This is a genomic window from Actinoplanes sp. NPDC023714 (assembly GCF_040639855.1).
GTDB lineage: Bacteria > Actinomycetota > Actinomycetes > Mycobacteriales > Micromonosporaceae > Actinoplanes.
On record NZ_JBFAAR010000003.1, the window covers coordinates 742,231 to 797,744 of the forward strand.

The 55,514-nt window shown below is 71.8% G+C and carries 53 protein-coding genes and 1 pseudogene (1 of these 54 running past the window's edge); 25 read left to right on the plus strand and 29 right to left on the minus strand.

From position 1 onward, the window contains the following. Positions 1–80 precede the first annotated feature (80 nt). Complete coding sequence (locus tag AB0G10_RS18750; RefSeq protein ID WP_360922707.1) at positions 81–479, minus strand: MmcQ/YjbR family DNA-binding protein; 399 nt, start codon at positions 477–479, stop codon at positions 81–83. After that, positions 409–1,296, minus strand: a complete 888-nt coding sequence (locus tag AB0G10_RS18755) for a S1 family peptidase (protein ID WP_360922709.1) — start codon at positions 1,294–1,296, stop codon at positions 409–411. The genes AB0G10_RS18750 and AB0G10_RS18755 overlap by 71 nt, the downstream gene beginning before the upstream one ends. Before the next feature lie 106 nt (positions 1,297–1,402). Here AB0G10_RS18755 and AB0G10_RS18760 point away from each other — a divergent pair, with 106 nt between their 5' ends. After that, positions 1,403–2,062, plus strand: a complete 660-nt coding sequence (locus tag AB0G10_RS18760) for a response regulator transcription factor (protein ID WP_360922712.1) — start codon at positions 1,403–1,405, stop codon at positions 2,060–2,062. Then, positions 2,059–3,129: a HAMP domain-containing sensor histidine kinase gene (locus AB0G10_RS18765; RefSeq protein ID WP_360922714.1), complete on the plus strand. Its 1,071-nt coding sequence runs from the start codon at positions 2,059–2,061 to the stop codon at positions 3,127–3,129. Before AB0G10_RS18760 ends, AB0G10_RS18765 begins: the two co-directional genes overlap by 4 nt. A gap of 41 nt (positions 3,130–3,170) precedes the next feature. On the opposite strand, the gene AB0G10_RS18770 is transcribed toward AB0G10_RS18765, so the two are convergent. The 4 genes from AB0G10_RS18770 to AB0G10_RS18785 all read right to left on the minus strand — a co-directional run bounded on the left by AB0G10_RS18770 (position 3,171) and on the right by AB0G10_RS18785 (position 7,537). After that, the gene (locus AB0G10_RS18770) at positions 3,171–3,374 is read right to left on the minus strand and encodes a cold-shock protein (RefSeq protein WP_127550299.1); all 204 of its coding nucleotides are present in this window, start codon (positions 3,372–3,374) and stop codon (positions 3,171–3,173) included. Between the two features lie 199 nt (positions 3,375–3,573). Beyond that, positions 3,574–5,118 (minus strand): DUF1561 family protein, encoded by a 1,545-nt coding sequence (locus AB0G10_RS18775; protein WP_360922718.1) that lies wholly within the window; start codon positions 5,116–5,118, stop codon positions 3,574–3,576. Next, complete coding sequence (locus AB0G10_RS18780) at positions 5,115–5,843, minus strand: prepilin-type N-terminal cleavage/methylation domain-containing protein (protein WP_360922721.1); 729 nt, start codon at positions 5,841–5,843, stop codon at positions 5,115–5,117. The genes AB0G10_RS18775 and AB0G10_RS18780 overlap by 4 nt, the downstream gene beginning before the upstream one ends. Next, the gene (locus AB0G10_RS18785; protein ID WP_360922724.1) at positions 5,840–7,537 is read right to left on the minus strand and encodes a putative Ig domain-containing protein; all 1,698 of its coding nucleotides are present in this window, start codon (positions 7,535–7,537) and stop codon (positions 5,840–5,842) included. The genes AB0G10_RS18780 and AB0G10_RS18785 overlap by 4 nt, the downstream gene beginning before the upstream one ends. A 179-nt stretch (positions 7,538–7,716) precedes the next feature. Between AB0G10_RS18785 and mraY the strand changes: the two genes are divergently transcribed. The 5 genes from mraY to AB0G10_RS18810 all read left to right on the plus strand — a co-directional run bounded on the left by mraY (position 7,717) and on the right by AB0G10_RS18810 (position 13,938). Beyond that, entirely contained in the window at positions 7,717–8,820 is a 1,104-nt protein-coding gene (gene mraY, locus AB0G10_RS18790) for a phospho-N-acetylmuramoyl-pentapeptide-transferase (RefSeq protein ID WP_360922727.1), read from the plus strand. 1,092 nt (positions 8,821–9,912) lie between these two features. Further along, complete coding sequence (locus AB0G10_RS18795) at positions 9,913–10,305, plus strand: YciI family protein (protein WP_360922729.1); 393 nt, start codon at positions 9,913–9,915, stop codon at positions 10,303–10,305. Positions 10,306–10,374: 69 nt separating this feature from the next. Beyond that, positions 10,375–11,598: a DUF6596 domain-containing protein gene (locus tag AB0G10_RS18800; protein ID WP_360922732.1), complete on the plus strand. Its 1,224-nt coding sequence runs from the start codon at positions 10,375–10,377 to the stop codon at positions 11,596–11,598. Positions 11,599–11,661: 63 nt separating this feature from the next. Continuing rightward, positions 11,662–13,365 (plus strand): helix-turn-helix domain-containing protein, encoded by a 1,704-nt coding sequence (locus tag AB0G10_RS18805; protein ID WP_360922734.1) that lies wholly within the window; start codon positions 11,662–11,664, stop codon positions 13,363–13,365. Positions 13,366–13,527: 162 nt separating this feature from the next. Beyond that, the gene (locus AB0G10_RS18810) at positions 13,528–13,938 is read left to right on the plus strand and encodes a DUF3253 domain-containing protein (protein ID WP_360922737.1); all 411 of its coding nucleotides are present in this window, start codon (positions 13,528–13,530) and stop codon (positions 13,936–13,938) included. Position 13,939: 1 nt separating this feature from the next. Here AB0G10_RS18810 and AB0G10_RS18815 read toward each other — a convergent pair whose 3' ends face one another. Next, on the minus strand, positions 13,940–15,112 hold the full coding sequence (locus tag AB0G10_RS18815; RefSeq protein WP_360922740.1) for a spore photoproduct lyase family protein: 1,173 nt from the start codon (positions 15,110–15,112) through the stop codon (positions 13,940–13,942). 86 nt (positions 15,113–15,198) lie between these two features. Between AB0G10_RS18815 and AB0G10_RS18820 the strand changes: the two genes are divergently transcribed. Beyond that, the gene (locus AB0G10_RS18820; protein WP_360922742.1) at positions 15,199–16,014 is read left to right on the plus strand and encodes a TIGR03619 family F420-dependent LLM class oxidoreductase; all 816 of its coding nucleotides are present in this window, start codon (positions 15,199–15,201) and stop codon (positions 16,012–16,014) included. Between the two features lie 19 nt (positions 16,015–16,033). On the opposite strand, the gene AB0G10_RS18825 is transcribed toward AB0G10_RS18820, so the two are convergent. Continuing rightward, positions 16,034–17,821 (minus strand): alkyl sulfatase dimerization domain-containing protein, encoded by a 1,788-nt coding sequence (locus tag AB0G10_RS18825; protein ID WP_360922745.1) that lies wholly within the window; start codon positions 17,819–17,821, stop codon positions 16,034–16,036. Between the two features lie 274 nt (positions 17,822–18,095). Between AB0G10_RS18825 and AB0G10_RS18830 the strand changes: the two genes are divergently transcribed. After that, complete coding sequence (locus tag AB0G10_RS18830) at positions 18,096–18,353, plus strand: hypothetical protein (RefSeq protein WP_360922748.1); 258 nt, start codon at positions 18,096–18,098, stop codon at positions 18,351–18,353. Between the two features lie 129 nt (positions 18,354–18,482). On the opposite strand, the gene AB0G10_RS18835 is transcribed toward AB0G10_RS18830, so the two are convergent. Beyond that, a complete protein-coding gene (locus AB0G10_RS18835; RefSeq protein WP_360922751.1) occupies positions 18,483–19,946 on the minus strand; it encodes a benzaldehyde dehydrogenase in 1,464 nt (487 codons plus the stop codon). A gap of 91 nt (positions 19,947–20,037) precedes the next feature. After that, entirely contained in the window at positions 20,038–20,826 is a 789-nt protein-coding gene (locus AB0G10_RS18840) for an IclR family transcriptional regulator (RefSeq protein WP_360922754.1), read from the minus strand. 51 nt (positions 20,827–20,877) lie between these two features. Between AB0G10_RS18840 and AB0G10_RS18845 the strand changes: the two genes are divergently transcribed. Continuing rightward, complete coding sequence (locus AB0G10_RS18845; protein ID WP_360922757.1) at positions 20,878–22,332, plus strand: aldehyde dehydrogenase family protein; 1,455 nt, start codon at positions 20,878–20,880, stop codon at positions 22,330–22,332. Between the two features lie 28 nt (positions 22,333–22,360). Here the strand turns inward: AB0G10_RS18845 and AB0G10_RS18850 are convergent, their stop codons facing one another. Both AB0G10_RS18850 and AB0G10_RS18855 read right to left on the minus strand, forming a co-directional pair. Next, positions 22,361–23,830: a gamma-glutamyltransferase gene (locus AB0G10_RS18850; RefSeq protein WP_360922760.1), complete on the minus strand. Its 1,470-nt coding sequence runs from the start codon at positions 23,828–23,830 to the stop codon at positions 22,361–22,363. A 26-nt stretch (positions 23,831–23,856) separates the two neighbouring features. After that, entirely contained in the window at positions 23,857–25,029 is a 1,173-nt protein-coding gene (locus AB0G10_RS18855; protein WP_360922762.1) for a CinY protein, read from the minus strand. 34 nt (positions 25,030–25,063) lie between these two features. Here AB0G10_RS18855 and AB0G10_RS18860 point away from each other — a divergent pair, with 34 nt between their 5' ends. Continuing rightward, entirely contained in the window at positions 25,064–25,477 is a 414-nt protein-coding gene (locus tag AB0G10_RS18860; RefSeq protein ID WP_360922765.1) for a hypothetical protein, read from the plus strand. A 64-nt stretch (positions 25,478–25,541) separates the two neighbouring features. Further along, positions 25,542–25,838, plus strand: a complete 297-nt coding sequence (locus tag AB0G10_RS18865) for a hypothetical protein (protein WP_360922768.1) — start codon at positions 25,542–25,544, stop codon at positions 25,836–25,838. Positions 25,839–25,875: 37 nt separating this feature from the next. Here AB0G10_RS18865 and AB0G10_RS18870 read toward each other — a convergent pair whose 3' ends face one another. Further along, the gene (locus tag AB0G10_RS18870) at positions 25,876–26,742 is read right to left on the minus strand and encodes an NmrA family NAD(P)-binding protein (RefSeq protein WP_360922771.1); all 867 of its coding nucleotides are present in this window, start codon (positions 26,740–26,742) and stop codon (positions 25,876–25,878) included. After that, complete coding sequence (locus AB0G10_RS18875) at positions 26,739–28,076, minus strand: FAD-binding oxidoreductase (protein WP_360922774.1); 1,338 nt, start codon at positions 28,074–28,076, stop codon at positions 26,739–26,741. Before AB0G10_RS18875 ends, AB0G10_RS18870 begins: the two co-directional genes overlap by 4 nt. A 76-nt stretch (positions 28,077–28,152) precedes the next feature. Here AB0G10_RS18875 and AB0G10_RS18880 point away from each other — a divergent pair, with 76 nt between their 5' ends. The 5 genes from AB0G10_RS18880 to AB0G10_RS18900 all read left to right on the plus strand — a co-directional run bounded on the left by AB0G10_RS18880 (position 28,153) and on the right by AB0G10_RS18900 (position 32,577). After that, positions 28,153–29,895, plus strand: coding sequence for a BTAD domain-containing putative transcriptional regulator (locus AB0G10_RS18880; RefSeq protein ID WP_360922777.1), 1,743 nt, complete (start codon positions 28,153–28,155; stop codon positions 29,893–29,895). Between the two features lie 176 nt (positions 29,896–30,071). Further along, positions 30,072–30,815 (plus strand): NAD(P)H-binding protein, encoded by a 744-nt coding sequence (locus AB0G10_RS18885; RefSeq protein WP_360922780.1) that lies wholly within the window; start codon positions 30,072–30,074, stop codon positions 30,813–30,815. A 186-nt stretch (positions 30,816–31,001) separates the two neighbouring features. After that, entirely contained in the window at positions 31,002–31,418 is a 417-nt protein-coding gene (locus tag AB0G10_RS18890) for a hypothetical protein (protein ID WP_360922782.1), read from the plus strand. A gap of 88 nt (positions 31,419–31,506) precedes the next feature. Continuing rightward, positions 31,507–32,319, plus strand: coding sequence for an FAD binding domain-containing protein (locus tag AB0G10_RS18895; protein ID WP_360922785.1), 813 nt, complete (start codon positions 31,507–31,509; stop codon positions 32,317–32,319). A 6-nt stretch (positions 32,320–32,325) separates the two neighbouring features. After that, positions 32,326–32,577, plus strand: coding sequence for a 2Fe-2S iron-sulfur cluster-binding protein (locus AB0G10_RS18900; RefSeq protein WP_360923068.1), 252 nt, complete (start codon positions 32,326–32,328; stop codon positions 32,575–32,577). Here AB0G10_RS18900 and AB0G10_RS18905 read toward each other — a convergent pair. Further along, positions 32,531–32,770 carry a hypothetical protein gene (locus AB0G10_RS18905; RefSeq protein WP_360922788.1) on the minus strand — a complete coding sequence of 80 codons (240 nt, stop codon included), beginning with the start codon at positions 32,768–32,770 and terminating at the stop codon, positions 32,531–32,533. The two genes, AB0G10_RS18900 and AB0G10_RS18905, sit on opposite strands and share 47 nt — an antisense overlap. Positions 32,771–32,781: 11 nt before the next feature. Continuing rightward, entirely contained in the window at positions 32,782–34,056 is a 1,275-nt protein-coding gene (locus AB0G10_RS18910) for an MFS transporter (protein ID WP_360922791.1), read from the minus strand. A 96-nt stretch (positions 34,057–34,152) separates the two neighbouring features. Between AB0G10_RS18910 and AB0G10_RS18915 the strand changes: the two genes are divergently transcribed. After that, the gene (locus AB0G10_RS18915; protein ID WP_360922794.1) at positions 34,153–35,073 is read left to right on the plus strand and encodes a LysR family transcriptional regulator; all 921 of its coding nucleotides are present in this window, start codon (positions 34,153–34,155) and stop codon (positions 35,071–35,073) included. Positions 35,074–35,102: 29 nt separating this feature from the next. Here AB0G10_RS18915 and AB0G10_RS18920 read toward each other — a convergent pair whose 3' ends face one another. The 10 genes from AB0G10_RS18920 to AB0G10_RS18965 form a co-directional block, all read right to left on the minus strand. Beyond that, positions 35,103–35,585, minus strand: coding sequence for a hypothetical protein (locus tag AB0G10_RS18920; protein WP_360922797.1), 483 nt, complete (start codon positions 35,583–35,585; stop codon positions 35,103–35,105). A gap of 139 nt (positions 35,586–35,724) precedes the next feature. Then, positions 35,725–36,882 (minus strand): alanine--tRNA ligase-related protein, encoded by a 1,158-nt coding sequence (locus AB0G10_RS18925; RefSeq protein WP_360922800.1) that lies wholly within the window; start codon positions 36,880–36,882, stop codon positions 35,725–35,727. A gap of 221 nt (positions 36,883–37,103) precedes the next feature. After that, complete coding sequence (locus AB0G10_RS18930; RefSeq protein ID WP_360922803.1) at positions 37,104–38,318, minus strand: YncE family protein; 1,215 nt, start codon at positions 38,316–38,318, stop codon at positions 37,104–37,106. A 79-nt stretch (positions 38,319–38,397) separates the two neighbouring features. After that, on the minus strand, positions 38,398–38,766 hold the full coding sequence (locus AB0G10_RS18935; protein ID WP_360922806.1) for a hypothetical protein: 369 nt from the start codon (positions 38,764–38,766) through the stop codon (positions 38,398–38,400). 84 nt (positions 38,767–38,850) lie between these two features. Next, positions 38,851–39,093, minus strand: coding sequence for a hypothetical protein (locus AB0G10_RS18940; RefSeq protein ID WP_360922809.1), 243 nt, complete (start codon positions 39,091–39,093; stop codon positions 38,851–38,853). Continuing rightward, positions 39,093–39,590: an FHA domain-containing protein gene (locus AB0G10_RS18945; RefSeq protein WP_360922811.1), complete on the minus strand. Its 498-nt coding sequence runs from the start codon at positions 39,588–39,590 to the stop codon at positions 39,093–39,095. Before AB0G10_RS18945 ends, AB0G10_RS18940 begins: the two co-directional genes overlap by 1 nt. A 60-nt stretch (positions 39,591–39,650) precedes the next feature. Further along, on the minus strand, positions 39,651–40,163 hold the full coding sequence (locus tag AB0G10_RS18950) for an SUKH-4 family immunity protein (protein ID WP_360922814.1): 513 nt from the start codon (positions 40,161–40,163) through the stop codon (positions 39,651–39,653). Positions 40,164–40,325: 162 nt separating this feature from the next. Beyond that, positions 40,326–40,838 (minus strand): hypothetical protein, encoded by a 513-nt coding sequence (locus AB0G10_RS18955; RefSeq protein ID WP_360922817.1) that lies wholly within the window; start codon positions 40,836–40,838, stop codon positions 40,326–40,328. 2 nt (positions 40,839–40,840) lie between these two features. Next, positions 40,841–45,124 carry a polymorphic toxin-type HINT domain-containing protein gene (locus AB0G10_RS18960; RefSeq protein ID WP_360922820.1) on the minus strand — a complete coding sequence of 1,428 codons (4,284 nt, stop codon included), beginning with the start codon at positions 45,122–45,124 and terminating at the stop codon, positions 40,841–40,843. Between the two features lie 66 nt (positions 45,125–45,190). After that, positions 45,191–46,243, minus strand: a complete 1,053-nt coding sequence (locus AB0G10_RS18965; RefSeq protein ID WP_360922823.1) for a hypothetical protein — start codon at positions 46,241–46,243, stop codon at positions 45,191–45,193. A 342-nt stretch (positions 46,244–46,585) separates the two neighbouring features. Here AB0G10_RS18965 and AB0G10_RS18970 point away from each other — a divergent pair, with 342 nt between their 5' ends. Together AB0G10_RS18970 and AB0G10_RS18975 are read left to right on the plus strand one after the other, a co-directional pair. After that, complete coding sequence (locus AB0G10_RS18970; RefSeq protein ID WP_360922826.1) at positions 46,586–48,904, plus strand: ricin-type beta-trefoil lectin domain protein; 2,319 nt, start codon at positions 46,586–46,588, stop codon at positions 48,902–48,904. Between the two features lie 92 nt (positions 48,905–48,996). Beyond that, on the plus strand, positions 48,997–51,081 hold the full coding sequence (locus AB0G10_RS18975; RefSeq protein ID WP_360922829.1) for an acyltransferase family protein: 2,085 nt from the start codon (positions 48,997–48,999) through the stop codon (positions 51,079–51,081). 16 nt (positions 51,082–51,097) lie between these two features. Here the strand turns inward: AB0G10_RS18975 and AB0G10_RS18980 are convergent, their stop codons facing one another. After that, positions 51,098–51,538 carry a hypothetical protein gene (locus tag AB0G10_RS18980; protein ID WP_360922832.1) on the minus strand — a complete coding sequence of 147 codons (441 nt, stop codon included), beginning with the start codon at positions 51,536–51,538 and terminating at the stop codon, positions 51,098–51,100. A gap of 191 nt (positions 51,539–51,729) precedes the next feature. Here AB0G10_RS18980 and AB0G10_RS18985 point away from each other — a divergent pair, with 191 nt between their 5' ends. From AB0G10_RS18985 to AB0G10_RS19005, 5 genes and pseudogenes are all read left to right on the plus strand, one after another. Continuing rightward, entirely contained in the window at positions 51,730–52,041 is a 312-nt protein-coding gene (locus tag AB0G10_RS18985) for a hypothetical protein (protein ID WP_360922835.1), read from the plus strand. A gap of 57 nt (positions 52,042–52,098) precedes the next feature. Further along, entirely contained in the window at positions 52,099–52,416 is a 318-nt protein-coding gene (locus AB0G10_RS18990; protein WP_360922837.1) for an STAS domain-containing protein, read from the plus strand. After that, positions 52,413–52,694 carry a hypothetical protein gene (locus AB0G10_RS18995; protein ID WP_360922840.1) on the plus strand — a complete coding sequence of 94 codons (282 nt, stop codon included), beginning with the start codon at positions 52,413–52,415 and terminating at the stop codon, positions 52,692–52,694. The genes AB0G10_RS18990 and AB0G10_RS18995 overlap by 4 nt, the downstream gene beginning before the upstream one ends. Positions 52,695–52,733: 39 nt before the next feature. Continuing rightward, positions 52,734–52,859, plus strand: a pseudogene (locus AB0G10_RS19000) (hypothetical protein); the annotation flags it as partial. Positions 52,860–53,028: 169 nt separating this feature from the next. Next, positions 53,029–53,874 carry a hypothetical protein gene (locus AB0G10_RS19005; RefSeq protein WP_360922843.1) on the plus strand — a complete coding sequence of 282 codons (846 nt, stop codon included), beginning with the start codon at positions 53,029–53,031 and terminating at the stop codon, positions 53,872–53,874. A 344-nt stretch (positions 53,875–54,218) separates the two neighbouring features. On the opposite strand, the gene AB0G10_RS19010 is transcribed toward AB0G10_RS19005, so the two are convergent. Both AB0G10_RS19010 and AB0G10_RS19015 read right to left on the minus strand, forming a co-directional pair. After that, positions 54,219–54,773: a sugar O-acetyltransferase gene (locus AB0G10_RS19010; RefSeq protein WP_360922845.1), complete on the minus strand. Its 555-nt coding sequence runs from the start codon at positions 54,771–54,773 to the stop codon at positions 54,219–54,221. Between the two features lie 367 nt (positions 54,774–55,140). Further along, positions 55,141–55,514: the 3' portion of an SDR family oxidoreductase gene (locus tag AB0G10_RS19015; protein ID WP_360922847.1), read on the minus strand. Its footprint extends 322 nt past the window's final position; the window shows 374 of its 696 coding nt (coding positions 323–696); the start codon falls outside the window, past its right edge; the stop codon is at positions 55,141–55,143.

The window sequence follows — 55,514 nt, forward strand, 5'->3', positions numbered from 1 at the left end:
GGGGCTCTCGGTTGCGTGTTGAGTTGGGGTGCGGATTGAACCGGAAGTCAACACGCGGTGTGGGGCACACCGGTGGATCATCACACGCGGGCGGCGAGGAACCTGGGGGCCATCTCGCGGTAGCTGTCGGTCAGCAGTTCGGCCATCTCCACCCAGTCGGTGTCGTCGTTCAGGACGGCGGCCGCCACGTTCGTGCCCCACGGCGCCCTGAAGAAGGGCGGACCCGAGGCGATCAGGCCGTCCAGGTCGTCGAGGGGGACGCGGAAGGTCAGGACGGCCGGGGGTTCGCCGGCGACCATGTGGGCGGCGTAGACCGGGAAACGGGACGGGTCGGGGACGTAGACGTGGGCCACCGTCCGTTTGCGGATGCGCCAGCGGAGGCCGATCCAGGCGGGCTCCTCGTAGACCTCAGGGAGCGCGAGACAGATCGGCCGCAAACGCAGCAGGATCTCCGGGGGCACGTCTCCGGGGCCGGACATGGGCCCGACGATAGCCGATGGCGACGAGGACGGCGGCAGCCACAAGAACGCCGGCCGCGGTCCACGGGCGCCAGGACGACGGCGTCATGGTGCCGGCTATCCACTCGCCGAGGTTGTCGACCCGGGCGCTGTAGTCCGGGCCGGGATGAGGGCAGCCCGGACCGGTGCTGACGACCGCCACCAGGGCGAGCGGCTCCTCCCGGAAGTAGGGGCCGCCGGAGTCGTGCGGGCAGGGGCTGGTGTCGGCGTGCGGGGAACGGCCGGAGGCTTCGAGCGTGGACTCGTTCACTCCGCCGACCGTGAACAGGCCGGTCTGCATGCGGCTCGGCGGGGTGCCGTCGGCGGTCAGGCCGAAACCGGTCAGGCGGAGGACTTCGCCGGTGATCGGGGCGGTGGTGGCGAGCGGGATCGGGGTGATGCCGGTGATCGGCGAGGCGAGTTCGGCCAGCGCCACGTCGGTGTGGGCGGCCTGGTGCACGGCGACGACGCTCACCTCGTACCCATGAAAGGTCTTCAAAGCGGTCCGTCCGATGATGGCGGTGGTCTTCTCGGCGACGGTGCGGCCGACCCGCTGCCCGGACGCGTCGCGGAAGCAGTGGCCCGCGGTGATCACCCAGCTGGGGGCGATGAGCGCGCCGGAGCAGGAGCTGTCCCTGGTGCCGCCGCCGTCCGCGGGCAACCCGGTCATTTCCAGCAGGACCGAGAAATCAAAGGCTCCGGTACGGGCGTCCGCGCCGTTCGCGATCGCCAGGGCGGGCCGGGGAGCGCTGAGAACGGCGGCCACCACCGCCAGGGGGACCAGAATCCGAGAGAGCATGCAGTCATGGTCGGGAGACGGCCGTCCGGCGACCGTCATCGGCTTCCTTATCCGCCGCTGACGGAAGGTGTGCGAGTCTGGGCGACGGCGGGGGAGGGGACGAGGAATGCGCGTGCTGGTGGCCGACGACGAACAACTGCTGGCCGACGCGGTGGCCCAGGGATTGCGCCGGCTCTCGATGGCGGTCGACGTGGTCTACGACGGCGACGCCGCGTTCGAACGGCTCGGCGTGAACCGCTACGACGTGGCGGTCCTCGACCGTGACATGCCCGGCCGTACCGGGGACGATCTGTGCCGCTGGGTGATCGGCGAGAAGCAGGACACCAAGATCTTGATGCTGACCGCCGCGGCCGGGATCCGGGACCGCGTCGAAGGGCTCGGCCTCGGCGCCGACGACTACCTGACGAAGCCGTTCGCGTTCGCCGAGCTCGCGGCCCGGGTGCAGGCGCTGGCCCGCCGCTCGGTCGCCGCGCTGCCACCGGTGCTCGAACAGGACGGGATCGTGCTGGACAGCACCCGGCACACCGCCTCCCGCGACGGGAACCTGCTGTCGCTGTCGTCGAAGGAGTTCGCCGTGCTGCACGTGCTGCTGCGCGCCGGCGGGCGGGTGGTCAGCTCCGAGGAGCTGCTGGAGCAGGCGTGGGACGAGCACGCCGACCCGTTCACCAACACGGTCCGGATGACGGTCATGACGTTGCGCCGCAAACTCGGCGATCCGCCGGTGCTGCACACCGTGCGCCGGGCCGGATATCGGCTCGGCGCATGACCCGGCGGATCCTGCTGCTCTGCGCGCTGCTGCTGGCCGGCGGGCAGTTCGCCGGGCCGATCGCCGACCGGGTGGTGACGCTCTGGTTCCAGTTCGGGCCGCAGTGGTGCCTCACCGAGCCGGGCCGGGTCCCGGACGGCGGCGCCTGCCTGGTCTTCTACAAGTATCCGAGCCTCACCGGCTACCTCGCCCTGCTGCTCGTGCTCGCAGCCGGCCTGGCCCTCTGCTACCCGCTCGTCCGCTGGTGCCTGCGCCCGCTGCGGGACGTCGTCGCGGTGATCGCCCACGTCGGCCCGCAGAACCTCGGTCACCGGCTGCGCCCCGGCCCGGGCCGGGACGAGCTGGCCGTGCTCGGCCGGACCATCGACGAGATGATGGACCGGATCGCGGTCGGCTACGAAGCTCAGCGCCGGTTCGCCGCCGACGCCTCGCACGAGCTGCGCACCCCGCTCGCGGTGCAGCGGACGCTGATCGAGGTCTCGATGGCCGGCGAGCTCACCCCGGACCAGCTCGACCTGCTCACCGATCAGCTGCTGTCCACGAACGAGCGCAACGAGCGGCTGATCGAAGGGCTGCTGACACTGAGCGAGAGCGACCGGGGCCTGGTGGCGCGGGAGCCGCTGCGGCTCGACGAGATCACCGCCGAGGTTCTGGCCGCCCATCGCGCACGGGCCGCCGACGCCGGGTTGACGATCGCCAGTCGCCTGGACCCGCGTACGGTGGTGGGGGAAAAGGTCCTGCTGGAACGCCTGGTGACCAATCTGGTCCAGAACGCGATCAAGTACAACCGGCCGGGCGGGACCATCGACGTCCGGGTCGGCGGCGAACCGGCGCTGGTCGTGGCGAACACCGGCGACGACGTGCCGCCGGAAGAGGTGGCCGCGCTGTTCGAGCCGTTCCGGCGGCGGGCGGCCACCCGGATCGACCACAGCGGCGGGGCGGGGCTGGGGCTGTCGATCGCCCGATCCATCACGCAGGCGCACGACGGGCTGATCACCGCGTCGTCGACGGGGAAGGACGGCTTGACGGTCGAGGTGTCGTTCCCGACGCCGGACGGCGGCCTCTGAGAGAGACCGCCGTCCGTTTCGCTCGGTTCCGCTTTCGAAGATCAGAGCGGGCGGATGTTCTCCGCCTGCGGGCCCTTCTGACCCTGGGTGATCTCGAACTCGACCTTCTGGTTCTCCTCGAGGCTGCGGTACCCGCTCGACTGGATCGCGGAGAAGTGGGCGAACACGTCAGCGCCGCCACCGTCCGGGGTGATGAAGCCGAAGCCCTTGTCCGCGTTGAACCACTTCACGACACCAGTAACCATGTCTGCTCCTTCGCAGGCTGTTCGAGATTGCACTATGCAACCTCGCACGCCGCGGCATTGATCACCCGCGCCGACAGACGAAAAAAGCGCCCGAACGGGTTGAGATCACCCATCAGGCGCCGAGAACGTCCACGGAAAATCAAAACTGCAACGCGGAGAGACTACCACGGCGGGTGGATCACCGAGAGCCCCTGGTTGCTCAGGATTCGATCAGGTCGGTCAGCGGCGTCGGCTTGCTGATGTTCGCGGGCGCGTTCCACTTCTGCAGCTCCGAGGAGTTGCAGGTGACGACCTTCACCTTGCTCGTGCCGTCGGTGTGCAGGTCGCTGCCGGGCGCCGTGTAGGAGGTGTCGGACTGCCGGGTCGGCTGCAGGCAGTTGCCCTTGTAGTCCTTGATCCGGTAGCTGGTCGCGTAGTCGCCGGTGTCGTGGTAGACGGTCCACTGCAGGTAGTTCTTGGCCTGCGCCGCCGTGGTCGAGCAGGACTCCACTGTCACCCAGGAGCTCGACGTGGCGGTGCCCGGCGACTTGAGGCAGTAGTTGTTGGCGCAGCCCTTCGCGGTCGGCGTCGAGCAGGCGCTGACCGAGTTGCTGGTGCTGGTGTAGTTGTTCACGATGATCGGGCCGGTGGCCGACACCTCCTTCTTGGAGGCGTCCGGGACCGGGTGCACCCACTGCTGGTTGAAGTCGACAACGCCGTTGGGCGCCTGCTTGCAGAACCAGGTGATCATGTACGTCGCGCTCATCGACTTACCGGTCACGTCGAGGCAGCGGCTGAACTGGGCATAGTTGACCAGCTGGTAGGTGTTGTCGCCGGCCATCCCCGCGCCCACGCCGGGGGCCGAGCGCCAGACCGTCTTGGTGGCGGAGGTGGTGCAGGTGCCGAGGGCGACCGCGCCGCCCGCCGTTCCCGGGCTGACGACGTTGATGCAGAAGTTCTCGACGGCCTTGGACGGGCTGGCCGAGTGGAACAGGCTGTTGCCGTCCAGGCTCCACTGGAAGGTCGACGTCGCCGGGGTGGTGGCCGGGCAGGGCTGGAAGACCAGCGGGTTGCCGTTGGCGTGGGTGGCGCCCGAGTAGAGGCACATCCCGTCGTCGGCGCCGGTCGACTCCGAGCCGATCAGCTTCAGGTAGAGGTCGGCCGTGTAACCGAACTGCTGGCGGCTGCTGCCGTCACAGGTCGCCATGACGAGCGCTTTGCCGGCCGCCGGGGCCTTGCTGGAGCCGGAGTCCATGCACTGGTTGCCCAGGGTCGAGCTGGAGATCCGGATCTGGCCGCCGGGGATGTTCGTGTTGCTCGTGGAGAAGACGTAGGTGGCGGACAGCGTGCGCTTGAGCGAGCCGACCGTGCCGACCGAGACGACCTTGGCGGTGGTCGGCACGTCGGTGACCGGGCAGGACAGCGCGGCGCCCTCCGCGTCGTAGTAGGTGACCGTCACCTGGTAGGCGAGCCGCTCGGAGGCGTCGGAGACCCCGGCGTCGCCGCTGAGGACGCACGGCGGCATGTTCTCCAGGTAGCCCTCGCGGGTCTCCACGTCGGCGGCGGCCCGGACCCGGGCCATCATCACGTCCATGCCGGCCTGGGCGGCGTCGAGCATGGTCGTGCGCTCGGCGATGTTCTTGGTGGCCGCGGTCTGCCGGACCACGAGCGGGACCAGGAACGCGGAGATCGACAGTACGACCGTGATGAGGAGCATCGCCATCGGCAGCGAGCCCTCGTCGTTGCGGAGCGTCGTCAGCCTCATGATGACGGCCTTCCCTTGCTGCAGTCGTTGTCGAGGAGTTCGCGGTTGTTGCCGAAGACGTTGTACGACGTGGTGTTCTGCGCCGTGAACAGCATGTCCACCGGCATCGTGACGGTCGCGTACTTGGCGGTGACCCGCAGCCGCAGCTGGCTGTGCTGCGGCACGTAGCCGGTGCCGGTGCCGGTGGTGCCCGCATCGGCCGTGGCGTACGGGGTGTCGCCGGGCAGGATGACGGTGAACGGGTCCACGCCGGTGCTCAGCGTCAGGTCGGTGGCGATCGTCATCGGCGTGCCGGGCTTGGTGGTGGCCGTCGGGTTCCAGGTCGCCAGCGTGAGCGCGCCGTTGCTGTAGACGAGCTGGCGGCAGCCGTTCAGGGTGGCGAACTCCAGGTAGTGGTTGCCGCCGACCTTGCCGGCCTTGGAGAGCCAGTTCGCGTACCGGATCTCCTTGTCGAGGCGCCGGAAACCGGTCTGGATCTGCTCCCGGGCGCTGGCCAGCCCGTCCGCGCGGTTGACGTTCGAGTAGACCTCGAAGAGCCCGCCCACCACCATCACCATCACGACGCTCATCAGCCCCATCCCGACCAGCAGTTCGAGCAGGGTGAAGCCGGCGTCGTCGCGCTCGTCCTCGGTCATGCCGCGGTCGAGATTTCGCCCCTCGGTCATGCCGCGGTCGAGATTTCGCCCCTCGGTCATGCCGCGGTCGAGATTTCGCCCCTCGGTCATGTCACGGTCCAGATGAAGGTCAGGTTGCTGGCGTTGCTGGACAGGCCGGTCGCGGTCGCGGTGACCGTGTACCGGCCCGCCGTGGTCGGCTTGCCGGAGATGACCCCGGTCAGCGCGTTGAAGGTGAGCCCGGCCGGCAGCCCGGTCACTGTCACCACCGGCGACAGGCCGAGCAGCGCGCCGTTCGTGGCGAGCGTCAGCGACACCGAGGCGTTCCTGGCGGTGGTCCGGTCGGGCGCGGTCAGCGAGGGCGCCGTGAAGATCAGCGAGCTCGTGGTGGTCACGATGATGGCGACCTCCTGGCTCGCGGTGGCGCCGGTGCCGTCGGTGACCGTGATCGTCGGCAGGAACCGGCCGGTCGCGGTCGGCTTGCCGGAGATCGAGCCGTTCTTGGCGTTGATCTTGACGGAGTTCCCGGTCGGCAGGCCGGTGGCGCTGTACGTGTACTTGCCGTCCCCGCCGATCCCCGCCGCGGTCAGGTCGACGGAGTCGCCCAGGGCGATCGTCTGGTCGGCGATGGTGGCCAGGGTGAGGCCGGGGTTGACGACGTAGGTGTAGGTCAGGGTCCCGGTCACGGCGTTGGCGTCGGCGATCGTGAACGTCACGGTGTACGTGCCGGCCGTGGTCGGCGTACCCGTGATGAGCCCGGTCTTCTTGGCCATGGTCAGGCCCGGCGGCAGGTTCGTGGCGGTGTAGCTGTACGCCGGCACCCCCTGCGTCCCGGTCGCCTGCAGGCTGACGGTCTCGCCGACGCGGCTCGTGGTGGCCGGCACGGTGATCGCCGGCGGCAGCACCACCTTCAGCGCGACCGGCTCGGTGTCGGTGCGGCCCTGGTTGTCGGTGACCGTCACGCTCAGGTTGGTGGTGCCGGCCACCGACGCGGAACCGGCGATGACGCCGTACTTGGAGATCGAGAGCCCGTCCGGCAGCTTGGGGCTGCCGGCCGCGAGCGTCCAGGTGTTGGGCAGATATCCGCCACGGGCCTCCAGCTGATACGACCCCTCCACGTTCCGGTAGAAGTAGACGGTCGTGGTGAGCACCGTGGGGGAGGCCCGGTGGAAGTCGAAGATCGGCTCGGAGGCGCGGGCCACGAGCGTCGAGGTGATGTACTCGCAGATGCCGCTGCCGCTGGTGCTGTTGCACGCCCGGTCCGGCCAGGTCTCGAGCACCACCACCCGGAAGAACCGCAGGATCTTGGTGGTGTCGGTCGGCGCGTCCGCGCCCAGCGGATAGACGCACTCGCCGTTGCTCGTCTTGATCAGATAGATCTCGCACGCCCCGACGTACACGTTCTGGGTGTAGGTGGTCCCCTCGACGGTGATCTGCTGCGCCGAAGTGGGGATCGGCGCGTCCTCGCCCTCGGTCGACGCGGCGTCGGTGATCGTCGAGTCGCCCTCGACCGCCATCGTCGCGAGGTAGACGGCCATCGACTGCGGCGCGGCGTCGAACTGCTTCTGGGTCGCGCTCTTGCTGCGCCCGCTGAGCAGCGCGCTGCCCTGCAGCCCGCGCACCTGCTCGATGGCGGTGTTGGCGACCTGGATCGCCGCCTGCCGCCCGCGCTGCGCGTTGACGTTGTTGAGGCTGGCGACGAAGAACGGGGTGGCGGCGAGCAGGGTGACGCTGATGATCGTCAGAGCCACGATGATCTCGATGAGGCTGAAGCCCTCGTCGCCCGCTACCGGCCTCTCCCGCATACTCCCCGTCCATCACCACGAGGCACCCGGCCGGCGGCCCGATGCCCTTCGTGCAGATGATCGGCACCTGGACGCAAGTGTTTAGGGTTAAGCCGGTCCGGGTCGGCGGAGGGCCGCAGCAGGGTGGCAAGATCTTGCCCCATGATCGTTGATGCCGACCTGGCCGTGGAGTCGCGCCCGTGAGGGCGGTCATCGTCGCGGCGGCGGTCGCGTTCGTCGTCTCGCTGCTCCTCACGCCGGTGGCGATCCGGGTCTTCAGCGCGCTCAAGGCCGGGCAGCCGATCCGCTCGCTCGGGCTCGCGTCGAACGAGGGCAAGAAGGGCACCCCCGCGATGGGCGGCGTCGTCTTCATCCTGGCGACCCTCGTGGCGTACGTCGCCGGGCACGTGGCCCTGACCACGCTGCCGGAGCGCCAGATCGCGCAGGAGAGGCCGACCATGACGGCCCTGGTCCTGCTCGGCCTCTTCGTCTTCTGCGGCGCGGTCGGTTTCGTCGACGACTTCCTCAAGGTCCGCAAGCGCAACTCCGACGGGCTGTCCGCCAAGGGCAAGCTGCTCGGCCAGGCGATCATCGGCACCGTGTTCGGCATCGTTGCGCTCTCCGCGGCGAGCACCAACGGCCAGACCGTGTCCAGCGAGTACATCTCGTTCATCAGGGACATCAGCTGGCTGGACGTCGGCAAGGTCGGCTCGGTCATGGTCTTCGTCTTCGTGATCACCGCGATGTCGAACGGCGTGAACCTCACCGACGGCCTGGACGGCCTGGCCACCGGCGCGTCGACGCTGGTGCTCGCCGCATACGCGGCGATCGGGTACTGGCAGTACCGGCACTGGTGCGCCGACGAGGCGTACGCCCGCGCGACCGACTACTGCTACCAGGTCCGCGACCCCCTCGAGATCGCCATGATCGCGGCGGCCGCCGCCGGCGCCTGCGTGGGCTTCCTCTGGTGGAACACCTCCCCGGCGCGGATCTTCATGGGCGACGTGGGCGCGCTCGGCCTCGGCGCCCTCATCGGCGGCCTCGCCGTGGCGACCCGCACCACGCTGCTCTCGATCCTGATCGGCGGCCTCTTCTTCATCATCACGATCACCTGGGTCATCCAGATCGTCTCGTTCCGCACCACCGGCCGGCGGGTCTTCCGCATGGTGCCGCTGCACCACCACTTCGAGCTGGCCGGCTGGAGCGAGGTCAACATCGTGGTCCGCTTCTGGACCGTGGCCGGCGTCTGCGTGGCGGCCGGCCTGGGCCTGTTCTACTCGGACTTCCTGAAAGCCGTCGGCTAGCAAGTCACCGAGGTCCCTCCACCCGGGTCAGCCCGCACCCAGCCGCCGCGTCGAGGCCTCATCCGCCTCCCGACACCGGCAGCCCGATCGAGTGATCGAACAATCTCGCTTCGTGGGGCACCATCTTCCGTGGAGGGGCCATGGATGATTCGGTGTGTCTGCCCAACGGCTGGGACGTCGCCGCGGCGGCGACGGCCAACTCGCAGCTGGCCGGTGTGCTTGCGGGTTTCGTCTTCACCGGCATCGTCTACCTGCTCGGCCGCCCCGACCTTCGCGACGTCCAGGCGATCACGTTGCTGTCGTCGGCCTTCGTCGTCCTCGCCTTCGACAGCTATCTCTACGGAGTCGTCGTCGGTGGTCAGGACGACGAGGCCTGCGCCCGGGTATGGCTGGAGTCGATGCCCGCCGGCGGCATGCTGGCCGTCGGGGGCGCGGCCGTCGTCACGGGTCTGTGCCGGCTGGCCGCCACGTCGGTGGAGCGTGCCGACGACACCGGGGATTCGTTCCGCCGGGCCGCCGGACACCTGCACCGGTTGACCCGGTTTCTCGTCTACGGCGTGACACTCACGGTCGCGCTGCTGCTGGTGAGCGCCACCAGTGAGTTCCTCGCCGTCTCTTTCATCGGTCCACCGCCGGGCTGGCTCAGCGGTTCGGTCTTCGTGATTCCTTTCGCCGTGGCCGCGACGGCGCTCTTCATCGAGTGGCTGAGGAGGCGCCGGGACAGGACGAGCGGTCACGCGCCGGCGTTCAGCATGTCGTTCTCGGTGGCCTCGTTCGCCATGGTCGGCTACACCGTGCTCGGCTCCATGCTGACCGGCGTCGTGACCGTCCTGTCCGACGAGCACTTCGGACCACCGCTGCCCGCTCTGCTGCTCACCGGCGGCCTGCTGACGGGCCTGGTCCTTCCCGGCGTGATCCTCGTGATGCTGACCTCGGCAGCGCCACGCCTGCTCACCGGCAGGGGAGCACCCCGCAGGCGAATCCCCGCCCCCGCCGGCCCCGTCGAAAAAATAGGGTGTCGACATCCGCATCCCCGCTCCGACGTACCCCATGAGCGACGGAACCACCGTCGCTCGCGCTGGGAGGACCCCGATGAAATACGTCATCCTGATCCACTCGAACCCGCAGCCCTGGGGACACCCGACGAGCGACTACCTGGCCGCCCATCAAGCTCTGCCGGAGGAGACCAGGAAGAGCCTGAACGCCGAGTTCGAGGACGTGATGGCCGAGCTGAGCGCCAACGGCGAGCTTCTCGGCGGCGAGGCGCTCGGCGCGCCCGGCGAGGCCCGGCTCTACCGCTGGCGCGACGGCGAGCCGCTGGCCGGCGACGGCCCGTACTCGGAATCGAGGGAGCACCTCGCCGGGTTCTTCCTCATCGACGTCGAGAGCCGGGAGCGGGCCGAGCGGGTCGCCGCGCGGTTCTCCGGCCCGGGCGAGACCGTCGAGCTGCGCCCGCTGATGTGGCCGGGCGGCGACGACCAGTGACCGATCAAAAGCCCGTGTGGCCGGGCGGCGACGACCAGTGACCGATCAAGCTTCGGGCGGCGACGACCAGTGACCGATCAAGCTTTCGAGCACGTGTGGCGCACCGAGGCGCCGCACGTGCTCGGGGCGCTGCTGCGCCGCTTCGGTGATCTCGGCGACTGCGAGGAGGCTCTCCAGGACGCCGCCGAGGCGGCGTCGATCCAGTGGCCGGTCGAGGGGATTCCGGACGCGCCGCGTGCGTGGCTGATCACCGTCGCCGGGCGCCGGCTGATCGATCGGGCCAGGTCGGAGACGGCAAGGGTACGAAGGGAAGCACTCGACGCGGCGCAACGGCCGGTGACGGTGAGCGAGGCGGCCGGCGCCGACCGGGACGACACGCTGCGGCTCTTCTTCCTCTGCTGCCATCCGGCGCTGACCCGGCCGTCGCAGGTGGCGCTCTGCCTGCGCTCGCTGGCCGGGCTGAGCGTGCCGGAGATCGCGGCCGCCTACCTGGTGCCGGTGCGCACCATGACGCAGCGCCTCAGCCGGGCCCGGACGGCGCTGCGCCAGGCCGGCGCCCGGTTCGACATGCCGTCGCCGGAGGAGCTGCCGGCCCGGGTCGCCGCCGTCCTGGACGTGTGCCATCTGGTGTTCACCGAGGGCTACACGCGGACGTCGGGGGAGTCGCTCATCGACGTCCGGCTCGCCGAGGAGTCGATCCGGCTGCTGCGCCAGCTGTCCGCGGCGCTCCCGGACCACGCCGAGGTCACCGGCGCGCTGGCCCTTACGCTGCTCACCCACGCCCGGTCCCCGGCCCGGGCCGACGCCGCCGGCGACCTGATCACGCTCGCCGATCAGGATCGGTCACGGTGGCGTACCGACCTGATCGCCGAGGGCGTCGCGCTGCTGGAGCGGACGCTGCCGCGCGGCCACGTCGGCCGGTTCCAGTTGCAGGCCGCGATCGCGGCCGTGCATGCCGAGGCCCGGACGTACGAGGAGACCGACTGGCTCCAGATCAGCGTGCTGTACGACATGCTCGGCGGGGTCGCCCCGAGCCCGGCCGTCACCCTCAACCACGCGGTGGCCGCGGCCATGGCGCACGGCCCGGCGACCGGTCTCGCCATGCTGGAGCCGCTGGCGGCCGACCCCGCCATGCACCGGCATCACCGCCTGCACGCGGTCCGCGCCCATCTGCTGGACCTGGCCGGGGACGCGGACGCCGCCCGTACCGAATATCGGCTCGCGGCCCGGCTCACGGCGAGCCTGCCGGAGCAGCGCTACCTCAACCGCCGGGCGGCCACGATCCACCGATAGCCGTCGATAGGTGTTTGTACACTCCGTCGTGGACCGGTGGACACGAGCCCGGAGGTCGCTGAGGTGGCAACGCGACGGGGAGAGTTCGGGGAACTGCTGCTGCAGCTCAAGGAGCGCAGCGGCCGCACCTACGAGTCGATCGCTCGCAGGGCGCACATCAGCAAGTCGGGGGTGCAGCGCTACTGCACCGGCCACTCCGTACCCGGCGACTTCGGCACGGCCGAGCGCATCGCGCGCGCGTGCGGCGCGACCGACCGGGAGCTGGCCCGCCTCTTCCGCACCTGGTCCGAAGCGGCGGCATCCGAAAGCCCGGCGCCGGTAAGCCCGATCTCCGGAAGCCCGATATCCGACAACGCGATCCCGGTAAGCCCGGCGCCCGAGAGCCCGGCGCCCGAAAGCCGGATATCCGGCAGCGCGACCTCCGGAAGCCCGGTGCGGGAGTCTCCGCGCTGGCGGCGGTTCACCTTCCCCTCCGCCGCCCTGCTCGCCACGGCCCTCGCCGTCGTGCTGTCGATGGCCGCCTCCGGCGGTCCGCCGCCACGCCCCGGCCCGTCCCCGACCGGCGCGCCGATCGCCGGCCCGGTCTGGACCCGCCCGGCCCAGCCGGTCCCGCGCGAGCTGTTCGGCGTGACGATCAACAGCGCGACCGGCACGATGCCCTCGTTCCGGGTGGGCGCGGTCCGGCTGTGGGACGGCGGCACCCGGTGGGCGGAGATCCAGCGGGCCCGCGGCGAGTACGACTGGACGGTGCTGGACCGCCTGGTCGGCGGCGCCGAGCGGGCCGGTCTGCCGGTCCTGTTCGTGTTCGGCGGCACGCCCGCCTGGGCCAGCCCGTCCGGCGCGCTGTCGGTCTATCCGGACGGCACCCGCGCCGCGCCGCCCGACGACCTCGCCGACTGGGACGCGTACGTGCAGGCCGTGGTCGATCGCTACCGGGGCCGGATCGAGGCGTACGAATTGTGGGTCTTCGGCAACGACAGCCGGTTCTTCGCGGGCACACCGGAACGGCTCGCCGAGATGACCCGCCGGGCGAGCACCCGGATCCGCAGCGCCGACCCGCGGGCGGTCGTGGTCTGCCCGGGCATGGGCGAGCTGTGGCAGCCTGCGGGCCGGGAGACGGTCACCCGCTTCGCCGCGGCGGGCGGCTACCGGCACTGCGACGCCGCCGGGGTCAAGCTGCATCAGCGCACCGCGGCCGACCCGCCCGAGACGTTGATCGAGCTGGCCGGCGAGATCGACAGGACGCTGCACGGCGCCGGGGTGCATCCTCCGGTGTGGAGTACCGGGACGACGTACGCGATAAGGCTCGAAAAGCCCCTCGACCCGATGACGGCGCGCGCTTATGCGGCACGCTTCTTCCTGGCCGGGGTCTACGCCCGGATCTTCAACGTCGAGCGCATGTACTTCTACAACTGGGGCGGCGAGAAGATCCCGCTGGTGCTGCAGCCGGACGGCGGCGCACCCACGCCGGCCGCCCTCGCGGTGGAGCGGCTGCAGGGCTGGCTGTCCCACGCGAGCACCCGCTCCTGCGGCCACGGCCCGGCGATCTCGATGCCCGAGGAGGTGTGGCAGTGCGAGTTCGCCGTCACCGAACCGGACCGCGGCTACACCGCCGTGATCCGCTGGGCCGTGCGCGGCACCGTCACCACCACGGCGGGCCCCCGGGCCGTGGCGGTCCGCCGGCTGGACGGCACCGGCGCCGCGCTCAGCCCCGGCGACACCGTCACGGTGACCGGCGAGCCGATCCTGATCGAGCAGCGAGGCTGAGCCGCCTCCCTTCCGCGGCGGAGGCCCCCCGTGTGGCCCCGCCTCGCCATCCAGCCTCGGCAGCGGGCGCGGGCCCCGCAACGATGCCCGGCCGATCTGGGACGGTGGGATGCCGGCCCGCCCGTGAGCAGCGGAAACCCGGCCGCCTGGGACAATGGCGGGATGGAGTCCCTGCGCCGGGAATTGGAGGCCGAGTTGGCGGCCGCGCGGGAACGCGCCCGCAGCGGTCCGGAGGCGGCCGCGGGGGAGCTCGCCTCCGGCGATCCGGCGGCGGCCGGGCGGCGGGTGCGGGACGCCGAGGTGGCGCTGGGGGAGGGCGGCGATCAGCGCGTCCGGCTGGCGGCCGCCATGCGTGCGCTGCTGTGGCATCGCCGCGCCGACGCCACCATCTGCCCGAGCGACGCGGCCCGGGCCGTCGGCGGTGAGTCGTGGCGGGAGCTGATGGACACGGCGCGGGAGGTGGCCGCCGAGCTGGCGCGGGACGGCGAGATCGTGGTCCGTCAGCGCGGCGCCGACGTCGACATCGCCACCGTGACCGGGCCGATCCGCCTGGCCCGCGGCCCGCGATGGTGAGTCAGGTCCAGTAGAGGATGCGGCAGCCGGGGAGCCGCCGCGCGATCTCGGCCTCGAACCAGCCGCGCAGGTCGGCCATGACCGGGGCCGGATAGACGTACTTGACCGCCCCGAACTTGCCGTGCTTGCGGGACCGCAGCTCCTCGTCCATCTCCAGCCGGGTGCGCGGGTACCAGCCGAGCAGCACGTCCTTGCTGCCCGGCGTGAAGCGGTGGGTGATCAGTTCGGCGGTCAGATCCAGATCGGGTACGCCGTCGACGGCCGCCGCCACCTCGGCGATGAGCTCGCCGTAGGCGGCCCGCCAGTCGTCGACCGGCATGATCGGCGCGATGGTGAGGCCGACCGGGTAGCCGTCGAGGGCGAGCCGGCGCAGCGCGGCCAGCCGGTCCCGCAGGCGGCTCGTGCCTCCCTCGAACCGGGTCGTCACCGGCAGGCAGTTGACGCTGAACCGCACCCGCGTACGCCCGTGGTGCGCGAGCCCGACGAACGTGTCCACGTCGTCGAACTTGGTGGTCCAGCGCAGCTGAACCGGTGCGTCCCAGGCGCCGAAGTGCTCGACGGCGCGCCGCCAGCTGCCGGTCAGGTGCTCCAGCGCGAGCGGATCGGTGTAGCAGGACGCCTCGAACGTCGTACCCTCGTGCTTTCTCGCCTGCCGGCGGCTGGTGATCGTGCCACGCCCGGCATAGTCGGCGAGCCCGCCGAGGATGTCGTCGAGGTCGGCGTAGACACGAGTGACCGGCGGCCCGGACAACGATCCGGCCAGGTAGCAGTACTGGCAGTGTGCCGGGCAGCCCTCGGCGAGGTCGAACCGCCAGTCCGCGCTCGGCGCGATCGGCTGCAGGCGGCGGCGCGACGGCGGGCTCACCACGATCGCCATGGTGCTCTTCGCCCGGGCGTACGTCTCCCGGTCGTTCTCACCCCGGATCCCGGTCAGCCGGGCGCTGCGCAGCCGCTCCACCTCGATGCCCTGCGCCTCGACCAGCGCCATGATCCGCAGGCCGTGCGGATGGTCGTAGGCCGGCGGCGTCGCCACCACCCGCCGCGGGACCCAGCGCCGGGCGGGGCGGGCCGGCGGCGCCACCTCACCGAGGTCGAACGTGGTCACCCGCTCGCCGCTGGCACTGTGCGGCGCCGCCGGCACGTCCGGGGCGAGGGGCCGGTCGAGGTCCGTCATGATCGGGTATTACCCCTGGCCGGACGGGCGTACCGCGGATCGGCCCGGGGCTTGAGATGGGCCCGCCCGTGTAGTTCGCTGATCACATGAAGTTCGGTCTGTACGGATTGCACCGCGACCGCAACGTCGATCCCGCCGTCCTGGCGCGGCGGGCGAGGCTGGCCGAGGAGGTGGGCTTCGAGTCGCTCTGGGTCGGCGACCACATCGCGCTCCCGGCCGGCGAGGGCAACCCACCGCGGCTCGAAGCGATGGTCACGCTGAGCCACCTCGCGGCCGTGACGAGCCGGGTCCGCCTCGGGGTCGGCCTGATCGTGCTGCCGCAGCGCCAGCCGGTCCTGCTGGCGAAACAGCTCACCTCGGTGGACGTGCTCTCCGGCGGCCGGCTCACGGTCGCGGTCGGGGCCGGCTACGTCGAGCCGGAGCTGCACGCCATGGGGGTGTCGCTCGCCGAGCGGGGCGCGCGCACCGACGAATATCTGGCCGCGATGCGGGCGCTGTGGGCCGCCGAGCCCTCCTTCACCGGCCGGTTCGTGTCCTTCTCCGGCGTCGTCCAGCACCCGGCGCCGGTCCAGCGGCCGCACCCGCCGATCGTGGTGGGAGGCCACTCCGCGGCCGCCTACCGCCGGGCGGTCCGGCACGGCAGCGGCTGGTACGGCTGGGGCCTCGACGTCGAGGAGACCGCGCGGGCGCTGCGCGCGCTGGCCGAGACCGCCCGCGCCGAGGAGCGACCGGCGCACCTCGGCGAACTGGAGATCACCCTCACCCCGCCGGGCCTGCCCGACCCGGCCACCGTCCGCCGCTACGCCGACGCGGGCGTGCACCGCCTCATCATCGAACTCGAAGGAATCGACGACGACGAGGTCGACCGGGTCATCACCGCGGTCGGCGAGAACCTGGTCTGAGCGGCCTGACCAGAGCCGGTCACGGGGTGACGATCGGGAAGGCCGGGTCGGGGGTGTCCAGCACCGCCATGAGCCGGCCGAGCGCGTCCGGGTCGCCGGTGTGCCGCAGGTCGCCCACCTTGTGGCCGGCGAGCAGGCCCAGCAGCTCGGGCTTCGTCAACTCCAGCGTCAGGTCGGCCGGGACGCCGGTGCGCGGGTTCACCGTCTGGATCAGGGCGCCGTTCGACAGGCTGGTCCGCACCACCTCGCCGCTGTCGGTGAAGTTCCAGACGATCACGAGCCGCTCCTCGGCCGCCCGCAGGCCGTTCACCCGGACCGCGAGGGTGTCGAAGAGCTGCTCGACGGAGAGCGCCGCCGCCATCCCGCCGCCGATGTCGAGGGCCGGCGGGGTGATGCCCTCGCGCAGTTCGAGGGCGCCGGCCAGATAGAAGCCGCGCCAGGTCGCGTTTTCCGACCCGTACCCCAGAGCGTCGTAGACGTCGGCGAGCGCGGCCTTGGCCGCGGCAGACTCGGGCGCCGCGAAGACCGCGTGTTTCAGCAGCTCAGCGGCGAATCGGAGATCGCCGGCGCCGGCGTAGGCGCGGGCCTTGGCGAGCACCGTGTCGAGGCCGCCGATCGTCTCGACGTAGCGGACGGCCTGGGCCTGCGGCGGATGCTGCCACAGCGAGCTCGGGTGGCCGTCGAACCAGCCGAGGTAGCGCTGGTAGATCGCCTTGACGTTGTGGCTGACCGAACCGTAGTAGCCGCGCGCGTGCCAGGCCTCGTCGAGCGCCGGCGGCAGCTGGATCTCCTCGGCGATCTCCGGCCCGGTCAGACCGGAATTGAGCATGCGCAGGGTCTGGTCGTGCAGGTAGGCGTAGACGTCCCGCTGCTCGGACAGGAACCGCACGGCGTTGGCGGTGCCCCAGGTCGGCCAGTGGTGCGAGGCGAAGGCCACGTCGGTCCGGTCGGTGAACAGCTCGATGGCCTCGTCGAGGTAGCGCGCCCAAATGCGGGCATCACGGACGAGGGCGCCGCGCAGGGTCAACAGATTGTGCAGATTGTGGGTGGCGTTCTCGGCCATGCAGAGCGCCCGCCGCTGCGGGAAGAGGAAGTTCATCTCGGCCGGGGCTTCGGCGCCGGGCGTCAGTTGGAAGATGATGTGTACGCCGTCGACGGTCTCCTCCTGACCGGTATGGGTCACATCGAGCGTCGGCGCCAGCAGGCCGATCGCGCCCTCCGAGGTGGCGATGCCGAGCCCGGTGCTGACCTGCCCGGCCGGGCTGCGGTCGAGGAACGCGCCGTACATGTAGTTGGCCCGCCGGTTCATCGCGACGCCGGCGTAGACGTTCTCGGACACGGCGTGGTCCATGAACCCGGCCGGCGCGAGGATCGGCACGTCCCCGGCGCCGTCCGGCAGCACCCCCAGCACGCCGCCGAAGTGGTCGGCGTGCGAGTGCGTGTAGATCACGCCGGTGACCGGGCGGTCGCCGCGGTGCCGCCGGTACAGCGCGATCGCCGCGGCCGCGGTCTCCGTCGAGATCAGCGGGTCGATCACGATGACGCCGGTGTCGCCCTCGACGAGGGTCATGTTGGAGAGGTCGTAGCCGCGGACCTGGTAGATCCCGTCGGTCACCTCGAACAGCCCGTGGATGAGGCAGAGCTGCGCCTGCCGCCACAGGCTCGGGTGCACGGTGTCCGGGCGCTCGCCGTCCAGGAACGCGTACGGGGTCAGATCGAAAACGGTCCGGCCGTCGGCCGCTTTGATCACCACGGGATCACCGGCGTCGATGAGTCCGCGCCGCGCGTCGTCGAAATCGGTTGTCATGTCGGATCCTCCTGTCGACGGTGGGTCTCGACGGCGACCGGCTCCCCCGGTGATCAGCGACGTTGCCGGGATCGTCCGGCTTCGGCCCGGCCTCGGTCGGCACGCTCCGCCTTCGGCCCGGCCTCGGTCGGCACGCTCCGCCTTCGGCCCGGCCTCGGTCGGCACGCTCCGCCTTCGGCCCGGCCTCGGCCGGCACGCTCCGCCTTCGGCCCGGCCTCGGCCGGCACGCTCCGGCTTCGGCCCGGCCTCGGCCGGCACGCTCCGCGAGGTCTGGGTGATTGCGCTGGTCAGCGTCGTGGCCATCGGCCCGGTACGGGCGAACAGCGACCCGGCGGCGGCCGGCACCATCCCGGGAATACAGGCCGGGCGGCGGACCGGAACCGCCGATGGAATGCTGAGCAGCCCCGGTGACGAACCCCGCGACGGCGTCCTGGCGGGTGGGCCGTCCCGGTCGCGCCATGCCCCGAGCTTCGCCGGTCGGCACCCGGAGGCGGATCACTCGCAGCGGATGACTCGAGCCGCCGCCGGCTGAGGAGATCGCCCGCGGGCTGCGGCCTCACGCAGCGGCGCCGCCCACCGGCTGGGGTGGGCGGCGCCGGCTGGCCGGGGTGGGGACGCAGGCCGGGATGGGCGGCGCGCCGCGGAGGATCGGAGTGGAGGGTCAGAACGGATAGGTCGCCGGCTCGCCGCGCATGGTGATCCAGCGCGTCTCGGTGAACGCCTCGATGTTGGCGGCCGGGCCGCCGAAGCGGGAGCCGGTGCCGGAGGCGCGGACGCCGCCGAACGGCGCGTTGGCCTCGTCGTTGACCGTCTGGTCGTTGATGTGCACGATGCCGGTCGGGATCTGCTCGGCCACGGCGAGCCCGCGCATCACGTCGCGGGTGACGATGCCGAGGGAGAGTCCGTACTCGCTGGCGCCGGCCAGGGCGACGGCCTCGTCCACCGACGACACCCGGGTGATCGGTGCGACCGGGCCGAACACCTCCTCGGCGAAGGCCGGCGCCTCGATGGGCACGTCGGCGAGCACGGTCGGCCGGTAGAACAGCTCCTCGTACGACCCGCCGGAGGCGACGACGGCGCCCTGCCCGGCGCTGGCCGTCACCAGCCGGTGGATCTTGTCGCGCTGGCCGGCGTCGATGATCGGGCCGAGGGCGACCTGCTCGGTGGCCGGGTTGCCGACCGGCAGCTTGCCGGCCTTGTCGGCGAGCCGCTCGACGAACTGGTCGTAGATCCGGTCGGCGACCAGGTGCCGGCCGGTCGTCATGCAGATCTGGCCCTGGTTGAAGAAGGAGCCCCAGGCCGCCAGGTTGACCGCCGCGTCGACGTCGGCGTCGTCGAGGACGAGCAGCGCCGAGTTGCCGCCGAGCTCGAGGTGCGCCCGCTTCAGGTGCCGGCCGGCGATCTCACCGATCCGGCGGCCGACCGGGGTGGAGCCGGTGAACGAGATGACCCGGATGTGCGGGTCGGTGACCAGCGCCTCGCCGACGTCGGCGCCGCCGGGCAGCATCTGCAGCACGCCCGCCGGCAGCCCGGCCTCCTCGAAGATCCGGGCCATCAGGGTGCCGCCGGTGACAGCGGTCCGCGGGTCCGGCTTGAGGATGACCGCGTTGCCGAGCGCGAGGGCCGGCGCCACCGACCGGATGCCCAGGATGATCGGCACGTTGAACGGCGAGATGACGCTGACCACGCCGGCCGGTACCCGGCGGGCCATCGACAGCCGCGGCTGCTCCGACGGCAGGAGCTCGCCGTACGGGCGGCTCGGCAGCGAGGCCGCCTCGTAGCACTCCTCGGCGGCGACGTGCAGCGCGAACCCGGCCATCCCGGGGACCGCGCCGACCTCGCGGATGTTCCAGCCGCTGATCTCGTCGGCGTGCTGCTGCCACAGGTCGCCGGCCCGGCGCAGGACGGCGGCCCGGGCCGGGTGCGGCAGGGCCGCCCACTTCCGCTGCGCCTCGGCGGCACTCGCGCCGGCCTCGGCGACGTCCTCGGCGGTCGCGAGGCCCATCCGGCCCAGTTCGGCGCCGGTGGCGGGTTCGACGACCGGGTAGTCGCCGCCCCGGCCGGTGGTCCACTCGCCACCCTTGAAGATCTTTCCTTGCCAGTCGACGCCGTCGAGAAGTCCCACAGCGGGCTTCCTTTCTCCCATGAACGTGCGACGACGGTAGAAGCCCGGTGTGACGCGGGCAACATGGCGTTCGCCTGGCCGAAACACTTTTTTAATTTCCCGAACGATGCCCCAGCCTCTGCGAGATCTCCCGGGCGGTGCGCCGCAGATGCGGCTCGATCTGGGCGGCGAGCGACTCCAGCGAGTGCGGCACGGCGCTCAGGTGCACCGCCACGTTCACTGCCGCGATCACCTCGCCGGTGCGGTCCCGGATCGGCGCGGCGAACGAGCGCAGCCCGGGCGCGAGCTCCTCGTCGTTGACGGCGACGCCGGTCTGCCGCACCTCGGCCAGCGCCGCCATCAGCTCCTCGCGGTTGGTGATGGTCTTCGGGCCGCGCCGGGCCATGTCCGAGCGCTCCAGGATCTGCCGCAGCGCCTGCGGGTCCTTGTACGCCAGGATCGCCTTCCCCATCGACGTGCAGTAGGCCGGCAGCCGCGAGCCGACGTGCAGGTTCAGGTCGATCGCCAGGGTGTTGCGGCGGCTGCTGCGGCGCCGGTCGACGTAGACCACGTCCCGGCTCTCGCAGACCGCCATGCTGACCGTGAAGCCGGTCTCGTCGGCGAGGCTCTGCAGCAGCGGCGCCGCGACCCGGGTGAGGTCCATCGACTCGATCGCGGCGAACCCGAGGTCGGCCACCTTGGGGCCGAGGAAGTACTTGCGGGTGTCCGGGTCCTGCTGCACGTACCCCAGGTTGACCAGGGTGGCGACGTAGCGGTGCGCGGTGCTCTTGGTGACCCCGGCGACCCGGGCCAGATCGGCGACGCCGAGCGTCGGCCGGCCGCGGCTGAACGCGGACAGGATCGCCAGGCCGCGTTCCAGCGAGGCGGAGAAGTCGGTCATGACCGAAGGATAGGAGAGGGTTCGAGATATCCGAACGGTATGGTGTGGCCCGTGGACGAGGTACGTCATTTCATCGGGGGAACGTGGGCGGACGCCGCCTCGGGACGCACCTACGACAACCGCTCACCCTGGTCCGGAGCGGTGATCGGCGCGGTCGCGGCCGGCGACGACGAGGACGCCCGGCGCGCCATCGACGCGGCCCACCGGGCGTTCGGGGAATGGTCGCGGGCGGCCCCGGCCCGCCGGCAGACGGTCTTCCTGCGCGCCGCCGACATCCTGGAGGGCCGGCGGGCCGCCGTCCGCGAGGCCCTGGCCCGGGAGACCGGCTGCGGCGCGGTCTTCGGGGAGATCCAGGTCGACTTCGCGGTGAGCCTGCTGCGCCAGGCCGCCCAGCTCGCGTACCAGCCGGTCGGCCAGCTGCTCGCCTCGGACGTGCCGGGCACCCAGGCCCTCGCGGTGCGCCGGCCGGTCGGCGTGGTCGGCGCCATCGCGCCGTGGAACGCCTCGCTCTCGCTGAGCGGCCGCGCCATCGCCGGCCCGCTCGCGCTCGGCAACACCGTGGTGCTCAAGCCCTCCGAGGAGGCGCCCTGGACCGGCGGGGGGCTCTGGGCCGAGATCCTGCACGAGGCCGGGCTGCCGGACGGCGTCCTCAACGTGGTCACCCACGCGCCCGGCGAGGCCGGCGTGATCGCCGACGCGCTGCTCGCCAGCCGGCGCGTCAAGCGGATCAACTTCACCGGCTCGACGCCGACCGGCCGGCGGCTCGCCGAGAAGGCCGGCACGCACCTGAAGCGGGTGGTGCTGCAGCTCAGCGGGCAGAACCCGATGATCGTGGCGGAGGACGCCGACGTCGACTACGCGGTCGAGGCGGCGGCGTACGGCGCGTTCCTGCACCAGGGCCAGCTGTGCATGTGCGCCCGGCGCATCTATGTGGCCCGGGCGGTCGCCGACGAGTTCCTGACGAAGTTCGCCGCGAAGGTGGCCGCGCTGCCCACCGGCGACCCGGCCGACCCGGCGACCGTCGTCGGGCCGGTCATCAACGAGTGGGCCCTGGCCATGCTGGAGCGCCGGGTCAAGCAGGCCGTCGACGCCGGCGCGCGGATCCTGGCCGGCGGCGAGGCGCAGGCCCCCTGCTACCCGGCGACCGTGCTGGCCGACGTACCGGCCGACACCGAGCTGGCCGAGGTGGAGACGTTCGGGCCGATCGTGACGGTCGAGGTGGTCGAGTCCGCCGAGGACGCGGTCGACCACGCCAACCGCTCCGACCTCGGCCTGGTCGCCTCGATCATCTCCCGCGACGTGCCGGGCGCGATGCGGCTGGCGGCCCGCCTCGAGGTGGGCATCGTGCACGTCAACGACCAGACCGTCAACGACGAGCCGCAGATGCCGTTCGGCGGCGTGAAGGACACCGGCTGGGGCCGCTTCGGCGTCGGCGTGGCCGCGGAGGAGTTCACCGAGCTGCAGTGGCTGTCGGTCCGCGAGCAGAACCGCACGTTCCCGTTCTGATCGTTGCGGGCCGGCGCGGAGGTGAGCCCTACGGGATGACCGCGGCGGTTCCGTCGGCGCGGGGATCGCTGCCGGCGGCGAGGACGCCCCCGCTGAGCCGGGCGGCCTGCACGTGCCCGGCGTCGTCGTGCGGCCCGGCCGTCGTCTCCACGGCGAGGCCCATCTCCCGGGCGGTGACGGCGAGCGCGCCGGCGCCGGGCGTGCCCGGTTCCATCAGCAGGGTGGGCGCCGGCCGGTCGATCTCCTGCGCGCCGATGACCCACCGCGGCCGGGCCACGACCGTCGCGAGGTCGTCCGCGGTCAGGGCGTCGGCCACCTGGGCCAGGATCCACGGCTGCGACCGCCCGCCCTGACATCCCACCGCCAGCACGGTGTCCCGGCTCGTCGCGATCACCGGGCAGAGCGTGTGCGGCGGCCGGGCGCCGGGCGCGAGCCGGCCGGGGTGCGCCGGCTCGAGCCGGAACGACGAGCCGCGATTGTGCAGCACGATGCCGGTACCGGGATCGAGCAGCCCGGACCCGAAGCTCTGGAACACGCTCTGGATCAGCGTCACCGCATTGCCGGAGTCGTCCACGGCCGTGACCGCCACGGTGTCCCCGGCCGCCTTGACCGCGCCGCCCTCGTCGTGGTGCTTCGGCGGCGTCCGCAACAGCAGGCCGTCCAGGTCGATCGGGCCCGTCCTCGGGTCGCCGAGCAGGGCGTTGCGAGCCAGCTGCGCCCGCCGGGCGTCGGCCAGCAGCGACCCCGACCCGTTGATCGCCAGGAACGTGGCGCCCTGCACCGGCGGCGGCGCGGCGAACCACTCCACCCCGTCGGCGACGGCGTGCAGCGGGTCGGCCACCTCGGCCTCGTGGCGTGCGAGGTCGGCGGTGGAGAGCGGGCTGCCGAGCCGGTGCAGTCCGTCCACGAGGCGCCGGCCGAGGTCCCCGTCGTAGAACGACCGCCAGTCGTCCGCGAGCGCGTCGAACGTCCCGGCCAGCGCGGGCTGCACCAGAGTCCTCACCGGCTCGCCGCCGGCATCCAGCAGCAGCCCGGCGAGACCCGGATCAGCGCGGATGTCACCGATGCGCCCGAGGATCGCCTGCCGCAGCCCCGCGCTGACCGCGACACCCTCGGCGGCCAGCCGCCGAGCCGGAGCGAAGTGCTCGACCGGCGGCAGTCGCGCCCCCAGCGAGGCGACCGCGGCCCACCCGGCGACCACCCCGGGCACGGTGATCGTCTGCGGCCCGCCGTAGGGCATCGCGTCACCGGCGGCCCGCAGAGCCGCCACGTCGACCGCCGCGGCGGCCGCCCCGATGGACAGCACCGCGCGAACGTCCCCGCCGGCCGGGCGCACGAGCGCCACCAGATCGCCGCCGACCGAGCACTGATGCGGATACGCCACGGTCAGCGCCGCCGCGGCCGCCAGCGCCGCGTCGACGGCGTTGCCACCGGCCGAGACCACGGCGCGGGCGGCGTCGACGGCCGCGGGATGGGGAGCGGCGACAGCGACCGGCATGGACACCTCCGGGGGGAAGAACGCGATCAGAATGGCACGGGCGGAGGAACCCGGCGCCGCCGCATGCCGATCGCGAGCAGGACCACGACGGCGACGACGACGCCCGCCACGAGCAGGCCAGCCGGGCCGCGGCGTACCGGCGAGCCCTGGCAGTCGCGCACCGGGTCGTCGTGGGTGAGGGCGCAGATCATCCGGTCGGCGTGGGCCGGGCCGTACCGGGCCCTCAGCTCGGCCCGGAAGTCCGCCCATTGCCGGCGGCTCTCGGCGATCGCCCCGGCCACCGCGTCGGCGAAGTTGGAGGCTACCTGTCCTCGCGGCGTACCGGGCTCGGTGGCCCGCCCGCTGACCGGGTCGATCAGGCCCCGGTCCTTGTTCAGCGCGGCGTGGGTGATCCGCAGCTCGCAGGCGCCGACGCCGGGCACCTGGTCGTGCAGGACGTAGCAGCCGGTGGTGAAGCCGGCGGGCATCACCGGGGCCGGGCCGCGCAGGTCGAGAAGCGGGGCCGGGCCACGCAGGTCGAGCAGCGGGCTCGGGCCACGGAGGTTGAGCAGCGGGCTCGGGCCGGGCCGGTGCAGTCCGGGCGGGTTGTCGGGCCCGATGGGCCGGGACGGGTCGGCCCGGTCGGCCCAGTTGGAGTGCGAGTAGAAGTCCTGCACCCCGTGCAGCACCCGCCCGAACGACTCCAGCACCGTGCACTTGGCCCGGTCCTCGTCGCGTTCCCTCGGGTCGCACTCGGGGCCGGCCGCCACCTCGCCGGCCACGACCTCGCCCCGGTCGTCGAGCAGGAACGCGGCGCTGTCCAGCCCGTCCCGGAACCGCCGGCGCAGGTGCTCGACGCAGTCGGTCAGCGCGGTGAGGGCGGCCGTCTCGGTCCGCGGGTAGCCGCCGTCGAGGTAGTCGGCGTCGTCGCAGTGCGCGGCCGAATCGGCCATCTCGTCGCTGTCCGGGGCGCCGACCGCGCCGAACTCGCGGTCGTGCCCGGCCAGGTAGTCGGCGGTGATCGGTCCGAAGCAGTCCGGCCGCTCGTTCGTGCAGGCCAGGGCCGCGCGCGTGATCCGCTCGTGCTCGCGGTTCTGCCCGCCCGTGTCGATCGTGCCGAACGCGAGGGCGGGTGACGGCGTGGCGCACACGAGCAGGAGCACAAGCAGCAGGACCCGCACCGCCGAAGCGTGCGGCGCGGACATCCTCGGTGTCTTCATCCGGCGGGGATGACCAGGGCGTTACGGTGGGACGATGCAAGATCCAACGCTCCGCGACCGGATCCTGCGCTACCGGGCCGACCCCGGCCTGTCCCGCGATCAGGCGGCGGCCCGGATCTCGGCGTACGTCTACGGCAACATCATCGTGTTCGCCACCATGGTGCCGCTCGGCGTCGCCGACCTGTCGCACGGGCACGGCGCGCTGCCGGTGCTGACCTCCGGCCTGATCCCGGCGATCCTGCTGCTGGCCGGGGGCCGGCACTGGCTGCCGGAGCGGGCGAGCATCCTCGCGTCCGAGGCGTACCTGCTGTTCCGGATGGCCCTGATCGGTCTCCTGGTGGAGCGTCTGCGATCCGAGCGCGCTTCCGCCCGTACCCTCGCCTCGGGTTTGGTCCTGGCAGTCGCGGCCGCCGCCGTCGCGCTGGTCAAGGTCGCGCTCGGCCACTGAACGACCGCCGATCACCCCTGGAGGATGAGGCCCGGGCCCGGCCGGACCTCGACGATCGGAGCCCATGGGATGTCTGTTCGCGCTGTTCGCGGGGGTGTTTCCCCGGCTCGCGCTCTTCATCGTCTGGATCGCCCGGCCGGCGCTGGTCAACGCGGCCTTCGACACCTGGTTGCTGCCGCTGCTGGGCATCCTGTTCCTGCCGTTCGCCACGCTGATGTACGTGATCCTCTACATCCCGGGCGTCGGCCTGACCGGCTGGGGCTGGTTCTGGGTCGTCTTCGCGGGCCTGCTCGACCTGGCGCACTGGGGAGCGAGCGCCACCCAGCGCCGGCAGATCCCGGGCTATCCGGCGGCTCGCTGACCAGAGACCTTCTTTCATGGGTACGGGGACCGGAACCTCACACGGCCACCTCGGCGGGGGGCGTGAACGCCGCCGCGAAGTCGCCGGCGAATCCGGTGATGTCGCGCGCCGGACGGCCGGTGATCGCCGGGACGTGGCCGGTGGTGCGCTCGAACCCGCCGTCCCGGATGAGAGCGAAGACGCCGGCCAGGTGGGCGGCCAGCCAGTCCGGGAGGCCCGCGCCGGCGAACCGGGGCCGCGCCTGCTCGGCGGTCAGGTCCAGCGAGGTGACGGTACGCCCGGTCGCGGCCGACAGCGCCGCCGCCACCTGGGCGAACGTGACCGGCGTGGGGCCCGTCAGCTCGTACGCATGACCGGGGTGCCCCTCATCGAGCAGGGTGACCGCGGCGACGGCGGCGACATCCCGGACGTCGATCATCGCGACGCCCCGGCCCGCCGTGGGCGCCGGCAGCACGCCCGTGTGCGCGATGCCCCCGGCGACCATGAGCAGGTTGGTCATGAAGTACGCCGGCCGCAGGATCACCGCGGGCACCCCCGACCCGCGGAGATGCTCCTCGATCGTGCCGTGCCAGCGGAACGGCGGCAGCGCTGAATCCGGATCGGCGTGCATGGCGGACAGCTTGACGATCCGCTCGACACCGGCCGCCGCGGCCGCGTCGATGACGGCGGTCTCGTGCGCGACCTTGCGGGGACCGTCGGCGGCGCAGAGATACACCCGGTCGACGCCGTCGAGGGCGCGCCGCAGCGAGGCCGGATCGTCGAAGTCGCCGGCGGCGGTCTCGACGCCCGACATCTTGCCGGGGTCGCGGACGAAGGCGCGGACGTCCGCCTGGCGGGCCTGTAGTTCGCGGACGACGCGGGCGCCGACGGCGCCGGTCGCGCCGGTGACGAGGATGCGGGTCATGACGGAACCTTTCGATCGGTGGCCGGTGGGATGTGGTGGCCGAGGTGGAAGACGTTCGCGGGATCCCAGACGCTCTTGATCGCGGCGAGCCGGGCGTGGTTGGCCGGGGTGAACGCCGAGCGGGTCCGGGTGTGGTCGGTGAGCAGGGACAGGAAGGAGCCGCCGGTCGCGTGCGGGCGCAGCCGCCCGGTCAGCCGATCGAGGGCCGCGTCGCCGGCGTGTTGGGGTCCCACGGCCAGGACCGAGTACGGCACGTCGCGGTGGCCGGCCGGCCCGGCGTCCGGACCGGGTTCGGCCATGGCGCCACCCCAGTGCCGGACGTCGACGAACGCGAGCGGCGAATCCTCGGCGCCCGCCTCGACGACCGCCCGCAGCACCTCGTCGGGCAGGTCGCGCATCATCTCGATCTCCTGGCGGCAGGCCATCGGCGGCGCGTCCGGGCCGTTGGCGGCGTCGCTCGCGGCCGGGAAAGGCCGCACCCCGAACCCGTCGTGCAACGGTGGCCCGGCCGCCTCCAGCAGCGGGGCGAGGACTCGTCGGCCGTCGTCGCCGTGATGGAACGCCCTGATCGCCAGGACCCGTCTGCCGCTCGGTGGCAGGCGGAGCAGCAGAATCGCGGTGTTCATGGCCCGGGGCTCGCCGGGCGCCCACTCCCGATAGGCGGCCAGGGTGTCGTAGGCGCGTTCCACCGGATGGAAGGACATGCCGGACCAGACGCGCGGCACCGGATACAGCCGGAACTCCAGCGACGTGACGATCCCGAAGTTGCCGCCGCCGCCCCGCAGCGCCCAGAACAGATCGGGATGCTCCCGCGCGCTCGCGGTGACCGGCACGCCGTCCGCGGTCACGACGTCGGCGCTGACCACGCTGTCGGCGGCGAACCCGAACGTCCGGGACAGCCAGGACTGGCCGCCGCCGAGCGTGTACCCGGTCACACCGACCGTGCTGCACCGCCCCGCGAGTCCGGCCAGCCCGTAGCGGGCCGCCGCGCGGTTCACGTCCGCCCACACCGCACCCGGCCCGACCCGGGCCACCCCGCGTCCGGGATCGATGGAGACCTCGTCGAGGGCTGTCGTCTTGAGCAGCAGACCGCCCTCGGCCGGAACGACCCCGCCGTGCCCGGTCGCCTGAACCGCCAGGGCCAGATCGTGCTCGCGGGCGGCCAGCACCGCGGCGCGCACGTCGCCCGCCGACGCGGCCGCGACCACGACCGACGGCCGCGCCTCCACCGTCCGGTTCCATCCGAGCCGATGTTCGTCGTACCCCGCCGAGCCGGGCCGGAAGACCGGACCGTCGAAGCGGTGCTCCAGTTCCACAGGACTTCGCACTCTCATGGGCCCGAAGCTAGGCGCCGCCCCGCCGGATCCGGATGTGCTCGGGATGTGGTGGCCGGGTCATACCGTGGTCACCGTGTTCGTGCGGGTCCTCGGAACCGCCGGCGTCCACGACCCCGGCGGCGTCCCCACCTCTGCCGCCGCCGGCGCCTCCGCCCTGGCCGGCGCCTCCGGCGGCGGGGGCGTGCGCCTCGAGCGCAAGGCCCGGGAGCTGCTCACCGTCCTCACCGTCCGGGCGCCGTCCGCGGTGGGCCTCGACGAACTCGCCCGCCTCCTCTGGGACGACCCGCCACCCTCGGCCGTCAAGACGGTCCGCGCCCACCTGTCCCGGATCCGCGCGGCCATGCGAGCCTCGGACGCCGTCGAACGTGTCGGCCGGGACGCCTACCGCCTCGCTCTCCCGCCCGGGCACACCGACGTGGGCCTCGTCCTGGCGGCCCGCACCCGAGCCCGCGACCTCATGGCCGCCGGCGGCCCGGACGCCGCCGCGACCGTCCTGGCCGAGGCCCGCGCGATGTGGCGGGGTGACCCCGAGCTCCCGGACACGGTCGCCGCGGCGGCTCTGCGGCAGGGCTGGCGCCAGGAACGGCGTCTGCTCGTCCAGGAACATCTCGGCGCCGTGGCCGCGGGCAGCGACCCGGCGTCGGCGCTCGGCGAACTCGAGCAGCTGACCGCCGCGGACCCGCTCGACGAGCCGCTGTGGGTGCACTACGTGCGCGCCCTGCACCGGGCCGGACGCCAGACCGAGGCCCTGCGCGCCGCGGCCACCGCCCGATCCGCCCTGGTCGAACTGGGCCTCGACCCGTCCGGCGACCTCCAGGCCGCCCAGGCCGAGGTGCTCCGGGCCGCGCCGCCACCGGCCGCACCCACCGCGCCTGCCGCCACCGCCACCGCACCCGCCACCGCCACCGCCACCGCACCCGCCACTGCCACCGCACCCGCCGCCGCGTCGGTGCGCTATGCCGGCGTGACCGCCTACACCCGGCTCTCCCATGAGGGCCGTGACCTGCTCGTCCTCAACCCGGGAATGCTCACGATCGACGGCCTCCTCGACGAGCCGCACGCCCGCACGGCCCTGCACACCCTCGCCGGCCACCGCGCCGTCGTCTGCCTCGACCGTTCCGGGATCGGCCTGTCCGGCCCGCTCGACCAGCACCGGCCGCCGCTGGATCAGTGGGTCGGCGACGTGCGCCGCGTCCTCGACGCCCTGGACGTCGGCCGCGCCGACCTGTTCGCCAACTTCGACACCGGCCTGGTCGCGCTCGAGTTCGCGGCCCGCCACCCGGACCGGGTGCGCTCACTCGTGCTCGCACAGTGTTTCGCGCGCTACACGAGGAGCGCCGACTATCCGTACGGTCTGGACGCCGCCACCACCGAGACGCTGATCCGCGACACGGTGGCGCCCGCCGACCCGGGGCAGGGCGTGGACTCGGTGGCCCACGCCGCGCCGAGCGTCGCCGCCGACGAACAATTCCGGCAGTGGTGGAACCGCCTCGGCCGGCGCGGGGCGAGCCCGGCGGTGGCCATCGCGATCCGTACCGTCGCCACCGGCACCGATCTGCGCCACCGCCTGCCCGCCGTCACCGCTCCGACGCTGATCCTGCATCGGCGCAACTGCCTCAACGTGGACGCCGGCCACGCCTCCTACCTGGCCGCCCACCTGTCCCGGGCCCGCCTCCAGCTGACCGCCGGCGCCGACGCGCTCTGGTTCACCGGCCCGGCCGACCTGCTGCACCACGCCGCCGGCTTCCTCACCGCCCCGGATCCGGCCGGCTTCCTCACCGCCCCGGATACCGCCGGGCCTGGACCGAGACGGTGACGGGGTCGCCTGTGACGGCTGAGCGGAACTACCGCGTCTCCGCGGCGGCGGCCACGTTGCGCAGCAGCAGTGCCTCGGCCAGGTCCAGGTCGGCGCGTGGCGCGGGATACCCCTGAACCCGTGTCACATTCTTCGTACCCGTCTCGTCCTTTGCTGGTGAGAGAGAGGACTCGATGATGAGAATCGCGGTAGCGGGTGGCACCGGCGTGGCCGGACGGATGATCGTGGAGGCGTTGCGGGCGCGCGGGCAGGAGACCGTCACGCTGTCCCGCGGCGCCGGCGTCGACCTGCTGACCGGCACCGGCCTCGACGACGCGCTGACCGGCGCCGACGCGATCGTCGACGCCAGCAATGTCACGACGATGAGCAGGTCGGTGTCGGTGGACTTCTTCGAGCGGGCCGGCCGGAACCTGGCCGACGCGGCGCGCAAGGCTGGGGTGCGGCACCTGGTCAGCCTGTCGATCGTCGGCATCGACCGGGTGAAGAGCCCGTACTACGCGGGCAAGCTGCGGCAGGAGGAGATCGTGCGGGCCGGCGCGGTGCCGTGGACGATCCAGCGGGCGACGCAGTTCCACGAGTTCCCCGGCCAGCTGCTCGCCCGCATCCCCGGCCCGATCGCGATCGTGCCGTCCGGGCCGGGGCAGCCGATCGCGGTCCGCGAGGTGGCCGAGGAGCTCGCCGAGATCGTCCTCGGCGAGCCGCGGGGGATGGCGCCCGACCTGGCCGGTCCGCGGGTGGAGACGCTGGCCGGCATGGCCCGCAGGCTGATGGCCGCGGGCCTGATACGCCGCCGTCCGGTCCTGCCCGTCCACATCCCCGGCGGGACGAGCGCGGGCGGCGTGCTGCCGGCCGCGGGCGGTCCGCGCGGCGTCGTGACGTTCGACGAGTGGCTGACGTCTCAGAGGCAGATCCAGCAGTAGAGCGACTCGTCACGTTCCCGGGCCCGTGATCACCCTGGACACCACCACCCGGACGACCCGCGATCAGGAGCAGGAGCCCCAGCTTCCGTACGGCCGGAGCACACTGGCGACGAGCTCACCACCGGCATCCCGCGTACCGGTGGCGGCGGCCGCGGGATGCCGTGATCGACTGGTGGGGTGGAAGCGATGAACAGCGAGTGGGTGCGGGCGCACCTGCGGGACGGGGAGGGTTTTCAGGCCGCCGTCTGGGTCAGCCGCGCCGAGGAGAACACGACGTTCGAGCTGACCCGGGCCGCGGTCTCGCCGTTCCGGTTCCGGCGGCGGCAACGGGATTTCGTTCGTACGCCGGAGGGTCTCGCCTTTGATCTGGAGGCGCATGTCCGGCTCGTCAGCGAACCGCGGATTCTCGCTCTCACCGATCGGCGGCTGATGGTGCTGGCGCGGCGGTTCGGGAAATGGCGGCCGCGGTGGGAATGCCCCCGGGAGAAGCTCGCGACGGCCTCGGAGCGGGGCGGGCGTCTGACGCTGTCGTTCGCCGACGGGTCGAGCGTCACACTGCTGACGCCCACCGCCCGGGTGAAACCATTCCTCGATCGGGTTTGACGGACCTCGATCGGGTGTAAAAGCCTTTATCCACATTGAACGGCCGGCGAACGGGTATGCAGTCTGCCCAAAAGAGGGTGGAGGGTCGATGCAATACCTTGCCGCGCGTGACGAGGGCGATGTGCTGGAGGCCTTGTCGGACGGGGAGACGTCGGTGCTCGCCGGCGGCCAGAGCCTGATCATCGATGTGCGGCGGCGGGAACATTGTCCGCCGCGAATCGTCGACATCAACCGGGTGACCGCATTCGACACTCTTATCGAGAACGGCGGATTCCTCCGGATCGGGCCGCTGGTCCGGCACCGGACGTTCGAGTCGGAGAAGGTCGCCGGGCCGCTCGGCGAATTGATGCGGGTCGTCGTGCAGCACATCGGGCATCCGCCGATCCGGGCGCGCGGCACGATGCTGGGCAGCCTCGCCTACGCCCATCCGGCCGCGGAATGGCCGGTCGTCGCCGTCACGCTCGGTGCCCAACTGGTCCTTGCCGGCCTGCGCGGGCGCCGGACCGTCGCGGCCGGGGAGTTCTTCACCGGGCCCTACGGCACCGTGCGCCGGCCGGACGAGCTGCTCGTCGAGGTGCGGCTGCCGCTGCTGCCCGGCGGCACCGGCACCGGCTATGCCGAGGACCGCCGGACCACCATCTATCCGCAGGCCGCTGCGATGGCCGCGATCACCGTGACGGACGGGCTGATCACCGCGGCGGCGATCGGCCTGGTCAACGCGGGACCCTGTCCGGTACGGGCCCGGGCCGCCGAGAACGTGCTGCTGGGCGGCCCCTGCTCGGACGCGGCGATCACCGCGGCGGCCGAGGCGGCGGCGGAAGTGGACGTCACCACCGGTGACCGCCGCGCGATCAGACGGCAGGCGCGGCGGGCACTCAGCCAGGCGCGCGAGAGGGTGTGACCGGTGATGCGGGTGACGGTAACGGTCAATGGGGAACGGCGCGAATACGACGTCGAACCGCATGCGACGCTCGCCGAGATGCTGCGTGGCCGCGCCGATTGCGACGACGGGACGTGCGGCGCGTGCACGCTCTTCGTCGACGACGACGAGATCCGGTCGTGTCTGATCCTGAGCGTGCAATGCCACGGCAGCCGCGTCGATGAGAAGGTGGTCAGCCCGCCTGGTAGTGGTATGTGCGACCTCCGTCTCCAGGCGTGAATCCGTCCGGCATGAAACCCAGCGACAGCGCGGTGTCGACGATGAGGGCCATGCCGAGGCCGGTCGCGTCCACCGGTTCGGGCGCGCCGCCGATCGTCAACCTCTCCGGCACCCAGAGATCGACGCGGTCGCCCGCCGCGGCCTTCTGCCGGAATTCGTCGCAGAGCGCCTCGACGGCGCGTACCTCGGTCATGGCACATGAGATCACACCGCCGCAACGGTCCGGGCCCGGGCCAGCAGCAGCGGGGTGAGGAGGAGCAGAGCCCCGGCGATCCCGATGGCGGCCCGCGTCCCGGTGACGGCCGCGAGCGCGCCCCACAGCGCGGTCACCCCGGCGATCGCCGCCGCGTTCGTCACCGACCAGGCGGTCAGCACCCGCCCGATCCGCTCGTCCGGCACGCGCTGCAGCCGCTCGGTGGCGAGCAGCGGATTGAACACGCCCATGCACGTGATCACCGCGAGCTCCACCACGACGACCAGGAACAGACCCTTCACGCCCGGGGCGGCGAAGACCAGCCCGATCGGAGCGACGACCCGCAGCACCCCGGCCACCAGCAGCACCCGGTCCCGGCCGTGCCGCCTCTCGAGCCGCCGGGCGAGCTGCGCCCCGGCGAACCCGCCGACGCACGGCAGGCCGAAGGCGAGACCGTACTGCCAGGCCGGCCAGCCGAGCTCGCCGAGCAGCAGCACGGCCAGGAGCGGCTCGGTCGCCATGATCAGGGCGTTGACGGCGATCGTGTTCCGGAAGAGCCCGCGCAGCCGGTCATCGGCCCCGATGAACCGCCACCCGTCGGCCAGGGCCGCCGCGCGGAGCCGCCCGCCGCCGGTGGACGAGGCCGGGGCCGCCGCGCGGAGCCGCCCGCCGCCGGCGGATGCGGCCGGGGCCGCGGGGCTCGACCGCGCGGCGATGGGTGCGGCGGATGCGGCGGGTGCGGGTCTCGTCTCCCGCACCCGGATCGCCGCTATCGCGAGGCCGGACAGCAGGAAACCGGCCGCGTTCGCGCAGACGGTCACGACCGGCCCGAACGCGCTCACCGCCGCGCCGCCGAGGGTCGGCCCGAGCGCGATGGCCGTCCACGCCGTCGACTCGAACCGGGCGTTGGCCCGCAGCAGCCGATCCGGCCCGACGACCTGCTTCAGGAAGGCGCCGCTCGCCACCGTGAACGCGATGTTCGCCGCCGCCCCGACCACCGACACGGCCACCAGCTGCGCATAGGTGAGCACGCCGAACCCGTGCAGCAGCGGCACGCTGAGCAGCGCCCCGCCCCGCACCACGTCGGCCGCGATCATGACGGGCCGGCGCCGGCGATGCTCCAGCCACGGTCCCAGCGGCAGCGCGAGCACCGCGCCCACAGCGAGTCCGGCGGCCGCGAGCGCCGACACCGCGGCCGGCCCGGCGCCGAGCACCTGAACGGCGATCAGCGGGAACGCCCCGACCCCAGCCACGTCCCGGCCGTCGACGCCGCGAACGCGATCCACAACCAATGGAATGCTCTGCCCATGGCGAAGGATTCGATCAGGAAGGCTGAGCAGCGGTCCAACAACCGCACGATCGGCGTGGTACAACCACCCGTTGTGGACATCGAAGCCGTACGCACGTTCGTGGCGGTCGCCGACACCGGTCGGTTCCAGGACGCGGCCGACGACCTGCACATCACCCAGCAGGCGGTCTCGAAGCGGATCGCCAAACTGGAGCACGCCCTCGACGCGCGGCTGCTCGCCCGCGGCGCCGGTCTCACCCTGGACGGCCGCGCATTCCTGCCGCACGCCCGCGAGCTGCTCCGCGCCGTCGAGCGGGCCGCCGCCTCGGTGCGCCCGGGGGAGCGTGCCCTGCGCGTCGACGTCCTGAACCTGCGGATCGCCCCGGCCCAGGCGATGCGCGCGTTCTATGCGGCGCACCCGGACGTCGACCTCGACGTGATGGCCCTGCCCGGCGGCACCGTGACCACCGCCGCCGGGGCGCTGCTGGCCGGCGAGATCGACGCGACGTTCCGGGCCGTGCCGTCGGCATTGCCCGAGGGCATCACCGCCCTGCCCCTCCTCGCTGACCCGTTGCAGCTGCTCACCGGCCCCCGGCATCCGCTCACCCGCGTACGGAATCTGCGCCTTGCCGATCTGACCGGGCACCGCATCTGGATTCCCGGCATCAAGCCGGGCAGCGAGTGGGAGGCCTACTACCGCGAGCTCGCCGCCACCTTCGGCCTGAGCATCGACCGCATCGGCCCCAATTTCGGCACCGAGGCCATGATGGACGCGCTCGCGGATTCCGCCGAGCTCGCCACCTTGATCGGGACCAGCGATCGGTACGTCTGGCCGGCCGCCCACGATCTGCGCCGCCTCTCGATCACCGGCCCCACCCCGGTCTACCCGCACGCCCTGCTGTTCCGCACCGACAACCGGCACCCCGGCCTGGCCGCCCTCCGCCGGCACCTGACCGCCGAGCGGAAGCCGCCGCCCGCCGACGTCTGGAACCCCTTCCCGCTGCCGGCGAGCTGATGCCGCCACGATGAAACGGCGAAACCCTTTCAGGTACGGCCGTCGCGCTCCTGCGCATCCCGCAACGACCGCGCATGGGGAACCCAGTCGGCGAGCCGGACCGGGAAGCCCTCGGCCTTCAGCAGCTTCACCACCGACGGGTCGTCGTCGACGACCACGGCGATCGTCCCCTCGCGGGACAGCGTCCGCAGCCGGCCGTGCTTGTAGTCGCGCGCCGGCCTGCGGTCGTGGTCCGGGCGCATCAGCAGGGTGCCGGCGGGCAGCCCGTGCTCCTCGAACCACCGTGCGGTGACCCGCCGCAGCCGTTCGGGGCGGCCGGTCAGCCACACCAGGCGGTGGCCGGCCGCATACTCGTGGACCAGGTCGACGCCCACCTCGAGCGGCGTGTCCCGGCCGGCCGCCGCGAAGAACGCCGCCCAGTTCTTCGGCCGGCGCGCGATGTGCGGCAACCGGTGACGGACGTCCGCCACCACCCCGTCCACGTCGAAGACGGCGATCGGTGGGTCGGACATGTGATCATCTTGGCAGGCCCGGAGGAAGCCGGCTCTCGGCGGGGCACTCGCCGCCGCCGCCGAACGGCTCGGCCCGATCGGCGTCCTTCAGCACAGCCCGGCGCCGGCCGAGGTTCGCCGCCCCGCTCGACGACTGACGTCAGAGGATCAGGTCGACCAGCTCCCTCGGCACCCCGTGCGTCTCGTGCAGCTGCCGGTAGTCGTCATCGGTCAGCGGCCCGGTCGATCGACGCCGGGACAGCACCGACCGGCCGCGCCGCAGCAGGTCGCGGAACCGCCGTTCCTCGCCCAGCAGGATCTCCCGGGGCGAGGAGGAGAGCCGGAAATGGTCGGTCGTGTGCTCGATCAGCGACTCCGGGAGATCGCCCAGCGTCCGATCCGGATCATCGCGCCACAGCATCGTCAGCACCCGCCGGACGAGGCGGCGCAGCACGTAGCCGCGCAGCGTGTTCGACGGCCGCACCCCGTCGCCGATCACCACGATGCTCGACCGCAGGTGGTCGACGACGATGCGCAGGGTTCGCTCGTCCAGCGGCCACAGCCGGGGGATCGACGTCATCCACGGCTCGAAGACGTCGGTCTCGAACACCGACCGCTTCCCCTGCAGCACGGTCAGCATCCGCTCGAGCCCCATCCCGGTGTCGATCGACTCGGGCGTGACCGGCACCAGCGTCCCGTCGCCGAGCCGCCGGTAGCGCATCATCACGTGATTCCACACCTCGGTCCAGCCGTCGTCGCTGGTGGGCGTCCCGCGCGGCGGCCCCTCGCCGGTCCACACGAAGATCTCCGAATCCGGCCCGCAGGGTCCGGTGGGCCCGTTCGACCACCAGTTCTCGTCCGTCGTCATTTCGATGGGTACGCCGAGCCGCTCCCAAACCCGGAGCGATTCGAGGTCGGGGCCCACCCGGTCGACGTCCGAACCGCCGAAGACCGTCACGTGCAGACGGTCGGAGCCGAGCCCGAACCCGTCCCGGAGCAGCTCGTATCCCCAGGTCAGGCTCTGCGTGCCGGGGTAGTCGCCGAGCGACCACGATCCAAGCATCTGGAAGACGGTCAGATGGGTGTCGTCGCCGACCTCGTCCAGGTCGGTGGTGCGCAGGCAGCGCTGCACGTTGACGAGCCGGCGCCCGAGCGGGTGCGGGCGGCCCTCCAGATAGGGGGTGAGCGGGTGCATGCCGGACGTCGTGAACAGCACCGGATCGCCCGGTGGCGGAATCAGCGAACCGTCCGGGACCACGAGGTGGGAACGGTCCCGATAGAAGTCGACGAACGTCCGCACGGTTGTTTCGACGTACATGAGAAGGGCCTTTCCGGTTTGAAGAAAGCGACCGGAAAGGGAGCATGCGGCGACGCAGAGGACAGCAATTCGCCGGCGAGTCCGTTTCCGGTCGCCGGCGAAGGAAGGAGAAGGTCAGGCGGCGGCGACCGTGGAGCCGGTAGCTCGCGCGGTCGCCGGACGCATGCTGACGTTCATGTCGTCGAAAATACCGTCCGCCGGGAGAGGAGCCCAGCGATTTTCTAGGCCGCTATGCGCGCGATCCGGACGCGTTGCGGATGGTCGCCGACCGGGACCGAGACGACCTTGCGGCCGGTGGCGAAACTGATCGCGGTGACCTGATCGGCGCCGCTCTCCGAGATGACGCAGTCGCGGCCGTCCCCGCTCACCGTCGCCCAGTAGGGCTTCGACGCCGTGACGAGCGGCCCCTCCCGCAGCGCCGCCCGGTCCACGATCGTGGCGTAGTCGTCCATGGTCCCGGCGACGCAGAGCCGTCCGCCGTCGGGGCTCATCGACAGGCCGTGATGCCGCGAGTCGTTGACGAACGTGGTGCGGTCGTCGCTGGTCCCCGCGTTCTTCGGCAGAGTCTTCACCCGGGTGATCCTGTCGGTCGCGACGTCGTACTCGATCAGCCCGTTGAAGAACGAGACCTGGAAGTAGAGCGTGCCGAAGTCCGGGCTGAAGACGGCCGGCCGCACCGCGTTGGACAGATCCTTGCGACCGAAAGCGTTCAGGCGCGAGCGCATGTCGATCGTCTTCACGGTCTGGAACGTGGCCGTGTCGACCACGGTGATGTGCCGGTCGCCCTTGGTCCAGTCCCAGATCGGCGCGTCCAGGTCGGTCTCGACGTTGCCGATCGACATGTTCCACAGATAGCGCCCACCGTCGGTGTAGACGTTCTCGTGCGGCTTGTCGCCGGTCGCGAACGAGCCGAGCTGCCGGCCGGTGGTGATGTCGAGGACGTGCACGGTGTTCGAGGTGGACGCCGACACCGCGACGGTCGTGCCGTCCGGGGAGACGGCCATGTGGTCGGCGCGGTACCCGGACACCGGGAAGCGCCAGCGGACCGCGCCGGTCGCCAGGTCGATCGAGACGACGTCGGCGAAGCTGGGCCGGGAAGCGACGATCGCGGTGCCGTCCGGGGTGGCGTAGAGGTCGTCGACGAGCTGGTCGTGCCCCTCGCCGGGACCCTGCTGGATGCCGAGGTAGTAGACCAGCCTGATCGGATTCAGATAGATCTCGGCGAGTCGTTGCGCCCTGTCCGGCACGATGTTCACCCGCCGGATCGGGGCGTAGTCGCCGCTGGGGTTGATGACGTCGGCGGTGCCCTCCCAGTTGTTCCCCACGAGGAGGACTTCGCGGAGGCCCGGCGCGGCGTGCGCGGTGGTCGGGACGGTGGTGACCAGGAGCGTCGCAGTCGCGGCGGCGGCCAGGACGCGCATCGTCATTGAGCGCATGTGCATCTCCTGGGGTGCTGATACATCGAAGTTACTGAATGGTAAGGAGATGGTGACACGCGCCACAAGAGCGGTTTTCTCAGAGGAGAGGCAGTCCGACGAGCGCGCCCAGCGCGCGCAGTGAGGTGGCCAGCGCGGTTCCGGCCGTGGCGAGGGCGCCGGCGTCCCGCAGTCCCTCGGCGAACCGCTGCAGGTGGGAGCCCGCGGCGGCCCGGTCGGGCAGGGCGCGCTCGGCCTCATCCAGGTGGGCCTCGGCCTGTTTGCGCTCGGCGCCGGTGAGGCGGAGCTCGTCCAGGGCCTCGCGCAGGCGCCCGATCTCCTGGGTGAGCTGCGGCGAGGCGCCGCCGACGTGCTGGTCGCGGCCGGCCACGTACTGGTCGCGGCCCGCGACGAACTGGTTGCCCGAACCGGTGTTGACCGGCCCGTTGACGTTGCCGAACGTGCTCATGTCCCGCCTCTGCGTTCCTCGCGTTCGCGGGCTGCCCCGCTCATCTCCCGCCTCTGCGTTCCTCGCGTTTGCGGGCCGCCTTGCTCATGTCCCGCCTCTGCGTTCCTCGCGTTTGCGGGCCGCCTTGGACATGCCGCCGCCGATGCCGGCCAGGACGCCGCCGAGCAGGAACGCACCCGCGCCGACCGGGATGATCGGCACGCCCAGCAGCTCGGCGGCCATCGGATCCCGCCCCACCGGGTCGTCGATCGACGAGCCGAACGCGATCATGAAGAAGTAGCCGATCAGCGCGAAGCCGCCGAGCGCCAGCAGTGTCCCGAAGATCATCAGGAAGCGGCCGAAACCCCGGCCCTGGAACATCTCGTCCGAGGCGTCGTAGTCGTTGGTGTAGGTGAACGGTCGCCGATGTGCTGGTCGCGGCCGGCCACGTATTGGCTGCCGGCCCCGGCGTTCACCGGCCCGTGCACGTCGCCGAACCGCATCGGCGGCTGCGGCTGCTGCTGGTGGTGAGGCGCCGGGGTGTCGTAGCGGAGCCGGACGTGCCCGAGCTGCACCGTGTCGCCGGGGCGGAGCGGCCGTGGCTCGGCCCACAGCCGCTCCTCATTGACCCAGGTGCCGTTGGTGGAACCGATGTCGCGCAGCGCCACCTGATCACCGTGCCGGGACACGAGAACGTGCCTCCGGCTGACCGAGCTGTCCGTGACGAGCCCGGCCGGACTATCCCGTCCGACGACGGAGTCCCCGTACGGAATGTCCCACGCCGCGTGTGCTGTCGGCCCGTCGAGGGTGACGAGCCGGTGCGGTACCCCCCATCCCGGGTCCATGTCTGATAAGCGTGCGCGCGAAACCGGTGGTCCGTGCCGGTCTGTCGACAACCTGACCGGTCAACTCCGCGGATCGTCCCAGTCGCAGTAGTACCCCTCGGCGACGTCCTCGCCGAAGACGCCCCAGAACCCGTCGTCCGCGTATCCGCCGTCGTCGATGGCACTGATCAGGTCACGGATCTCGCCGGCGACGCGGGCGCACTCCTCGGGGCCGGCGTCCTCCTCGTAGAACGGGAACCGGCCGACGACCGCCGCGACGCATCGGGTGAAGGCGGCGAGATCGCTGTTCACCCCGCTCGCGGCCGTGGCCTCCGCCGTGGGGACGTGCACGATCCGGCCCGTGCCGGCGTCGATGGCGACCCGGCCGAACGCCCCGCACGTACCGAAAGCGATCAGCCTCCCGGCATCGAGGATCTCGGCCTCGGGGAGCGCCAGATATTCGTACCCGATCATGCTCTTGGGAATGCCGACCTCCGCGAGAACCCTCGCGATCTCCGGGGGAGTGCCCGCCGGCGAGCCGAGCCGTGTCAGGGCGAAACGCGGCTTCGGGAGGATCGGGAAATGCTCAGTCATCCGGGCAGTCACCGATGCCCGGCCGCAGTACCGATGACGTGGAGAGCCGGCGGCCGCCACGCGGCGAGGGTCCGCTCCAACCGTGGCCGATCTCCCGCCGCGTCCCCCCATGGTCGCGGGAAGCCGGCGGGCGCGGTCACCCGTCGCCCGCCGGCATTCATCTCACTTCACTGTCGGGTTCGGTCGCGGCTGGGGCGGCAGGCCCGCATGCGGGACCGACTGGTCGATCAGACCGACCACCAGCGACAGCGCTCCACCGTCGTGCTCCCACCAGTCGAAGTTCGACGTGTAGACCACGGTGGGCCACTTGTCGGGGTCAGAGCCGGTCGTCCGCCAGAAGAACAGGTCCCCTTCGCTGGAACTGCCCCAGGGGAACAGGCCACCGGCCTCCGGATGGAACGTGTAGTCCTCCGTCATGTCGTCCTCGGCCAGGCCGCGCAACTCGTCCAGCCGCTCGAGTGTCGCCTCGAGGTAACCCTCCTCCTGGCCCGGGGCCGGCCCGAGAATGACGAGGAAGTCGTCGATCAGCAAGGGAGGGTAGTGGCTGGTGTACTCCCGGTAATCCGCCGGAAAGATGATCCCGAGGCGTTCCTGCACGAGATCCCAGTCGACCGGGCGAACGGTCTCCGAGCGGTGGGGGAGAAACGCGGGGGCCACACGCTCCAGATCGGCCACTGTCATTTGCACTCCGTGCTTCGCACGTTCTTGTTCTCCACCCACTGGTCGAAGAGCTTGCCGCTCTTGTCCGACGATGCGGTCATCTGGATCCCGGACGGCTCGAGGTCGGTCGGTGACCTGTACGTCAGCGTCCCGGTGTAGGTGACGACCTCCTTCCTCTTGAGCGCCTTGATCATGATGTACTCACAGCGCTTCATCCCACTCGTGTTCATCTTCGCGTATCCCTTGAACAAATTCTCGGTGACCGGGTGGCCGTTGAATTTGTCGCCGATGATGTGCGTCTTGTTCCACGTGGGATTACCGTCAGCATCCTTCGGGTTCGGGTCGGGGAAGTCAACGACAGGAACTCTGGAGATGTCCTCGCGGGCTGCGTTCGCCGGCTTGAGATCGTCGGGACAGATGGTCCCCGTCGCGCCGACGACGCGCTTGTTGGTGATCGGTGAGTACTTGTAGCGCTTATCCCGCGGCTTCGCGCATTCGCACGGTTCCTCGTCGTCGTTGTGCACCAGGACGGGCGTGCCGGCGGCCATCACGTAGTACGTGTGGATGTCGGCGACGGTGAGGTTGTGAACCTCGGTGCTTTCCTTGCGGTGCCGCACCGCGGTGATCTCCGCCAGGTCGCCGGTGCTCGTCCGCAGCTTCTGCTTCGCGGCGAGCCGTTCGGCGTCCACCCATTGCGCGAGCGCGGGGACCCAGAACGGGTGGTTGTGGGTGGCGGTGACGGTCGCCGTCGCGTCGCCGCGGTCGCCGTCGGTGTCGATCGTGACGTCGACGAGCTTCTTCTCACCGTCGCCGTCGATGGTCGCGGTGACCGGCTTGGCGATGGTGAGACCGGTGGCCGGGTCGGTGGCCATCACGAGGTCGCCGACGCGCAGGTCCTCGATGGCCTTGGTGGCTCCGCCGGGCAACAGGACCGGTGTGCCGGGCAGGAAGCTGTTCTTGCGAGCGCTCAGCGTGCACGAGTCCTCGCGGTCCTTCTTCTTTTTCTTCTTCCGGGCCAGCTCGCGCAGTGCGTCCCGGCGCTTCTTCGCATCCTTGACCCGGTCGAGGAATTTGATCAACTTGGGAACCAGCTTGGCGATCTTGTAGCCGGCCCGGACCGCTTTGATGCCGCCGAGCAGGCCGGCCAGGCTCCACAGACACGCGACGACATTGCCGTCACGAATGCAGGAGACCAGGTCACCGACGCCGGAAAGCTCCCAGAAGAGGTCCTCGGCCTCGGCCTTGATGAAGTCGAGGATGCTCAGTCCCGCCTCGGCCTCGGCTTGACGGAGCTGCTCGGCCTCCTCCGGCGTCAGGTACTCCCACAGCTCCTGTTCGGTGGCGTCCGGCGGGAGGTCGGCGGCCGCGTCGGCGAGTTCCTGCGCGGCACGCTCGCGTTCGGCCTCCTCGGCCCGGTCCGCGGCCTTCTGCGCGTCGACGGCGTGCTGCAGCGCGTTGGTGGCCGCGGTGGCCGCGCTGTCGGCGTGACGCTGAGCGTTGTCGGCCGCCGTGCGTGCCATGGCGGCATCGGCCTCGGCCCGGTCCGCGGCGCCGCGAGCCGCCGCGGCGTCGGCCTCGGCAGCGCTGGCCGCCTGGCTCGCCTGGTTGGCCGCGTTCTGCGCCTCCTGGGCGGTCCGTCCAGCGATCGCCGCGTCGTTCGCCGCCTCGTTGGCGGCCTGCCGGGCGGCGGCGGCGTCGGCGCGCGCCTGCGCGTCGGCGCGTCCCGCACTGGCTGCGGCGGCGCGTGCGGCGGCCCCGTCGGCGGCGGCCTGCGCCGCCGACGTGCGAGCCTGGGCGGCCGATTCCGCGGCCTCCGCCGCGGAGCGTGCCGCTGCGGCTGCCGAGAGATACGCCGGGCGGACCTGGCTGTCGGCGTTCTGGGCGGCGGTGTCGGCGGCCCGGGCCGCTTCGAGCGCTTCGGCGGCCCGGGCCTGCGCGGATTCGGCCTGCTCGGTGCCGATCACCTCGGCCTGGGCGGCGACCTGGGCCACGAAGTCGGCGTCGATGTCGGTGCCGGTGAACGGGCTGACCATGCCGATCGCGGTGTTCGCCGGCGCGGCGATGCCGGCCGACGACTGCGCCGCCGCGGCCGCGGACCGGACCGCGGATTCGGCCTGCTCGCTCGCGGCGACCGCCTCGTTGCGGGCGCCCTCGGCCTCGGCCTTGGTCCGGTCGGCCGCCCACAGCGCACGGACCGCCTGCTCGGCGGCCTGCCCGCTGAGACGCTGGGCCGCGTTCGCGGCCTCCGCGGCCTTGGTCTGCTGTGCGGTCGCCTCGGCGGCCTTCGCGTCGGCGCGGACCCGGGCCGCATGCGTGGCTCGGGCACCCGCCTCGGCCTTGTCGGCTGCCGAGTCCGCGGCAGCGGCGGCCGCCCGCGACTTCTCGGCGGCGGCCCAGGCGCGGTCGGCGGCGTCCTGCGCCTGTGTTGCGGCCGCCCGGGCGTTCGCGGCGGCGCCGGTGGCGATGTTCGCCTGCGAGCGTGCCGATCGAGCTGCGCTTCCGGCGATACCCGCTTGCCGGTCGGCCTCGTCGGCCTGCTCCTGGGCCTCCCGCTTCTCCTCGTCGGTGGCCGCGGAGGCCGCGGCCGCGCGCATCGCCTGGGCCCGGGCCTTGGCGGTCTGCTCCTCGCGCTCGGCCGCCATCGCGTCGTCGCGCGCTTGCCGCGCGATACGTTCCTGCTCCCAAGCCCGCTCGTCGGCGGCACTGGCGCCGTCCTCGGCGTCCTGTGCCCTGGAGCGTGCCTGGTCGGCGATCGCTGACTGCGCGTCGGCCTCGGCGCGGGCTTTGCGGGCGATGTTCGCCTGCTCCTCGGCCTCGGCACGCTTGCGTTCCGCCTCGGCGCGCTCCGTCTCGGCGATCTTCCGCTGCCGTTCCGCCTCGGCGGCCTGCGCCTGCGCGATCAGCTTCTGCTGGCGGACCTTCTCCGCCTCGGCCCACGCCTTGGCCTCGGCCGCCTGCGCCTGCTCCTTCGCGGTCTTCGTGCGCGCCGCCGCCGTCTTCGCGGCGTCGGCCTGCTTCTTCGCCGCCGCCGCCAGCTTCGCCGCCGCGAGCGCGTGCTCGGCCGCGTGGTTCTTCCAATCGAGGGCCAGCTGCGCGTGCGCCTTGGCCTTCGCCTCCGCGTCCTGCGCCGCGTTCGTCGCGATGGTCGCGTCGACCGCATGACCCGCGGTCGTGATGGCGCCGGCCGCCGCGGTGGCGGCCTCGCTCATCCCGACGGCCATCGCCGCCCACTCCACCCCATAGGTCAGGCCGGTCTCCTCCAGCACCTGCACCGCCGTCCGGGCGGACGCGGAGGCGGCCTGCGCGTCCTGAACGGCCTGCTGAGCGTCCTCCAGGTCGTTGGCGATCTGCTGCTTGGCCAGGTTCAGGTCACCGGCCTTGCTCGCGGTCGTGCCCGACCCGGCCAGAACCCGCTGACTGTGCCGGGCCGCGTTCGCGGCACCCGCCATCGCGTTCGCCGAGCGCTGCAGCGCGCGCACGCCGGCGCCGTGCGCCACCATGATCTGGACCCGGGCCTGGTTCGCCCGCTCCGCCCGCTTCGCCAGATCGCTCAGCTGCTCGGCGGCCCTGTTCCGCTCCTCCAGATCGGCCAGATACCGCTCCCGCGCCGCCGCGTCCGCCTGCGCCGCCACCGCGTACCCGGACTTGAAATACGCCTCGACCGCGGCATCGTCCCCGGACAACGCCAGCTCGGCGGCGGCCCGGACCTGCGAACCCTGCGCCGCGGCGGCGGCGAACACCCGCAACCGCTCGCGCAACTGCGCGGCCCGCTCCCGCCCGTCGTCGATCTTGGCTTGGTCACGGGCCCGGGCGATGTCGGCGCCATAGGCCAGGAACAACACCCGGTCCCAGTCGCTGCCCTTGTAGACCCGCTGCGCCTCGGCGTTGAAGTAGCCGTTCGGTATCCCCGTACCCAACAGGCTCTTGACCTTGGCGAGCCGCTCCGTCGCCTCCTTCGCCTTCCGGTCACTGACCTGCTTGGAGATCACCGGCATCTGCGTGAGCGCCCACTGCCGGATCGCCGCCGCATCACCGGTCGCCAAAATCTTCAGCGCCGCGTCACGGACCTCCGGCTCCTCGGTCAGCTTCGCCAGGTCCGAGATCGACTTCACCCAGCGCTCGTTGCTGGCGTTCACGCCGGTGCTGCCGTTCCACTCCTCGGTCACCAGCGGCGGCACCGGGATCGACGGCAGCTGATCCTCGGCGGCCGGTGCGGGAGCGGCGGTGGCCGGTGGCGCGTGCAATCCGGCGACGGCCACCACGGCGGCCAGTGCCGATATCAGAAATGCTCGTATTCTCATCTGATCCTGCCCATGCGTCAGCGCCCGGCCACCCGAATAATGGGTGACCGGGAGGGAAATAAAAGGTCAGGGCTGCATGGCGAGTTCGCCGGCCAGAGCCTGCTCGTAGAGGTTCGTCCAGTACGCGGCCTGCCCGGCGGCGTTGGTCTGCTCGGTCGCCCATTGCTGCGCGTTGGCCTGGGCGCTGTTGCCGATGGATTCCCAATTCGGATTGTCGGCGGACTCGGCGGCGGCCTGCGCCACCGCGGCCCAGTTCTCCGCCTGCAGATGCGCCACCTCGGCGGCGCTCTCCCAGGTGGACTTCGCCGGCGAGGCCTCGGCCGTGACCTTCTTCCAGGCGCGCAGGGCCTGCTCCTTGGCCAGCGCCTTCGCCTCGCCCTCGGCCTTGTTCGCGGCCTCCTGGGCGGCGATCGCGGCCGGCAGCAGCGTCTTCACGGCGGCCCGCCACTTCATGTCGCCGTTGATGCACTGCGTCTTCAGCGTGGTGAGGTCCACCGCGGCGGCGGCCGCCCAGTCGTAGGCGTAGAACTCCACCAGGTCGGCGTCGGTGGCCTCGGCCCGCAGCGCCAGCCCGGCGGCGGCCCGGACCTGCGGGCCCGGGTCGTGGTCGCGCAGGTGGGCGACGTACTCCCGGTCGCTCTGCAACAGCGCGGCGGCCTGCTCACCTGCGGCTTCCCGGGCGGTGCGGTCCCGCTGCATGGCAGCGGCATATCCGGTACGGGCGAACGCCTCGAGCGCCGAGGTCCCGTTGGCGAGCGCGAACTGGGCGGCCGCGTGCACCTCCGGGGCGTACTCGGCGGTGTGCGTGGCCAGGACCCGCCGGGCGAAGTCGGCGTTGCGCGCGGCGAGCTGCTCGGCGCGGCCGACCGCGTACGGCAGCCCGGAGCTGAGGAACCGGGCCACCAGGGCGGGCACCTGCTCCGGCTTCGCGGGCGCCAGCGCGTTCCAGGCCGCCGTGCGCACGAGGGCGCGCGGGTCGTAACCGGCCAGGTAGCGCACGTAGATGAGGTCCTCCGCGGCCTGGTCGAAGGACTGGGCGGAGACCGTGCCGGAAGCCCACGCGGGGCTCGGCGCCCACACCGGCGCGAGCACGCCGGGCACCAGCATCAGGGCAGCCATCATCGCAGCGGAACGAGTCCGCGCACGCGTATTCAATTGCACCATCCCCCGTTGTAAGTTACTGCGGAATCGCCGAAAACTTTCCTGAGCGCAAGTAAAACTAGATTGAGGAAGACGAATCCGCATGCTTTCTAGCACGCGCCTCGATCGTCCCGCTACCCCGGCATTTCTACATTGAAGTAGATCCTTGGAAGTCGCCTTGACGTCGGTGTATTGCCGTGGTTACGGTTCGACGGCCCGCGCCGGAGAGGCGCTACCGAGAGCGCCACGGGCGCGGTGACATGCGGCGGCGTCGGACCAGCCGCCTTCTCACCGACAACGGGGACTGCTTTGAACACAGCCATGAGGCGGCCACGCGTCCTGCGTGGACTGCTCACCGCGACCGCGACCGCCGCGCTCGTCACACTTCTCAGCGGGCCGGCCCTCGCCGCGCCGGCGCCCGTGCCCACCGTGCCCGCGTCACCGACGCAGGCGCCCGCCACCGTGTCCGCCTCGAAGGCCAAGGTCGCCGCGCCGGCGGCCGTGCAGGCCGAGTCCGCCGCCGCGGCCGAGGACGACGGCCTGCCCACCGACGAGGCGCAGAAGGTCCGCGCCGCCCGGGAGATCGGCATCGAGCCCGGCGAGGACTGGCTGAGCCAGTCCGACCGCAACTTCGTCTTCAAGATCTGGCAGAACTCGGCGAGCTTCCCGCTCATCCGGACCGCCGCCGAGCTCGCGCTGTCGGCGAGCAACGACACCATCGAGACGGTCTGCAAGGAGTTCATCCTGCAGGGCATCTTCGAGGCGAAGATCGCCGACGACACCAAGAAGATCGCCGACGAGGCCGCCGCCCGGCAGGCGCGTGACCTGAAGCGGGCGGCGTACGCGGCCGCGCGGATCACCGTCGACGCGGACGGCGAGATGCTGATCCTGCCCGAGCGCGACGTGATCTACGAGATCTGGAAGCGGGCGGCGGGCGCCCGGGTGAAGGCCGCCGCGCTGGCCGCGTTCGAGGGTGACGCCGCCGCGCAGCGCGAGTTCCTGACCAACGGGGTGAAGACCGCCGCCGAGCAGGACGTGCAGGACGAGATCCAGATCATCATCGACAGGGACAAGGAGCTGGCTGCCAAGCTGGCCCGCGAGGGCCGGATGACCGCGGCCGCCGCCGTGCTCGGCATCCTCGCCGACGCCGGCAAGCTGGCCATGACCGACGACAACTACGTGCGCTGGATCTGGGAGCAGGTCGAGACCGACCCGCGCCGCATCGAGATCCGCGCCGCCGCGGAGAAGACGATCCGCAGCAGCGACCCGGCGGTCTGGTGGAACTTCATCGACAAGGAGATCCATGCGGCGAACGGCAGGGACCGCGACCGGCTGCTCGCCGAGCGCGCCGCCGCCGACCGGCAGGCCGTGCTGAGCCTGCGGACCAAGGCCGGCGTCGACGGCAAGGACAACCTCGTCACCGCCGCCACCCACGCCCTGATGCGCAACGCCGACGGGATCAGCGACTTCCTGCTGCTCGGCCAGTACCAGGTGGCGCCGGACACCGCGAACCGGCCCAACGGCGGCAAGCCGTGGCAGTGGACCAACCTGAACTCCGGCAAGTGCCTCGCCACCCAGGATGACGCGGTCACCAACGGCAAGCTGCTGGTGCAGGCCGACTGCGCCGACTCGAACAGGCAGCGCTGGGTCGCGACGCGCACCTACAACACGACCGCCACGTACCGGCTCATCAACGCCTGGGACCGGACCAAGTGCGTCAGCCTCGCCTCGAACACGGCCGCCAACAACATCATGTTCGTGGTGCGGACCTGTGACAACGCCGCCGACCAGGACTTCTCGTACACGAAGGTGGGCGACAACTTCATCTGGGTCAACAAGCTGGTCAACCGGGCCATCACGGTCCAGAACGCCAGCAAGGTGGCCGGCGCGCCGACCCTCACGTTCGACGTGAACAACGGCGCCAACCAGCAGTTCTACGCCAACAACAACCAGCTGTTCGCCGGCGCCGAGCTGTCCGAGGCCAAGGTGCTGCAGCACCCCGTCGGCTTCGGCCTCCGGCTGCAGACCGACGGCAACGTGGTGGTCTCCAAGGGCCCGAAGGCGATCTGGTCCACGAAGACCACGACCGGCGTCCGGCTCGCCAACCAGCTCGACGGCAACCTGGTGCTCTACCGCGCCGACGGCGCCCCGGTCTGGACCTCGAACACCTACGGCAAGGGCCCGAGCACGCTGAAGATGCAGGCCGACGGCCACCTGGTGCTCTACCGCAACAGCGACAACGCGGTCACCTGGCGGTCCGGCATCTACGACCGGACCATCGTGAGCTCGTTGCACGGCAAGTGCATCACGGTCCCGAACGGGAACTACGAGCAGGGCGTGCAGCTCGAGGTGTGGACCTGCAACGGCAGCCCCTCGCAGGGCTTCATCTTCAACGACAACTTCCTCAGCCTCAACGGCAAGTGCATCGACGTGAACGGCGGAAGCTCCGCCAACGGTACGAAGATCCAGCTGTGGAACTGCAGCACCAGCGCCGCGCAGGTGTGGCATTACTACACCGACGACACGATCCGTAACCCGGCGACCGGCAAGTGCATCGACATCCCGAACGGCAACAAGGCCGACGGGGTGAAGCTGGCCCTCTACACGTGTGGAACCGGCGCGAACCAGAAGTGGCGGTAGTCCCGTCCTGATCGGCCCGGTCGCCGCGCGATGATTCGCGCGGCGACCGGCTGCCGTTCGGCCGCGGTGCACCGGTTGTTTCCCTGCGGCTGGTGCAATCCGGCGTGCTCGATGTGATCAACGCGTCGAGGCGGGCCGAGGCGCGTATCCCGGGCCGCCCCGGCTCCTCTCCCGGTTTCCGTCCCGACATCGAGGGGCTGCGCGCCGTCGCGGTCACCCTCGTGGTGCTGGCCCACGCCGGCGTCGGCCGGGTCGAGGGCGGCTACGTGGGCGTGGACGTCTTCTTCGTGATCTCCGGTTTCCTGATCACGGGTCTGCTGCTGGGGGAGCACGGCCGCACCGGCTCGATCTCGCTGCCCCGGTTCTATGCCCGCCGGGCGCTGCGGCTGCTGCCGGTCGTGACCGTGGTGGTGCTCGCGACGGTGGCGGCGGCCTGGTTCTGGCTGCCGGCCACCCGGTTCCGGGGGATCACCCTGGACGCGCTGTTCAGCACGTTCTACGGGATCAACTGGCGGCTCGCGGCCGAGGGCGTCGACTACATGAACGCCGGCGCCGACCCGTCGCCGCTGCAACATCTGTGGTCGCTCGCCGTGGAGGAGCAGTTCTATCTGGTCTGGCCGCTGCTCCTGCTGATCACCATCCGCAGCCGCCGCCTGCTGGTCGCCGCGCTCGGCGTGCTGATCGTCGTCTCGCTCGCACTCAGCGTGCAGCAGACCGGCACCTCGGCGCCGCAGGCGTACTTCGGCTCGCACACCCGCGCCTGGGAGCTCGGCTTCGGCGCGCTGCTCGCGGTCGCCGCCGCTCACCTGACCCGCATCCCGGCCCGCGTCGCGACGGCCCTGTCCTGGGCGGGTCTCGCGGCCATCGCCGCGGCAGCGTTCACCTTCACCGAGAAAACCCCCTTTCCCGGGTACGCCGCGCTGCTCCCTGCGCTGGGGGCGGCCGCCGTGATCGCGGGTCGCAACCCACTGCTCGGGGTCGCGCCGATGCGGTGGGTGGGAAAGCTCTCCTACGGCTGGTACCTGTGGCACTGGCCGGTCCTGACGATCTGGCCCGCCGCCGTGGTCCGCGACCCCTCGGTCACCCTGAACCTGCTGTTCGCGGCCGTCGCGCTGCTGCTCGCGCTCGCGACGTACCACCTGGTGGAGAACCCGTTCCGCAACCAGCCGCGGCTGCGGGTCCGCGCCCACCGCGGCCTGCTCGCCGGCCTGGCGTTCTCGCTGCTCACCGTCGCGGTGACGGTGGTGGCCGGCCGCTTCACACCGCCGCTGCCGACCGGCCCGGCCGCCCCGGGCACGGCCGCCGAGATCGCCGCGGCGGCCGACCCGCAGGCCCGCCTCACCGAGCTGATCACCGCGTCGTCCGGGCAGTTCCGGATGCCGTCCAACCTGCGACCGCGGATCGTCGACGCCGGCGCCGAGGACCCCGGCCACTACGCCGACGACTGCCACCTCGACTACCGGAGTACCGAGCTGCGGCCCTGCGTCTACGGCTCCGTCTCCGCCACCCGGACCCTCTTCCTCATCGGTGACTCGCACGCCGCGCACTGGTTCCCGGCCGTCGAGCAGGCTGCCCGCACCGAAGGCTGGCGCCTCGTCGCGCTCACGAAGGCGGCCTGCCAGATGCCGTCGGTGCTGAACTACAGCGGCCCGCTCAAACGCCCCTACACCGAGTGCGTCCAGTGGCGCGACGCCGTCCTGAACCGGGTCCGCGCCGAGAAGCCCGACCTGGTCGTGCTCTCCTCCAACGACAGCGACAACGGCGGCCTCGTCGGCGCGACCGGCGCCATCATGCCCCTGGACGATCACGACCCCTGGATGGAGGGCTGGCGGACGACCTGGGAACAGCTCGCCGGCATCCCGGTCGTGCAGATCCAGGACACCGTACGGCCGGTCGGCACCACCCCGGAGTGCCTCGCCGGGAACGCCTGGCAGATCCGCGCCTGCGACCAGACCAGAGCGGAGGGCATCGTCCGGCCGGGCCGGCGCGCGCTGATCGCCGAGGAGGCCCGCCGGGCCGGCATCCACGTGGTCGACCCGGCGCCGTGGCTCTGCGCCGGCACGGTCTGCCCGCCGATCGTCGGCGACACCCTGGTCTACCGGGACGGCAACCACCTGACGGTCGCCTACTCGCGGGCGCTGACCCCGCTGATCGAGCCGGAGATCTTCGGGCGATGAGACGCCGCTCACGGCCTCACGGCCGGAGCGCGAGCACCTCCGCCGTCGCGACCACGGTCGGGAAGGCGGTGGCGCCTCCGATCGCCAGCACCGTGCCGCCGGCCGTCGTGGCCGCGCCGAGGCTGCACCGGCCGCCGGGGATGCGGGCCGTCAGGGTCCGCCAGCGGCCGGTGCGGAGGCTGTAGACCTCGGTGGTCCGTCGTTGCGCGACGTTGGTGCCGGCCACTGTCTCGCAGCCGCCGACGGCGACGACCAGGGTGTCGTGGCCGCGCTCGACGACGGTCACGCCGGGCGCCCGCCGGGACTGGTGGAGGGAGGCCACCGTGGTCCACTTCCGGGTACGCGGGTCGTAGCGTTCCACCGCCGTGCTCGACCCGGACGCGGTGTCGAGGCCGCCGGCGCCACGGCCGGCCAGATCCGGAATCCGGTCATGCGGCTCAGCGTCCGCCCACGCCACCCGGAAAGGTATGGGTTGAACGCTCACCCTTGCTGTTCGTCAGGCGCCCGACCGGGTGAAGCCACCGTCCGCGTGCCGTCCCGCTGCAGGCTCCCTCACCAGCACCGGGCCCATCCAGTGTGATCGTTCCGAGGCCGTCGCTGCTCCGGGTTGGCACCTGCAGGCCCTTGTCTCGGGCCTAGCATCCGGACATGAACCCCTTCACCGTCCACCTGGCCCGCAGCCGCCGCCTCGCCCACGCCTACGACCTGCCGCAATGGGTTCTCGAAGGCGCCGAGTTCGACATGTCCCGGATCCCCGACGGCGCGCGGCACGTCCTCGAGGCGGAGACCCTGGCGGGCGCCGTCTTCTCGACCGCGGCGGTCCACAAGGCGGAGTGCGCGCGACATCGCTGCGACACCTGCGACACGCTGCGCGACGCGGTGGCCCTGGCCGTCGTGGTCATCCGGGCGGAGGTGGACCGCGACCTGGACGAGCTGCTGCTGGCCAGGCGGCAAGTTTGAATCAGTTGACTGTGGACATCCACGGGCCGGTCCCGAGCTGGACCGGGGGAGGACTCGATGGAGACGCCGTTCGCCGTGGTCAGGCGGGACGAGGGGGCGGGTGTGTCCCGGCTCGTGGTGACCGGCGAACTCGATCAGCACACCTGCGACGACCTGGCCGCCCGGATCGCGGGCGCGGCAGCGCGGATCGACGCCACCGAGATCGTGGTGGACCTCGGGAGGGTGACCCTTCTGGCCGCGGCCGGCGTGCGGGCGCTCCTGCAGGGCCGGGAGGCCGCCGCGCTGACGGGCCTGGGCTTCCGCGTCGTGAACGCGACCGGCATCGTCTATCAGGTGCTCAGGATCAGCGGGGTCAGCAGGACGCTGATCGGATGACGCACGGCCTCCGAGGACGTAGGCGAACGTCGTACAGGTCAACCCGTGACCGGCGCCGCCGCCCACCGCGCGGATCGGCCGCCTGCTCGCCGGGGACCGGGAGGCCGGCGCCGTCCTGGGAATGGTGCGCTCCTTCGACGGCCGGCCGGGGGCGGGACGAGGGCCCGAACCTGCTCGGCTGGCATCTCGGCCGCGCGGTTCTCGACTTCCTGCACGCCACCCGGGCGGTCCTGGACGTCGACGAGTACGACATGACGCCGGAGCACGCCGAGGGCTGATTTCCGTTATCCGGGGGCTGCGGCCCGACATCAGTAGGCATGTCCGTCCCTGAGCTCGTCCGTGCGGCCCAGCGCGGCGACCGTGCCGCGCTGGAGCAGTTGCTCACCGATCACCTCCCGCTGGTGTCCGATGTGGTCGGCCGGGCGCTCAACGGCCACGCCGACGCCGACGACGTGGTGCAGGAGACTGTCATCCGGGTGATACGGGGCCTGCAGTGCGTGGACGTCCCCAACTCCTCGACGACCGCCGGCACCCAGCTGTGGCAGGTGCGGCGCCGGCGCCAACCAGACCTGGTCGCTGACCGCCTCCTCGGCGGCGGCCGGCAAGTTCACGGTGAAGAGCGCCGTGAACGGGCTGTGCGTCAGCAACAAGGACGGCTCGACCGCCGGCAACAACCCGATCGTGCAGGAGGCCTGCTCGGACATCGCCCGGATGCAGTGGTCGTTCACGGCGGCCGGCAGCGCCCCCGGCCAGTGGTCGAACACGGCCGACGGGTTCGCGCAGGGCACCACCGGCGGGGCCGGCGGCACCACGGTCACCGTCACGAACTTCGCCGACCTGGTGAAGTACGCGACGGCCTCGACGGCCCACATCATCCGCGTCTCCGGGACCATCACGGTGACCCCGTACGGCCACGAGATCCCGGTCAAGTCCAACAAGACCATCGTCGGGCTCGGCACCACCGGCCGGATCAAGAACGGCGGCTTCTTCCTCGGGACCGGCGTCAAGAACGTCATCATCCGTAACCTGACCATCGGCGACACGGCGATGGCCTCGGACGACCCGGACGACAAGGACTTCGACTACGACGGCATCCAGATGGACACCGCGTCGAACGTCTGGATCGACCACAACACGTTCACGAACACCAACGACGGCTACATCGACAGCCGCAAGGACAGCACGAACATCACCGTCTCGTGGAACCGGATGGGCGACCACAACAAGACCTTCGGCATCGGCTGGACCACGAACGTGACCGCGCGGATGACGATCCACCACAACTGGATCTACAACTCCAACCAGCGCAACCCCAGCGCGGACAACCTGCAGTACGCGCACCTCTACAACAACTACCTGAACAACGTGACGTCCTGCGGCAACTACGCCCGGGGAGACGTCGGGATCGGCGTTCACCCCGCCGTGCCGGGCCGTCGCCCCGGCACACTGTCCGGGTGATCAGTCTGCGGTGGTACAACGCCCGCGAACGGCGGCGCCTCCTCGATCCGGTCGAGTTGGAGGCGGTCTACTTCGCCGTCGATCCGGCGACGAAACCGGTCTTCGAGCACGGCGGGGTGATGGTGTGGGTCAGCGGCCCCGACGAGTGCCGGGCCGAGCGGCGCTTCCGGGGGCGGGATCTCCACCTGGTCGAGGGTGGCAATCTCCTGCCCCGGGCCAGAGGACTCGAGATCTTGCGTACGCCGGAAGCGGCCCGTCCGTGGGTGCACTCGCTGGACTGGCGGTGGAGCGCCGGGCGACTGAACCTGAGACGACGGGGCCTGAGACGACGGGGCCTGAGCTGTTCAGGACGGCGGTTTCAGGCGCTTCCGCTCGACGATGCTCGTGGCCGTCACGACGCTCAGCGGCGGCACGTCCTTCGCCACCACGGCGCCCGCGCCGACGACCGAGCCCCGGCCGATCGTCACACCCGGCGTCACGGTGGCGGCCGCGCCGATCCACACGTCGTCCTCGATCACGATGGGGGCGTGCGTGATGTAGTCGAACCGCTCGTCCACCTCGACCGGATGCCCGGCCGTGCTCAGCGTCACCCGGGGCCCGATCATGACGCGGTCGCCGACGGTGATGCCGCCGTAGTCGAGGAAGAAGCAGCCCTGGTTGATGAACACCCGCTCGCCGAACCTCGCCCCCAGCCCGTAGTCGCAGTGGAACGGCGGCAGGATCGACAGCGACTCCGGCACCGGCCCGCCGAAGATCTCGGTGAGCAGGGCGCGGCGCGCGCCGAGGTCCTCGAACGGCAGCGCGTTGAGCCGCGCCGACAGGGTCATCGCGACCTGCACCCGCTGCGCGAACGCTCGCGATTCGGCCGTCCGCGTCGGGAGACGCTGCTCGTTGCGCACGAGCCGATCGTGGCACATGCCCGCGGCCGTCACTTGCTGACGTCGCCGCGTGAGCCTGCCCCGCCGTCTGGATCGGCCGCATGATCCCCGTGATCGACGGCTGGGTCGAGGTCCGCCCGGTCCTGCGGGCCTGACCCCCCACCGGGGGGTGACCGGGCTCACCGCCGCCGAGGAATGAACCGAGGGCCCCGGCCGTTGTGAATCATTGCCGGTGTGCCCAGTGTCCCAGGGCCTCACCACTTATGCCGTCACGGAATACCAGTCCGGCTGGAGCCGTGCCGCGCCACTCGCCGATCGGCGACCTGCACACCGGCACCGCGTGGCATCAGCCCGGCGCCGATGGAAGGCGCCGGGCTGATGTGTGTGTTCACCAGGGAACGACTCCGGCGTCGTCGAAGAAGCCGCCTCGGGGGCCGTCGTCGGGGAGGGTCGCCAATCGGAGAGCGATGGCGGCGCCTTCCGCGGGCATTCGCGAACCGGCGTAACCGGTGAATTCGGTGGCCACATAGCCGGGGCAGGCGGAATTGACGATGACGGGCGTCTCCGCGAGACTCCGTGCGTACAGTGTGGTGATGCTGTTGAGCATCGTCTTGGATGACGCATAGGCTGCCAGAATGGGCCCGGTCCGCAGCGTCAGCGAGCCCATGTTGCTCGACATGTTGACGATTCGCGGCGATTCCGAGCGCAGGAGCAGCGGCAGCATCGCGTTGGTGACCCGCAGCACGCCGAAGACGTTGGTGT

What these genes read in the sequence shown, in the direction of transcription:
- AB0G10_RS18855 (WP_360922762.1), bottom strand. Translation starts at nt 25,029, where the DNA reads ATGAAGACACCGAGGATGTCCGCGCCGCACGCTTCGGCGGTGCGGGTC.
- AB0G10_RS18890 (WP_360922782.1), top strand. Translation starts at nt 31,002, where the DNA reads ATGAACAGCGAGTGGGTGCGGGCGCACCTGCGGGACGGGGAGGGTTTT.
- AB0G10_RS18770 (WP_127550299.1), bottom strand. Translation starts at nt 3,374, where the DNA reads ATGGTTACTGGTGTCGTGAAGTGGTTCAACGCGGACAAGGGCTTCGGC.
- AB0G10_RS18900 (WP_360923068.1), top strand. Translation starts at nt 32,326, where the DNA reads ATGCGGGTGACGGTAACGGTCAATGGGGAACGGCGCGAATACGACGTC.
- AB0G10_RS18850 (WP_360922760.1), bottom strand. Translation starts at nt 23,830, where the DNA reads ATGCCGGTCGCTGTCGCCGCTCCCCATCCCGCGGCCGTCGACGCCGCC.
- AB0G10_RS18965 (WP_360922823.1), bottom strand. Translation starts at nt 46,243, where the DNA reads ATGGCTGCCCTGATGCTGGTGCCCGGCGTGCTCGCGCCGGTGTGGGCG.
- AB0G10_RS18995 (WP_360922840.1), top strand. Translation starts at nt 52,413, where the DNA reads ATGACGCACGGCCTCCGAGGACGTAGGCGAACGTCGTACAGGTCAACC.
- AB0G10_RS18765 (WP_360922714.1), top strand. Translation starts at nt 2,059, where the DNA reads ATGACCCGGCGGATCCTGCTGCTCTGCGCGCTGCTGCTGGCCGGCGGG.
- AB0G10_RS18925 (WP_360922800.1), bottom strand. Translation starts at nt 36,882, where the DNA reads ATGTACGTCGAAACAACCGTGCGGACGTTCGTCGACTTCTATCGGGAC.
- AB0G10_RS18860 (WP_360922765.1), top strand. Translation starts at nt 25,064, where the DNA reads ATGCAAGATCCAACGCTCCGCGACCGGATCCTGCGCTACCGGGCCGAC.
- AB0G10_RS18775 (WP_360922718.1), bottom strand. Translation starts at nt 5,118, where the DNA reads ATGAGGCTGACGACGCTCCGCAACGACGAGGGCTCGCTGCCGATGGCG.
- AB0G10_RS18810 (WP_360922737.1), top strand. Translation starts at nt 13,528, where the DNA reads ATGGAGTCCCTGCGCCGGGAATTGGAGGCCGAGTTGGCGGCCGCGCGG.
- AB0G10_RS18895 (WP_360922785.1), top strand. Translation starts at nt 31,507, where the DNA reads ATGCAATACCTTGCCGCGCGTGACGAGGGCGATGTGCTGGAGGCCTTG.
- AB0G10_RS18920 (WP_360922797.1), bottom strand. Translation starts at nt 35,585, where the DNA reads ATGTCCGACCCACCGATCGCCGTCTTCGACGTGGACGGGGTGGTGGCG.
- AB0G10_RS18760 (WP_360922712.1), top strand. Translation starts at nt 1,403, where the DNA reads ATGCGCGTGCTGGTGGCCGACGACGAACAACTGCTGGCCGACGCGGTG.
- AB0G10_RS18945 (WP_360922811.1), bottom strand. Translation starts at nt 39,590, where the DNA reads ATGGACCCGGGATGGGGGGTACCGCACCGGCTCGTCACCCTCGACGGG.
- AB0G10_RS18870 (WP_360922771.1), bottom strand. Translation starts at nt 26,742, where the DNA reads ATGACCCGCATCCTCGTCACCGGCGCGACCGGCGCCGTCGGCGCCCGC.
- AB0G10_RS18825 (WP_360922745.1), bottom strand. Translation starts at nt 17,821, where the DNA reads ATGACAACCGATTTCGACGACGCGCGGCGCGGACTCATCGACGCCGGT.
- AB0G10_RS18930 (WP_360922803.1), bottom strand. Translation starts at nt 38,318, where the DNA reads ATGCGCTCAATGACGATGCGCGTCCTGGCCGCCGCCGCGACTGCGACG.
- AB0G10_RS18950 (WP_360922814.1), bottom strand. Translation starts at nt 40,163, where the DNA reads ATGACTGAGCATTTCCCGATCCTCCCGAAGCCGCGTTTCGCCCTGACA.
- AB0G10_RS18940 (WP_360922809.1), bottom strand. Translation starts at nt 39,093, where the DNA reads ATGATCTTCGGGACACTGCTGGCGCTCGGCGGCTTCGCGCTGATCGGC.
- AB0G10_RS18795 (WP_360922729.1), top strand. Translation starts at nt 9,913, where the DNA reads ATGAAATACGTCATCCTGATCCACTCGAACCCGCAGCCCTGGGGACAC.
- AB0G10_RS18970 (WP_360922826.1), top strand. Translation starts at nt 46,586, where the DNA reads ATGAGGCGGCCACGCGTCCTGCGTGGACTGCTCACCGCGACCGCGACC.
- AB0G10_RS18840 (WP_360922754.1), bottom strand. Translation starts at nt 20,826, where the DNA reads ATGACCGACTTCTCCGCCTCGCTGGAACGCGGCCTGGCGATCCTGTCC.
- AB0G10_RS18875 (WP_360922774.1), bottom strand. Translation starts at nt 28,076, where the DNA reads ATGAGAGTGCGAAGTCCTGTGGAACTGGAGCACCGCTTCGACGGTCCG.
- AB0G10_RS18865 (WP_360922768.1), top strand. Translation starts at nt 25,542, where the DNA reads ATGGGATGTCTGTTCGCGCTGTTCGCGGGGGTGTTTCCCCGGCTCGCG.
- AB0G10_RS18815 (WP_360922740.1), bottom strand. Translation starts at nt 15,112, where the DNA reads ATGACGGACCTCGACCGGCCCCTCGCCCCGGACGTGCCGGCGGCGCCG.
- AB0G10_RS18885 (WP_360922780.1), top strand. Translation starts at nt 30,072, where the DNA reads ATGAGAATCGCGGTAGCGGGTGGCACCGGCGTGGCCGGACGGATGATC.
- AB0G10_RS18990 (WP_360922837.1), top strand. Translation starts at nt 52,099, where the DNA reads ATGGAGACGCCGTTCGCCGTGGTCAGGCGGGACGAGGGGGCGGGTGTG.
- AB0G10_RS18755 (WP_360922709.1), bottom strand. Translation starts at nt 1,296, where the DNA reads ATGCTCTCTCGGATTCTGGTCCCCCTGGCGGTGGTGGCCGCCGTTCTC.
- AB0G10_RS18750 (WP_360922707.1), bottom strand. Translation starts at nt 479, where the DNA reads ATGTCCGGCCCCGGAGACGTGCCCCCGGAGATCCTGCTGCGTTTGCGG.
- AB0G10_RS18985 (WP_360922835.1), top strand. Translation starts at nt 51,730, where the DNA reads ATGAACCCCTTCACCGTCCACCTGGCCCGCAGCCGCCGCCTCGCCCAC.
- AB0G10_RS18785 (WP_360922724.1), bottom strand. Translation starts at nt 7,537, where the DNA reads ATGCGGGAGAGGCCGGTAGCGGGCGACGAGGGCTTCAGCCTCATCGAG.
- AB0G10_RS18905 (WP_360922788.1), bottom strand. Translation starts at nt 32,770, where the DNA reads ATGACCGAGGTACGCGCCGTCGAGGCGCTCTGCGACGAATTCCGGCAG.
- AB0G10_RS18780 (WP_360922721.1), bottom strand. Translation starts at nt 5,843, where the DNA reads ATGACCGAGGGGCGAAATCTCGACCGCGGCATGACCGAGGGGCGAAAT.
- AB0G10_RS18820 (WP_360922742.1), top strand. Translation starts at nt 15,199, where the DNA reads ATGAAGTTCGGTCTGTACGGATTGCACCGCGACCGCAACGTCGATCCC.
- AB0G10_RS18935 (WP_360922806.1), bottom strand. Translation starts at nt 38,766, where the DNA reads ATGAGCACGTTCGGCAACGTCAACGGGCCGGTCAACACCGGTTCGGGC.
- AB0G10_RS18960 (WP_360922820.1), bottom strand. Translation starts at nt 45,124, where the DNA reads ATGAGAATACGAGCATTTCTGATATCGGCACTGGCCGCCGTGGTGGCC.